46 protein-coding genes (2 of these 46 cut by a window edge) are annotated in these 57,671 nt (G+C 33.1%); 34 read left to right on the forward strand and 12 right to left on the reverse strand.

Annotated features, from left to right (window positions below; all coding sequences use genetic code 11):
* Positions 1-2,085, forward strand: partial view of an endonuclease/exonuclease/phosphatase family protein gene (locus tag I130_RS07070; RefSeq protein WP_034920743.1) — the 3' portion only. Its footprint begins 1,956 nt before the window's first position; the window shows 2,085 of its 4,041 coding nt (coding positions 1,957-4,041); its start codon lies off the left edge, out of view; its stop codon occupies positions 2,083-2,085.
* A 73-nt stretch (positions 2,086-2,158) separates the two neighbouring features.
* On the opposite strand, the gene I130_RS07075 is transcribed toward I130_RS07070, so the two are convergent.
* From I130_RS07075 to I130_RS07090, 4 genes are all read right to left on the reverse strand, one after another.
* Positions 2,159-3,358: a glutamate-5-semialdehyde dehydrogenase gene (locus I130_RS07075; protein WP_034920744.1), complete on the reverse strand. Its 1,200-nt coding sequence runs from the start codon at positions 3,356-3,358 to the stop codon at positions 2,159-2,161.
* Between the two features lie 32 nt (positions 3,359-3,390).
* Positions 3,391-4,161, reverse strand: coding sequence for a glutamate 5-kinase (gene proB / locus I130_RS07080; protein WP_034920745.1), 771 nt, complete (start codon positions 4,159-4,161; stop codon positions 3,391-3,393).
* Between the two features lie 32 nt (positions 4,162-4,193).
* Positions 4,194-4,997: a pyrroline-5-carboxylate reductase gene (gene proC, locus I130_RS07085; RefSeq protein ID WP_034920746.1), complete on the reverse strand. Its 804-nt coding sequence runs from the start codon at positions 4,995-4,997 to the stop codon at positions 4,194-4,196.
* Positions 4,998-5,445: 448 nt separating this feature from the next.
* Positions 5,446-5,868 (reverse strand): hypothetical protein, encoded by a 423-nt coding sequence (locus I130_RS07090; protein ID WP_034920747.1) that lies wholly within the window; start codon positions 5,866-5,868, stop codon positions 5,446-5,448.
* A 422-nt stretch (positions 5,869-6,290) separates the two neighbouring features.
* Between I130_RS07090 and I130_RS07095 the strand changes: the two genes are divergently transcribed.
* The 3 genes from I130_RS07095 (at position 6,291) to I130_RS07105 (ending at position 7,196) form a co-directional block, all read left to right on the forward strand.
* Complete coding sequence (locus tag I130_RS07095) at positions 6,291-6,554, forward strand: zinc ribbon domain-containing protein (protein ID WP_034920749.1); 264 nt, start codon at positions 6,291-6,293, stop codon at positions 6,552-6,554.
* 19 nt (positions 6,555-6,573) lie between these two features.
* The gene (locus tag I130_RS07100) at positions 6,574-6,786 is read left to right on the forward strand and encodes a hypothetical protein (protein WP_034920751.1); all 213 of its coding nucleotides are present in this window, start codon (positions 6,574-6,576) and stop codon (positions 6,784-6,786) included.
* Between the two features lie 197 nt (positions 6,787-6,983).
* Positions 6,984-7,196 (forward strand): hypothetical protein, encoded by a 213-nt coding sequence (locus I130_RS07105; protein WP_034920754.1) that lies wholly within the window; start codon positions 6,984-6,986, stop codon positions 7,194-7,196.
* A 77-nt stretch (positions 7,197-7,273) separates the two neighbouring features.
* Here I130_RS07105 and I130_RS07110 read toward each other — a convergent pair whose 3' ends face one another.
* Positions 7,274-9,508, reverse strand: coding sequence for a M3 family metallopeptidase (locus I130_RS07110; protein WP_034920757.1), 2,235 nt, complete (start codon positions 9,506-9,508; stop codon positions 7,274-7,276).
* A 293-nt stretch (positions 9,509-9,801) separates the two neighbouring features.
* Here I130_RS07110 and I130_RS07115 point away from each other — a divergent pair, with 293 nt between their 5' ends.
* From I130_RS07115 to I130_RS07130, 4 genes are read left to right on the forward strand one after another with little or no spacing between them, the layout of a single operon-like run.
* Positions 9,802-13,398 (forward strand): chemotaxis protein CheB, encoded by a 3,597-nt coding sequence (locus tag I130_RS07115; RefSeq protein WP_232224038.1) that lies wholly within the window; start codon positions 9,802-9,804, stop codon positions 13,396-13,398.
* Between the two features lie 20 nt (positions 13,399-13,418).
* A complete protein-coding gene (locus I130_RS07120) occupies positions 13,419-15,632 on the forward strand; it encodes an ATP-binding protein (RefSeq protein WP_034920760.1) in 2,214 nt (737 codons plus the stop codon).
* A 34-nt stretch (positions 15,633-15,666) separates the two neighbouring features.
* Positions 15,667-16,224: a response regulator gene (locus tag I130_RS07125; RefSeq protein WP_034920762.1), complete on the forward strand. Its 558-nt coding sequence runs from the start codon at positions 15,667-15,669 to the stop codon at positions 16,222-16,224.
* Complete coding sequence (locus I130_RS07130) at positions 16,214-16,792, forward strand: biliverdin-producing heme oxygenase (protein WP_051119641.1); 579 nt, start codon at positions 16,214-16,216, stop codon at positions 16,790-16,792. Before I130_RS07125 ends, I130_RS07130 begins: the two co-directional genes overlap by 11 nt.
* Here I130_RS07130 and I130_RS07135 read toward each other — a convergent pair.
* Entirely contained in the window at positions 16,787-17,362 is a 576-nt protein-coding gene (locus I130_RS07135; protein WP_034920763.1) for a pseudouridine synthase, read from the reverse strand. The genes I130_RS07130 and I130_RS07135 overlap by 6 nt on opposite strands.
* Positions 17,363-17,566: 204 nt before the next feature.
* Here I130_RS07135 and I130_RS07140 point away from each other — a divergent pair, with 204 nt between their 5' ends.
* Positions 17,567-17,989 (forward strand): lipocalin family protein, encoded by a 423-nt coding sequence (locus I130_RS07140; protein WP_034920765.1) that lies wholly within the window; start codon positions 17,567-17,569, stop codon positions 17,987-17,989.
* A gap of 196 nt (positions 17,990-18,185) precedes the next feature.
* Positions 18,186-19,061, forward strand: coding sequence for a 30S ribosomal protein S6--L-glutamate ligase (rimK, locus tag I130_RS07145; RefSeq protein ID WP_034920767.1), 876 nt, complete (start codon positions 18,186-18,188; stop codon positions 19,059-19,061).
* A gap of 9 nt (positions 19,062-19,070) precedes the next feature.
* Here the strand turns inward: rimK and I130_RS07150 are convergent, their stop codons facing one another.
* The 3 genes from I130_RS07150 to I130_RS07160 form a co-directional block, all read right to left on the reverse strand.
* Positions 19,071-20,699, reverse strand: coding sequence for an ArnT family glycosyltransferase (locus I130_RS07150; RefSeq protein WP_034920769.1), 1,629 nt, complete (start codon positions 20,697-20,699; stop codon positions 19,071-19,073).
* Between the two features lie 145 nt (positions 20,700-20,844).
* Positions 20,845-21,495 carry a lipid-A-disaccharide synthase N-terminal domain-containing protein gene (locus I130_RS07155; RefSeq protein WP_034920771.1) on the reverse strand — a complete coding sequence of 217 codons (651 nt, stop codon included), beginning with the start codon at positions 21,493-21,495 and terminating at the stop codon, positions 20,845-20,847.
* Positions 21,492-22,205: a glycosyltransferase gene (locus I130_RS07160; protein ID WP_034920773.1), complete on the reverse strand. Its 714-nt coding sequence runs from the start codon at positions 22,203-22,205 to the stop codon at positions 21,492-21,494. The genes I130_RS07155 and I130_RS07160 overlap by 4 nt, the downstream gene beginning before the upstream one ends.
* A 190-nt stretch (positions 22,206-22,395) precedes the next feature.
* Here I130_RS07160 and I130_RS07165 point away from each other — a divergent pair, with 190 nt between their 5' ends.
* The 10 genes from I130_RS07165 to I130_RS07210 all read left to right on the forward strand — a co-directional run bounded on the left by I130_RS07165 (position 22,396) and on the right by I130_RS07210 (position 34,062).
* Positions 22,396-24,126: an APC family permease gene (locus I130_RS07165; protein ID WP_034920776.1), complete on the forward strand. Its 1,731-nt coding sequence runs from the start codon at positions 22,396-22,398 to the stop codon at positions 24,124-24,126.
* A gap of 222 nt (positions 24,127-24,348) precedes the next feature.
* On the forward strand, positions 24,349-25,629 hold the full coding sequence (locus tag I130_RS07170) for a TolC family protein (protein ID WP_034920778.1): 1,281 nt from the start codon (positions 24,349-24,351) through the stop codon (positions 25,627-25,629).
* 3 nt (positions 25,630-25,632) lie between these two features.
* A complete protein-coding gene (locus I130_RS07175) occupies positions 25,633-26,550 on the forward strand; it encodes an efflux RND transporter periplasmic adaptor subunit (RefSeq protein WP_034920781.1) in 918 nt (305 codons plus the stop codon).
* Positions 26,550-29,549 (forward strand): efflux RND transporter permease subunit, encoded by a 3,000-nt coding sequence (locus tag I130_RS07180; protein WP_034920784.1) that lies wholly within the window; start codon positions 26,550-26,552, stop codon positions 29,547-29,549. Before I130_RS07175 ends, I130_RS07180 begins: the two co-directional genes overlap by 1 nt.
* Before the next feature lie 54 nt (positions 29,550-29,603).
* On the forward strand, positions 29,604-30,299 hold the full coding sequence (locus tag I130_RS07185) for a DUF1003 domain-containing protein (RefSeq protein WP_034920787.1): 696 nt from the start codon (positions 29,604-29,606) through the stop codon (positions 30,297-30,299).
* A 52-nt stretch (positions 30,300-30,351) separates the two neighbouring features.
* Positions 30,352-31,026 carry a response regulator transcription factor gene (locus I130_RS07190; RefSeq protein WP_034920790.1) on the forward strand — a complete coding sequence of 225 codons (675 nt, stop codon included), beginning with the start codon at positions 30,352-30,354 and terminating at the stop codon, positions 31,024-31,026.
* A 76-nt stretch (positions 31,027-31,102) separates the two neighbouring features.
* On the forward strand, positions 31,103-32,284 hold the full coding sequence (locus I130_RS07195; RefSeq protein ID WP_051119648.1) for a sensor histidine kinase: 1,182 nt from the start codon (positions 31,103-31,105) through the stop codon (positions 32,282-32,284).
* Between the two features lie 82 nt (positions 32,285-32,366).
* Entirely contained in the window at positions 32,367-32,819 is a 453-nt protein-coding gene (locus I130_RS07200) for a PepSY-like domain-containing protein (RefSeq protein WP_034920794.1), read from the forward strand.
* 80 nt (positions 32,820-32,899) lie between these two features.
* Positions 32,900-33,448, forward strand: a complete 549-nt coding sequence (locus I130_RS07205; protein ID WP_034920796.1) for a phosphatase PAP2 family protein — start codon at positions 32,900-32,902, stop codon at positions 33,446-33,448.
* 14 nt (positions 33,449-33,462) lie between these two features.
* Positions 33,463-34,062, forward strand: a complete 600-nt coding sequence (locus I130_RS07210) for an HD domain-containing protein (protein ID WP_034920799.1) — start codon at positions 33,463-33,465, stop codon at positions 34,060-34,062.
* A gap of 8 nt (positions 34,063-34,070) precedes the next feature.
* Here the strand turns inward: I130_RS07210 and I130_RS07215 are convergent, their stop codons facing one another.
* Genes I130_RS07215 through I130_RS07225 form a run of 3 tightly spaced genes read right to left on the reverse strand, consistent with a single transcriptional unit; the run spans position 34,071 to position 35,683 of the window.
* Positions 34,071-34,700 carry a class I SAM-dependent DNA methyltransferase gene (locus I130_RS07215; protein ID WP_034920800.1) on the reverse strand — a complete coding sequence of 210 codons (630 nt, stop codon included), beginning with the start codon at positions 34,698-34,700 and terminating at the stop codon, positions 34,071-34,073.
* Positions 34,701-34,712: 12 nt separating this feature from the next.
* Positions 34,713-35,123 carry a hypothetical protein gene (locus I130_RS07220; protein ID WP_034920802.1) on the reverse strand — a complete coding sequence of 137 codons (411 nt, stop codon included), beginning with the start codon at positions 35,121-35,123 and terminating at the stop codon, positions 34,713-34,715.
* A 2-nt stretch (positions 35,124-35,125) separates the two neighbouring features.
* Positions 35,126-35,683, reverse strand: coding sequence for a hypothetical protein (locus I130_RS07225; RefSeq protein ID WP_034920805.1), 558 nt, complete (start codon positions 35,681-35,683; stop codon positions 35,126-35,128).
* Between the two features lie 286 nt (positions 35,684-35,969).
* On the opposite strand from I130_RS07225, the gene I130_RS16225 reads away from it, so the two are divergent.
* From I130_RS16225 to I130_RS07295, 14 genes are all read left to right on the forward strand, one after another.
* Positions 35,970-40,685, forward strand: coding sequence for a PAS domain S-box protein (locus I130_RS16225; protein WP_198012040.1), 4,716 nt, complete (start codon positions 35,970-35,972; stop codon positions 40,683-40,685).
* Positions 40,686-40,726: 41 nt separating this feature from the next.
* The gene (locus tag I130_RS07235) at positions 40,727-41,482 is read left to right on the forward strand and encodes a response regulator (protein ID WP_034920806.1); all 756 of its coding nucleotides are present in this window, start codon (positions 40,727-40,729) and stop codon (positions 41,480-41,482) included.
* Positions 41,482-41,844, forward strand: coding sequence for a response regulator transcription factor (locus I130_RS07240; protein ID WP_034920808.1), 363 nt, complete (start codon positions 41,482-41,484; stop codon positions 41,842-41,844). The genes I130_RS07235 and I130_RS07240 overlap by 1 nt, the downstream gene beginning before the upstream one ends.
* Before the next feature lie 65 nt (positions 41,845-41,909).
* Entirely contained in the window at positions 41,910-42,983 is a 1,074-nt protein-coding gene (locus I130_RS07245; protein WP_034920810.1) for a hypothetical protein, read from the forward strand.
* Positions 42,984-44,420, forward strand: a complete 1,437-nt coding sequence (locus I130_RS07250; protein ID WP_034920813.1) for a glycosyltransferase family 2 protein — start codon at positions 42,984-42,986, stop codon at positions 44,418-44,420.
* Positions 44,421-44,446: 26 nt separating this feature from the next.
* Positions 44,447-46,303 carry a glycerophosphodiester phosphodiesterase gene (locus I130_RS16230; RefSeq protein ID WP_051119644.1) on the forward strand — a complete coding sequence of 619 codons (1,857 nt, stop codon included), beginning with the start codon at positions 44,447-44,449 and terminating at the stop codon, positions 46,301-46,303.
* Between the two features lie 378 nt (positions 46,304-46,681).
* A complete protein-coding gene (locus I130_RS07260) occupies positions 46,682-48,322 on the forward strand; it encodes a TldD/PmbA family protein (RefSeq protein ID WP_034920815.1) in 1,641 nt (546 codons plus the stop codon).
* Between the two features lie 32 nt (positions 48,323-48,354).
* Positions 48,355-49,668 carry a TldD/PmbA family protein gene (locus I130_RS07265; RefSeq protein ID WP_034920817.1) on the forward strand — a complete coding sequence of 438 codons (1,314 nt, stop codon included), beginning with the start codon at positions 48,355-48,357 and terminating at the stop codon, positions 49,666-49,668.
* Between the two features lie 363 nt (positions 49,669-50,031).
* The gene (locus tag I130_RS07270; RefSeq protein WP_034920820.1) at positions 50,032-50,652 is read left to right on the forward strand and encodes a DUF4159 domain-containing protein; all 621 of its coding nucleotides are present in this window, start codon (positions 50,032-50,034) and stop codon (positions 50,650-50,652) included.
* A gap of 10 nt (positions 50,653-50,662) precedes the next feature.
* Entirely contained in the window at positions 50,663-51,676 is a 1,014-nt protein-coding gene (locus I130_RS07275) for an AAA family ATPase (protein ID WP_034920822.1), read from the forward strand.
* Positions 51,677-52,573, forward strand: coding sequence for a DUF58 domain-containing protein (locus I130_RS07280; protein ID WP_034920824.1), 897 nt, complete (start codon positions 51,677-51,679; stop codon positions 52,571-52,573).
* A gap of 1 nt (position 52,574) precedes the next feature.
* Positions 52,575-53,873, forward strand: a complete 1,299-nt coding sequence (locus I130_RS07285) for a BatA domain-containing protein (RefSeq protein WP_034920826.1) — start codon at positions 52,575-52,577, stop codon at positions 53,871-53,873.
* A gap of 167 nt (positions 53,874-54,040) precedes the next feature.
* On the forward strand, positions 54,041-56,065 hold the full coding sequence (locus I130_RS07290; RefSeq protein WP_316928448.1) for a tryptophan-rich sensory protein: 2,025 nt from the start codon (positions 54,041-54,043) through the stop codon (positions 56,063-56,065).
* Positions 56,058-57,671, forward strand: the 5' portion of a protein-coding gene (locus I130_RS07295; RefSeq protein WP_034920832.1) for a hypothetical protein. Its footprint extends 135 nt past the window's final position; the window shows 1,614 of its 1,749 coding nt (coding positions 1-1,614); its start codon is at positions 56,058-56,060; its stop codon lies off the right edge, out of view. The genes I130_RS07290 and I130_RS07295 overlap by 8 nt, the downstream gene beginning before the upstream one ends.

Consider the following 57,671-nt stretch of genomic DNA (forward strand, 5'->3'; position numbering starts at 1 on the left):
GTTCCATTACAAATTACACTTGCAGAATTGTCTGAGCATCCAGATGAATTGGTTACTATCACAGATATCACTTTTGCTGAAGATGTTGTTGGCGACTTAATTTTTGGTGGTGGAAACTATGACGTTTCAGATTCTAGCGGACCTGGAGTTTTCAGAATAGATCCTCAAACTTCTGCTTTTGTTGGAAAAGCGATTCCTGCTAGTTGTGCTCAAATAACAGGTATAGCAGCAGATGTTTATTTCAATATCATTCCTAGAATCTTGGAAGATTTCCCATGTGCTGGAACTTTTGATAATACAGGAACAGATTCAGTTATTTCGAGAGAACTTACGTTAGATGTTGTTACTTGGAATATTGAGTGGTTTGGTGATGAAGCCAATACTCCAGTTTACAACAATCCAAATTCAGATGAAATTCAGAAAAATAAAGTTAAAGCCGTTTTATTGGATCTGGATGCCGATGTTATTGCTGTAGAAGAGATTTCCGATGACGTTTTATTCGGACAAATGATTTCTGAAATGGAAGGTTACGATTATATACTTTCTGATGCTACTTCGTATCCGGATTCTCCAGGAGGACAGAAAGTTGGTTTTATTTATAGAACCGATGTGGTTTCTGTAAAGTCTACCAGAGCAATGTTTAAATCTGTACATCCGTTTTATGATGGAGACGGTTCTTTACTTTCAGATTACCCGGAAAGCCCAGATAGATTTTATGCAAGTGGAAGATTACCATTTATGATGGAAGCCGATGTGACCTTGAATGGACAAACGAATACAATCAATTTCGTAGGATTACATGCAAGAGCAAATGGTAGTACAGATTCTCAGTCTAGATATGATATGAGGAAATATGATGTTGGTGTTCTAAAGGATTCTTTAGATATGTACTATTCAGATAAGAATGTAATGATACTTGGAGATTTTAATGATGATGTGGATGTTACTGTGGCAGACGGGATCAATTCTACTGAAACTACGTACCAAGCCTATGTGAATGATACTCAAAACTATAATATTTTAACTGCAATTTTAAGTGAGCAAGGCTTTAGATCTTATGCCTTTAGAGAGAATATGATAGATCATATTATGGTCACTACAGAATTATCTGATAACTATGTAGATGGAAGTGCCAGAGTTCATTACGAATATTACGATAGTGAGTTTACTACTACAGCTTCAGATCACTTTCCGGTTTCAGTAAGAATGGTTCTTAAGAATATAGTAATAGTTTCAGTAGAGACTACAGACGTTACTTGTAATGGAACTTCAACAGGAACAGCAACAGTAAATTTAGATGGTGGAATAGCACCTTATAGTTATCTGTGGATTGATGGTCAGGAAACTCAAACTGCTGTTAATTTAGCTGCCGGCACATATTCTGTTGAAGTTACAGATGGAACAGGAAATACAGTTACTGCCAATAATATTATTATTTCTGAAACCGATGCCTTAGAGTTATCTCTTATCGAAGATCAATTGGTTTATTCTGGATACAATAGTACTTGCATTACACTTAGTGCAACTGCAATTAGTGGAGGTAGAGGTGCTTATTCTTATTCTTGGAGCACGGGTGAAACTACAGAAACAATAACGGTATGTCCTTTTGAAACTACAAGCTATACTTTAGAGATTTCTGATGCTTATGGATGTTCAGTTGCAGCAAGTGTTATGGTAACAGTTCAGGATGTTGCTTGTGGAAATGGAAAAGGTCAAGATAAGGTTCAGCTTTGTTTTAATGGTAATTCTATTTGTGTGGCCTTGCCAGCAGTAGAAGCTCATTTAAGAAAAGGGGCAGTCTTAGGTAGTTGTTCTGGAGAAAATGTTGTGGTAGAAGCTATCGCTGCGGCTCCAAATCCTACAAATAACTTCACAACTATTAGAGTAACTAGTGCTGTAAACTATAAAGCTGAGGTATTGGTTTTTGATCTTAATGGAAACCTATTGAGCACACAGAATGTAAAGCTTAATAAAGGAAATTCAGACTTTATAGTAGATCTTACTAAAATGATCACTGGGATGTATGTAATCCAAGTGAAAGGAGCCACTTTCGAAAGTTCTCCTTTAAAAGTGATGAAATATTAAGTAGTATTAGTTAAGCAAAAAAAAAAAAGGCGCCAATTGGCGCCTCTTTTTAATTTAGACAAAAATTCTAAATTTATTCTCTTATTTGTCCATCACCCAATACATAATATTTATTGGTAACCAATTGCTTTAATCCAAGAGGTCCGCGATGGTGAAGTTTATCTGTACTAATAGCTAGTTCTGCTCCAACTCCCATTTGTCCGCCATCTGTAAAGCGGGTAGAGGCGTTATGGTAAACAGCTGCACTATCTACTTGCTCCATAAATTCTATAGCTTCACTTTTATCTTTGGTAATGATTACCGCAGAATGTCCGCCAGAGTATTTATTAATCTTGCTTATCGCCTTATCCATTCCGTCTACATTTCCCACCACAATTTTCATGGCTAAAAATTCTTCGTACCAAGTATCTTCATTTGGTAGTTTTTCTTCGGAATTCAGAACTTCTGAAATCTTATCATCAACTAAAATCTCTACATTATTATCTTTCAATAATTTCTGAAGTTCTTTCAATCTGGATTCGTATTCTGGTAGATTTTGATCTATTAATACTTTATCTAATGCATTACAACCTGATATTTTATCGGTCTTAGCATTTAGGATCACTTTTTTAGCAGTCTCGAAATCGGCGTTTTCAGAAACATATAAAAAGTTGTTTCCTCTACCACTAACAAGAACAGCACCTGTGGCATGCTCTTTTACAAAACCAATCAAGCGTTCACCACCTCTAGGTACAATAAGATCTAATTGTACTGGCGGGTTCTTCAAGAATTTCTGAGTTTCCTCTCTGTTTAAATGCAAAAGCTCGATCCAATTGGTTTCCAGCCCATTTTCAGTTAAGGCTTCATGCCAACATTCTTCTAATATTTTGTTACTATTAATTGCTTCTTTTCCACCTTTCAAAAAGATCTTATTATTGGCTTTAAATGCAAGAACAGCCGCTTCTATAGTTACATCTGGTCTAGACTCATAGATGATCATTATATTTCCAAAAGGAGCGGTTTTATTAGTAATATCCAAACCATTATCCAATACCAGGTGAGAAATGGTATTTCCAACAGGGTCTTCTTGGCCCATTACTTCTTTAATAGACTGGATCATTCCATCCACCTTCTTATCATTAACAATAAGTCGATCATACATGGCGCCTTCTTTTTCTCCAAAGGCATCAAGATCTTTTTTATTTGCTTCTATGATATGTGCCCGCTTTGTATCCAAAATGCGGATCATCGCTTTAAGCACATTATTCTTTATTTCTGTTTTTATCAACTTCATATTATCTCTCTTTAAAACTTGTTAACTATTCTTTATGCCGTAAACTTGGTTCCAACAGATTTTCCGGCTAGAATATCTAATATTACATTTCTTCTTTTACCGTTGGCTATATAGGTTGGGATATTTTTAGCGGCAGTTTCTTTGGCAATCTTAATTTTAGACTCCATTCCTCCGCGACCTTCACCTTCACCTTTTTCAGATACTTGAACATATTGTTCTACATCCTCATCTCCATTAACTTTATTTAATTTCTCTGAATCATCATGGTCAGGATGCCCTGTATAAAGTCCCTCAGTATCACTTAAGATTATTAGACAATCAGCTTTTATTAACTCTGCTACCAAACTCGCCAATTCATCATTGTCTGAAAACATAGACATGGTTACTGAAACAGCATCATCTTCATTTGCTATAGGTATTATCCCTTCAGAAAGTAAAGACTCGTAACAGTTAATCATATTTTCCCGGTGAACACCGGGACTAAAGTCACGTTTTGTTGCCAAAACCTGACCACAGCGCATTCCATAATCGTGGAATAGGCTATAATAGTGACGCATCATTCTTGGTTGCCCTACAGATGAAAATACTTGTCTACGTTTAGATTCATCTTTTATTTTAATATCTCCTAAAACTTCCATTCCTGCAATTGCAGAGCCGGAAGATACCAACACCACCATAATATCTTCTTCATATAATGTGGCAATCTGTTTCACGAGATTTTTCAATACCGGTACTAAAATTCTGTTGTCTTTATTGGTCATTACATTAGAACCAACTTTTACAACAATTCTCTTCTTCTCCATTTTATTGATCTTAAAATTCGTGTTTATTAATTTTACTCGTTACCTAGTTCCACAGCTCTGTCAAAAGCAGCATAGGCAGCATCTTTTATTAATTCTTTTACATTATTATCTTCCATAGAGTCTAAGGCAGCTCTAGTAGTTCCTCCTTTGGATGCAACTCTTTCCATCCATGTATTTGGGGAAAGGTCAGACTGATTGAATAATTCTACAGCTCCTTCAAATGTTTTACTTACAAGTATTTTTGAATCATTAGTAGAAAAGCCCATTTTTTGTGCTGCTTCCAACATAGATTGCATAAAATAAAAGACATAAGCTGGTCCGCTTCCTGAGATACCCGTAGAAGCATCTATAAAGTTCTCGTTAGAAACTCTAATAGATTCTCCTGTAGTATCTAATAAATTTCTTATCATAAGGAGTTCTACTCTGGAAACTTCTTTAGACTCTGTATATGAAGTAACCCCTTTTCCTACTTGTGCAGGTAAATTAGGCATTGCTCTGATTACTTTTTTCACATCTAAACTGTTCTGAATTGTTTCAATAGTAACACCCGCCATAATAGAAACAAAGATTTGTTCTTTGTTAATTAATGATTTGATTTCACTAAATAGTGCTTCAGAGTGAAAAGGTTTTACGGCAATAAAAACCACATCGGCTTGAGGAAGACAATCTTCTATTTTATCGTAAACATTAAAGTGGGAATGTTGCTTTAAAGACCCAATTAATTCTTCTGATTTGTCATAGATCATTAATTTGTGTCTGTTTAAAAGAAAGGATTTGGACATACCTTCTGCATAAGTTAATCCCATGTTTCCTCCTCCAATAACTAATATTCTCATTTTCTTGTTTTTTGTTAAAAATTTACTTCCAAAATTAATTCGGTTGATTTTCTATTAGTAAAGGTGCAAAGACCATACTAGACTAGGCTTTTATGCAATTTAGAGTAGAAAGCAGCTAATAGTTTAAAATGCCAACAATGGTATTATCAATTATTAGGTTTAATACGTGGAAATATATAAAATGCTATTAGTTCAATGTAGACTGTAATAAATAGCTTTAATAGCTGATAAACAGTATAATAGGTGGTAATATAAAAATATATTAGCAGTTTTAGCTCATTACTTAATTCTTAGGTAATAGATGTGTTTACTATTTAATTTTAAATGAATTTGAACAATAATAATAATTAAATAATAATTTTTAAATAAACCTAATAATGCGCCAATATGACAAAAAGGGTAATAATGACAGTTATATTATAGGGAATAACTTAAACTAAAATCAGGCTTAATTGGAAAGGCGCAGTTTATTAGTACAATATTTGAAGAGTTCAGTTTGATACTCAGCAAAATCTTTAAAAAAATTCAACAATCGAATTTCTAATTTTTTATGTTCAGAATAATAAAATGACTCACATGAAATGTCTTCGCATTCCAGCATTCCATTAATATCATTTTTGTGATTACTAATTAACTGATGCAACTCTATTTTTTCAGTTTTTAATATGGTAAGAGCATTGGAGAAAGTAGATAATTGTTCATCTAAATGTGGGAGTTCTGATTGAAAAATATCTGCCGAAACAAACTGACTTAAAAAGGTAATCTTTTCGGAAGTTGTGAGAAGTTTTTCATTCCACTCTCTAATATCATTAAAAAGCTGGTCTACATTCTTTTCATTTGCGGAACCACTTTGTTTAGTTAAGGTAGTCATGTTGCAAGTTTTAAAAATTCATCTCTTATAAAGATAGGACTTTTATAAAATTATTACAAGTGAATTGACTTCTAGTTTAAGGAATCTAAGTATTTTGAAATGGAGCTAGAACTCCCATTTTTTTTAATATTTAAAAGATATTATTCACTCTATATCCTCAATTCAACTGGTTTAGTAAGATTTTAGTTAATTACCATCCTCAACCATTCTACTGTCAGTAGAGTTTAAACCAATGTAAACTTGCAAATTAGCTTAAGTTTTTGATTAGTAGTTTCTTACCATTGTTCCGATAAATTGAGAATTGCAGTAATTTTATGAAAATTTAGGATGAAAATCGATTAATATGACTTAAGATTTCACTAAATTAAGTAAGATTTTAAAGTATCATATTAAGGGGCTACTGATTATTAAAGAAATATGTTATGAAACATTTAATTTGCCAGAGTTGTGGATTGCCTTTTTCAGGAAAGTTCATGGGGACTAACAGAAATAATACTAAAAATGACGAGTATTGTTTAAGCTGTTTTGATAATGGAGAATTTGTGGATCACTCTCTTACCATGCATAGTTTGGAAGTGAAACTAGTGGAAATGGCAGAAGTACATAATGAGATCACTTTAGAAGAAGCTCAGTCCGTAATTAAAAACTTGCCTTATCTTAAACGCTGGCACATGAGTATAATGTGAAATTTAAACTTTAAATATTATGGAAAGTATTACTCGATTATTAAACCAGATTAATATTATTACCTTGGAAATTGAAACTAAATATCCAGAGATCTATAAATTTTTAGATGAAGATACTTTAACACTCCCATTTAGAGAACACCCAAAAATCAATGCAGAGATATTGTTTGATTACCTTCAAAGTTTAAAGCAACTTTTATCTCATCATAAAGAAACACATTTATTAAACTGATTTTATTGGAATTGGAGATGCTTTTTTGTACATCGAAATTCTTTATTTGAATAACGAACTAGTCATTCGATGATTTAATATTATGATTTTCAGTAATTTAAGCGTTTTTAAAAATAATTTTTAATTTATCTTTTTTTTAATTTTTGTGTTATAAAATCGATTACATTTGGGCACTAAATCAATTAATAAATTTTAAAATGAAAAAATCATTTTTAACTCTTGCTGCAATCGCATTAGTTTTAAGTTTTACCTCTTGTAAAGATGAATCAGCTGAACAAAATGAAGTTGAAGTAATCGAAGAAGTTGAAGCTCCTGTTGAAGTTATGGAAACTCCTTCTGAAGACGTTATGGATTCTACTGATGTAGATACTGTAGAGGTAGAGGAAATGACTGAAACTGCTGTAAACTAATTACAGTAACTTTCGAATATATAGAAAGCCCGAACTCTTAGAGTTCGGGCTTTTTTATTTTAAAGAGCTTAGTTTAGTTAGTTCTTAATTTCAACTTCTTTATCTTCACTTCCTTCGTTGTCTTCCTTATTAGGTACAGGAAAACCTCTATCTCTCATTAAGGCATTTATTGTTGCATCCCTTCCTCTAAATAATTTATATGCTTCAGCAGGATCCATTGCATTTCTTGGCGCAAATAAATATTTCACCAATTTAGCTGCCATATCTTTATCGTAAAAACCTCCAGGAGATTCAGCAAAAGCTTCAGCAGCATCTGCAGTTAAAACATCTGCCCATAAATAGCCATAATATCCGGTTGCATAACCTTCTCCAGAAAACACATGTCCAAATTGCGGAGATCGATGACGCATTACAATTTCTTCAGGCATATTTAATTCTTTTAACGCCTTTTTCTCAAAGCTCTTCGGATTTATATTCTCAGGATCAATAGTATGATATTTCATATCCATCAATGCGGAAGCTAAAAACTCTGTGGTTTCAAATCCTTGATTAAAAGTAGATGCATTTTTAATTTTCTGAACAAGAGCTGCAGGAATTGGTTCTCCTGTTTCATGATGCAGCAAAAACTGATTAATCACTTTATCTGTAGATAGCCATCTCTCTAATAGCTGCGATTGAAATTCTGTATAATCACGAACTCCACCATTTAAGGTGGGATATTTCACATTAGCAGATAAGAAGTGTAAAGCGTGTCCGAATTCATGGAAAAAGGTAGTAGCATCATCCCATGAGATAAGTGAAGGTTCTCCTGGAGCTGGCTTTACAAAATTAGAGTTATTAGAAGCCAGCACAGTTTCTTTGCCATCAAATGTGGTATAACTTCTATAAGTTGTTGCCCAAGCGCCAGAACGTTTGCCAGGCCGCGCATAGGGATCTAAATACCAAAGTCCAATATGTTCTCCAGTTGTTTTATCTGTAACGTCCCAGACATTCACATCTTCATGAAAAACCGGTACGCTTCCTTTAGCAACCGGACTAAAATTAAAGTTAAATAATTCTCCTGCCGTAAAGAATAAGGCTTGTGTAAGATTATCTAATTGTAAATATTGTTTTACTTCATCAGAGTCAAGATCGTATTTATCTTTTCTAACTTTTTCAGCAAAATATCTATAATCCCAAGGTTTAATTGTAATATCAAGATCCTCCTTTTCTGCAATAGCTTGCATATCTGCTACTTCCTGTTCTACTCTTGCAAGAGCAGCTGGCCATACAGCATTCATTAACTTCATAGCGTTTTCTGGATTCTTCGCCATTCTGTTTTGTAAGCGCCACTCTGCATAATTATTATATCCCATCAACTTAACACGTTCATTCCGAAGTTTTAAGATTTGTGAGATCAGCTTATTATTATCATACTCATCATTATTATCTCCTCTCGAATAATAGGTTTCCCAAACCTTTTCACGTAGCTCTCTTTCATCTGAATACGTTAAAAAAGGATCCATAGAAGAACGGGTGTTTGTAATGGCATATTTTCCTTCTTCATCTCTATCTGTAGCTGCTTTTGCAGCGGCTTTTACAAAAGAATCGGGTAAACCACCTAACTGCTCTTTCTCTAAGTAGGTAACATAGCTTTCTTCATCATGCAAGACATTATTAGAAAAACTTGTATATAATTGAGATAATTCTTTGTTGATTTCTGCATAACGTTTTTTAGCTTTCTCATCTAAGTTAGCACCTTCCATTGCAAAATTCTCGTAGATAAGTTGCACAACTCGTTGCTGATCATCATCCAGAGAAGTCTTTATAGAACTATCATAAACCGTTTTAATGCGCCCAAATAATTTTTTGTTTTGTGAGATCTTAGAAGAGTAATCTGAAATTTTTGGGGAAAGTTCTTGTTGTATTTCCCTAAATTCAGGAGACGAAACATTGCTACTCCATATTCCATAATAGGTAAAAGCCCTGTCTAATTCCTTTCCCGCTCTTTCCATGGCAACTATGGTGTTCTCAAAAGTCGCGGGGGCTTTATTGTTCGCTATTTTCTCGATTTCCTTTAAATGCATTTCCATACCCATTTCTATGGCTGGTTGCAATTGAGAAAGTTCCATTTTATTAAATGCAGGAACTCCATCATAAGGACCGGTCCATTTAGATAAGAGTATGTTTTCTGTACCGCTTGTTTTTTTGTTTTCCATTTTAGTTTTAGTGTGCTCTTGTGCTTGAACTGTAAGTACGGGAGTTATGCCTAAAGTTGCAATTACTGCAAGTCCCAAAGTCCGTTTTTGATACTTTAAAAGATTATTTTTCATTATAGTTGTTAAGGTTAATTTCAAAAAATTAAATTTAATTATTCCATTTTTAAAAAGCTCATAGATTCTTGTTAAAGCTTAACAGGTCATATTTACTTTTTGGGCTAAAATAATTATCATCTAGACCTATTATTTCAGCTTATCAAATCCAAAACTTATAATTATTAATCATTAATTTTTAATTTTACCGCGGTGAATTTTATTCACATTTTTTTATCTTTAAGAATTGTAACTTTATTTGTATGATAAGTTCAACAAAAGCTGTAGTCAATAAATCTTCTGAGCTAAAATCTATGGAATCTAGACTAATAGCAGTAGGAGCTAGTGCTGGAGGATTAGAGGCCTTAAAATCTTTTTTTGAAGGTATTCCTGCCAAGGATAATAATAGCTACATTGTTATTCAACACCTTTCCCCAGACTTTAAAAGTATGATGGGGGAATTGCTAGAAAAGTCTACAGACTTATCTATTGAAGAAATTGAAGAAAATACCGAAATAAGCCCGGGCACCATTTACCTTATCCCCACATCTAGTAATCTTATTATTCAAAATGGGCAGTTGCAGTTAGTTGACAAACCAAAGGGACAAAAATTGAATTTGCCTATAGATATGTTTCTTCAATCCTTGGCTCAATTTAAAGAGGATCAAGCGATCGCAATTATATTAAGTGGTACAGGAAGTGATGGAACCAGAGGGATTAAAACTATCAAGGAAAAAGGTGGATTGGTGATGGTACAAAATCCCACTCAGGCTAAATTTGATGGGATGCCACAAAGTGCAATTCAGACAGGGTTAGTAGACTATGTTTTGAATACAGAGAATATGGGGAAGGAGCTTCAAAAATATATTAATGCTCCCGTGGTGCTTCATTTTACAGATGACGATATTCAATATGATGAGGTTACGCTGTCTAAAATATTAAATCTAATTCACGAAGCTACAGATGTAGACTTTACCGAGTATAAACATTCTACATTGGCAAGAAGAGTCGCCAGGCGTGTAAATGTTTGCCAATGTAGTTCACTTTCAGAATATTATAATTTATTAAAATCACAACCAATTGAAATTCCAATATTAGCCAGAGAATTTTTAATTGGAGTTACTAAATTTTTTAGAGATCTTCCTGTGTGGGAAATTATGGAGGAAACTGTGATTCCCGAAATTATTGCAGGTAAGGTAAATGGAGAAAAACTTAAGATCTGGGATGTTGCTTGCAGTACAGGAGAAGAGGCCTATAGCTTAGCAATGTACATTAATGAGGAGTTAGAGCGACAGAATAAAAAAATTGAAGTTAAAATATTTGCCACAGATATTTCTCAAGAACATTTAGATATTGGGGGACTGGGAATTTATTCTGAAAGTATTGTAGCAGATATGGATCCTGCTTTGCTTCAGAAATATTTTATCACTAAAAACAACGGATATCAGGCTGTAGAGAAATTGAGAGATATGATAATTTTTTCACATCACAATATCATCAAGAACCCTCCATTTCATAATATGGACTTGGTACTGTGTAGAAATATGCTTATTTATTTTCAGCCAAGTATACAAAAGAGAGCATTAAATGTGTTGCATTACAGCTTAAGGGAAAATGGTTTTTTAGTCTTAGGAACAAGTGAAAGTATTAGTAGCCATTCTGATAGTTTTGAAGTAATTAATAGAAAATGGAAAATATATAAAAATACGCTATTGAGAAAAAGTTTAAATGCTGAAGTTCTTCATTCCTCTGCTAATAACAGGCCTAGAGAAAAATCGAGAACTAGATCAATTTCCAAATCTCGCCCGAAAGTATCGAGTGCTGTTCAAAAAATAAACAATGAGTTAAATGAAGCAATTCTTGAACAATTTGGAGGTGCTAGCGTTTTTATAGATTCAGAGTACAATATTCTTCAGGCAATAGGAGAATTCAGGAAATATGCCAGTCTTCCAGTTGTTGGTTTTTCTATAAACTTACTGGATATGTTAAGTGCAGACCTTAAACATATTGTAAAAGCTACGGTTAAAGCGGCGGTACAAAGAAACGAAAAAGTCGTTTATAAAGATGCGATCTATACCCATCAAGATGAAAACAAAAATTTGGATCTTATTGTTAAACCTTTTAAGAGTCATAATTTAGATCAAGAAGTGAACTATGTGCTTACATTTCTTGAAAAAGAGTTAGAACTTTCTCAAATAGAACCTGTAGAAAGGCTTACGGTAGACAGTAGATCTCAAAACTACATCATGGAACTAGAGGAGGATCTTAGAAAAACTAAGGAAGAACTTCAATCCTCTATTATGGAGGTTGAAACTAGTAATGAGGAGTTGCAAGCTGCAAATGAAGAATTATTAGCTTCTAATGAAGAATTGCAGAGCACCAATGAAGAATTGCAAAGTGTAAATGAAGAAATAAATACAGTTAATGCTGAAAATATTCAGAAGATTGATGATCTCGCTTCTTTAAATGCAGACATTAATAATCTATTAGAAAGCACAGATATTGGTACCATATTTTTAGATAATGAATTGCGAATTAGAAAATTCACCCCTGCTATTAAAAAACATTTTAGTTTAATAAATTCAGATATTGGGCGTCCAATAAATAATTTCAATTCTAATTTTGGAGTTAATAGAACTAAATCACTTCTTCAAAAATGTAAAGAGGTTTTAGCTACTGGTAAAACGATTGTTAGTAACATTAGATCGCTGGATAATAAAAGTTATTTAAGGAGAATTTCTGTCTTTAAAGATTCAAATGATAAAAGCACGGGTATCGTAATTACGTTTGTGGATGTTGAGTCTTTAGAAAAGGCAAAAAGAAGGGTAGAATTAAGTGAGAAAAGATTCAAGTCTTTTTATGAAGATGATCCTATTATGCATATAAGTGTAGATCCTTTTACACTAAATATAAATCAATGCAATAAACAGACCTTAGAAAAATTAGGCTATAGCTCCAAAGAGGAAATTATAGGAAAACCAATTTTTGATCTTTATGAGGATGATGCACAAGTTCAAGTGCTTAAATTAAATAGATTATTTAAAGAACGTGGAGAACTTGTAAACGTAGAGCAAGAAATGATTACAAAGGATGGCGTAAAATTACCCATGATTTTAAATTCTACTTTAGAGGTTGATGATAAGAATACTGTTGTAGCTTATAGATTTACTTGTGTAGATATTTCTGCATTAAAACAAGCACAGGAAGATTTAAAAGAGCAGAAATCAGATTTGGAAAGAGTTAATAAAGATCTGGAACAGTTTGTATCTATATGCTCTCATGATTTACAAGAGCCTCTTGCTACTATTAAATTTGGGAGTGATATTCTAGGAAAGATATATGCAGAGAAATTAGATGATAAAGCAAAAGAGTATATTTCTTATATAGATGAGGCCTCAGATAGATTAGCTAATCAGATTAAAGGCTTGTTAGAACATTCCAGAATAGGTAGAGATTCCAAAAAGATAATGGTAGATTCTAAGGAACTTATGGAAGTTGTAAAATATGATCTTGGTAAAAGATTGAGAGAGACCAAGGGAAAAGTTTATATAGGAAACCTCCCGAAATTAATGGCTTATGAGATCGAGTTGAGATTATTATTTCAAAATCTTTTAAGCAATGCGCTTAAATATATAGCAAAGGATAGAATCCCAGAAATTAGAGTTTCAGCATATCCAGAAGGAGATTATTGGATCTTTTCTTTTATGGACAACGGAATAGGAATTTCTGAAGAAGATCAAAAGAATATTTTTACAATTTTTAATAGAGTTCGTACTCAAGATAAATATGAAGGTACTGGTGTAGGTCTAGCTCACGTAGAGAAAATCGTTCAATTACATGAAGGAAATGTATGGGTAGATTCTCAATTAGGAGTTGGTAGTACCTTTTATGTAAAGCTGAAAAAAGCTTAATTATAACTGCACCAGAAAATATGAATACTCAAAAAACTACTATCACCAATTGTGAAAAGGAACCTATACATATTATAGGGCGATCTCAGGCACATGGAGTTATTTTGGTATGCAATCCAATTAGTTTAGAAATCACTCAGTGTACGGAGAACGCAGAACAATTATTTGGTTTGTCTGTAAATCATTTATTAGGACAAAACTTAGCTATATTAATTTCTTCTGAAAAAATTTCCCAGATAACGGAAAAACTGGATCAAGGTAAAAATTTACTGCCAGATGAAGAAGTTATTAATAACAGCAAGTTCCTTATTATCCCGCACTTTTCCCAAGCTAATTTGATTTTAGATTTTGAATTCGCGGGAATAGATCTGCCCTCATCAATAAATCAAAATTTGCTTCCATCAATTTTATCGGAAATTGAAAATACTAAAACAATACCAGAAATGTGCAAGCTGGCAGTTTCTCAAATAAAAAATTTATTTGAGTATGATAGAGTGATGATGTATAAGTTTGATGATGAATGGAATGGGGAAGTGATAGCGGAGATTAAAGAAATTCATTTAGAAAGCTGGTTAGGCCTGCATTATCCTGCACGGGATATTCCAAAACAAGCTCGAGAGATATTTTTAAAACAAGGAGTGCGAATAATTGCTGATGTAAATTTTATAACGTCAAAATTAATCCCCGAAATCTCTCCAATCTCTAATAAACCTTTAGATATTTCTAGATCTGAATTACGGAGCGTATCTCCAATTCATATAGAATACCTTCAAAATATGGGGGTAGGAGCAAGTCTTACCGCTGCTATAATTTTAGATGGTGAGTTATGGGGTTTATTAGCTTGTCATCATTATTCGCCAAAATTCATAAATTATCATCAAAGACAAACCTGTAAATTTATTACTCAGGTGTTTAGTAATAGTCTCTCGGTAAAGACCACGAAGACATTTTTACATCATATGGAAGCTTCCGAAGAGGTTCGAAAAAAGTTAGTGCTTCAAATGGAATCGATTTCCAATATCAAAGATTCACTTTTAAACTTCAGCCTAAAATTCACCGATATTATAGAGTGCTCTGGAGGTGCTTTTTATCAAGAAGGGAAATTAAAACTAGTTGGAATTACACCTCAAAAAGAGGATATAATGGACCTTCTCCGAAATTTCATTTTCAAAAAAGATGAGGAAGTTTTTTATACCAAAAACCTTAAAGCACATTATGTAAAAGCGAAAACTTACACAAAATTCGCTTCTGGAATTTTAAGTTTGCGTTTGAAGGATGCAAAGAATTCCTTTCTGCTATGGTTCAGACCAGAAATTTCTGAAACTGTTACTTGGGGAGGTAATCCAGAGAAGATTGGTTTTATTAAGGAAGGGGTAGAATATTTAAGTCCTAGAAAATCTTTTGAAAAATGGACTCAGCAAAATGCAGGTATTTCTAAACAATGGGAAAATTACGATCTCCAAGCTGTAGCTGCACTACAAGAAAGTATAACTTATATTATTGTAAAAAAGCAACGAGACGAAATTCTAGATCTTAATGATCAATTGATTGTTGCTAACCAAGAATTACAAACCTTTAATTATAGTATCTCACATGATCTTCGTGCTCCTTTAAGAGGTATAGAGGGCTACGCCAGAATTCTCCGGGATCACCACCTTGAGGGTTTGGATGATTATAGTAAAAAAGCGATTAACACAATTGTTAGTTCTGCAGAAGATATGGATAGGTTAATAGAAGATATTTTATCCTACTCTAGTGTTGGTAAAACTAACTTGAATAGGGAAATATTATCTATCGACAAAATGATTGAGGATATCCTTCTCAAACAGAACATGGCAAAACATTTTCCTAACACTTCAATTATACTAGCCTCAGAATTCCCTAAAATAGAGGCAGATAGGAGGTTGATCTCCCAATTATTAAATAATTTAATTGGAAATGCGTTTAAATATTCATCTAAGTCATTAAAACCTTTAGTAGAAATTGGATATATTAAAAAGGAGAAAGAAAATGTTTATTTTGTGAAGGACAATGGAATAGGAATAGATCCAAATTTAAATCATAAAATTTTCGATGTTTTTTCCAGATTGGCGGGAGATGAATATGAGGGTTCTGGAATTGGACTTGCAATTGCTAAAAAAGTTGTTGATATACACCAAGGAGAATTATGGCTAGAATCTAATTTAAATAAAGGATCTACTTTCTTTTTTAGTATCCCTAATCCGGTAAATTAAACTATTAGAATTAATTTGCATTATTATTTTAATTATGATCACAATCCCTTTAAGAATATTATTAGCTGAAGATCATAAAACGGATGCTGAGTTAATTACATTTCACCTGGAGCAGTTGGTAGAAACACTGGAAATTAGAGTGGTAGATAATTTGCCACTTTTCAACCAAGAATTACAGATCTTTGTTCCAGATTTAATTATTTCAGATTATAACATGCCCACTTGTACGGGATTGGATGTGCTAAAAGCTACTAAGGAATTTGATATTAATTTGCCTTTTATTTTTATTACTGGAACAATTGAAGATGAGGAGATGGCTGCCAATACCATTCTCGCTGGAGCAAGTGGTTTTATACTGAAGAAAGACATGCGTAATCTTCAAGAAAAACTAAAACCTTTATTAAAAAGAGTGGTTTTTAATATCTCCCAACAGCAGGTTATTAGGGATAGAGTTCGAAAAAACAAAATTGCTGTAAATCAAATTTACCAGTTCTTAGATAGTATTAAGGCTGAAAATGAAGAACAGCGAGCGAATTTAAAGGAGATTAAAAAAAACATTGACGGAATAGAATTAGAAAAGGATGATAAATAGTTTAAGAGAGCACACTAAATCTTTGCATCAGGAAATAGAAAAAGATAACCTGGCGGGCCTTATTATGGATCACAGTATTAGTCTTGCAGAGTATAAAACATTATTGCTTCAAAACTATATTTCTTATAAGCTTGTAGAAAATGCCGTAATACCTTATTTAAAAGATTTTGGGAGCATTAAAAGTGATCAATTAGAAAAAGATCTTAATGCATTAGATGTAAATCTAAATGTAGTGGAACGATTTAAAAATGGCATTTCTTGTTCTAACAAAGTAGAGGCTCTAGGAGCAGCGTATGTAGTAGAAGGATCTGTACTCGGCGGATTGATGATCGCTAAGGAATTGAAAAATTGTAAGAATTTAGAAGACATAAAAGAACATCGTTTCTTTAATGGAGATCGTAATAATATTTCTGGTTGGAAAACTTTTCTGAAAAAAATTAATTCCGAAGATTTTTCTGAAGAGGAGAAATTACAAGCTTCAAATAAGGCAAAAGATACTTTTATGTTTTTTGGGAAGGTGTTTTCAGAAGTTAGATCTTCTAAAATAGAAAGCAACTCGGTATTATAGTTTAAATTTTTCTACCTGAACTATTTTGCCAACATCCATATCATTTAAATATTCATTTGCAATTCTAAATCGCACCAACCTTAATGTTGGGAAACCTACAGCGGCGGTCATTTTTTTTACTTGTCTAAATTTCCCTTCCGTTAAAGTTATAGATGCCCAGCTTGTTGGTCCATGCCTGTCATCTCTAATCTTTTTAGATCGTTCTGGAAACACAGGAGCGGGATCTAAAATTTGAGCCTTACATGGATCTGTGAGGTATTTCTCGCCATTAATTCCAATTTGCACGCCAGACTTTAACTGCTCTAAAGCTTTTTTAGTGATTAGACCATCCAACTGTACATAATATTCTTTTTCAACAGCCGAACTTCTAACTGTCTCACTCATTTTTCCATCTGTAGTGAGAAATAGAAGGCCTTCAGAGTCTTCATCTAATCTTCCAATTGCCATGATTCCTTCGGGGAATTCACCAAGTTCTCCCAGCAATTTCTTATTCCTTCGAGTTTTATGATTGTGAAGAAATTGGCTGAGATAGCCATAGGGTTTATAAATTTTGAAATGCTGATGGGACATGAAGCGGTTTTACTTAATGTCAAAAGTATAAAAAAAGAAGGGAAGCTTTTAGCATGAATTAGGAATGACTTTTGAATATAACATTATTGCCAGTAAAATGGAGATCAAATAAAAAAATAAAGTCTTGCTAATTCATTTGATTAAAATAAATTAGCCATATTATTTTTCAAAGATCTAAACTCAACATCAAAGCTATAAGTTATTATGAAAAAAACACTTTTATTACTCCTCGCATTACCTGTTTTACTTTTTACCTCTTGTTCTGGTGACGATGATTCTGCCCCACCAGTTGAAACTACTAGTCTATATGGAACTTGGGATTTAGACTATTTTGTTCAAAATGGAAGCGTTACCGAAAATATAGATTGTAGTAACCAAATTACCTATGTATTTACAAATGCCAAAACTTATACTAAGACGACTTTTGCTGGTGAAGGATCTACAAATTGTTCTGTAGCAGTTATTGTTAACGGGACTTGGGAGAATTTAGGTGACAATCAATTTAAGCTAACTCCAAATGGAAGCAGTACAAATCAAACTTTGAATATCAACTTTCAAGATCTTAATAAAAAATTCTCGATAATATTTAGTGGTAACTATACAGAGGTGTATGCTAAAAGAAATTAAATAGAAGTATTCCTCAATAAAAAAAAAGCTGCCTTTCAAAGGCAGCTTTTTTTTATTGAAAATTTAACTTTAATAGTTTCAGTTTTGTTTTATTTGCAGTGTAACTTATAGCCTAATTAAAAAACCTTTCAGCAGGAAGTATTATATATATTGTAATTCACCTTCCCAATGATCCAAACCAATTAAATTTTAATACATGAAATTAGTAATACTGTCTGCAAATCCAAATTTATATTCTACAAAAAGACTTGTTGAAGTTGGGGAAAAGAAGGGACATGAAATGATCGTTGTGAATCATACAAAGTGTGATCTTGTAATAGAAAAGAAAAAGCCTAGTGTAATTTATAAAGGGAAAGAACTTACAGATATAGATGGTGTAATTCCTAGAATTGGTGCTTCAGTTACTTTTTTCGGGACAGCAGTGGTAAGACAATTTGAGATGATGAAAGTTTTTACAGCTACAGAATCTCAGGCTCTAGTTAGATCCAGGGATAAATTAAGAAGCTTACAAATACTTTCCCGAGCTAGTTTAGGACTTCCTAAAACCGTTTTCAGCAACTATTCTAAAGATGTGAGTAGTGTGATAGATAAGGTTGGTGGAGCTCCTTTGGTGATTAAATTATTAGAAGGAACTCAAGGTTTAGGAGTTGTTTTAGCAGATAACAGAAATTCAGCTGAATCTATTTTAGAGGCTTTTAATGGTTTGCAAGCGAGAGTGATTGTTCAGGAGTTTATAAAAGAAGCAAAAGGTGCAGATCTACGTGCATTTGTTGTAGATGGAGTTGTAGTAGGAGCTATGAAAAGACAAGGAAAAGAAGGAGAATTTAGATCTAATTTGCATAGAGGAGGATCTGCGGAGATTATTGAACTTACAGATGAAGAAGAAAATGCAGCGCTTAAAGCTGCCCGTGTCATGGGACTTGGAGTAGCGGGAGTAGATATGTTACAATCTGCCCGAGGACCATTAATATTAGAGGTGAATTCTTCACCTGGATTAGAAGGAATAGAACGTGCAACTGGTAAAAACATCGCACTTCAGATAATTAAGTATGTAGAGAGAAACGCAGAATAGCTTTCAGCATTAATAATAAATAACCCATTTGTCCTTTTCGATCTTATGGGTGAAAGTCTCCAATAAATAGCTCAAAGAGTCATTTAGTGGAGACTTTTTCTTTTCAATATATACCAGTTCCTTTTCTTTAAATTCGTTTTTGAATTTTTCTAATTCTGTTGGAACATTAATATTTATATAATTCTTTTTAAACACAGTATATTCTTCAAATTGAGTTTCTCTAAATGTATTGTAATTATTAGCTCTTACCGTAATTATATCTGCATCTAAATAAAAGTTCGCAGATGGGATCAGGTCATCAAAAATGATCACACTTTTTAATTCTTCACCCTTTTCTTTCTGAATAAATTTGGAGACATCTTGAAAGGAATTAATAATTTTAGCATTATTTGAAGCCATTACGGTATGAACCAAAAGTAAGACAAGAACAAAATAAAATCCTAAGTTCAACAATTTTGAAATTGCATCAGATCTATTTAATTTAATAAAGAAGAACATCCCTCCTATACTCATACCAATAAGTAGTATGGCAGAATAAAGAGGTATTTCGATGTCGGTTAGAAATTGAGAAGCAATTAGTCCAAAAATTAAAATAGCGAAAGAAACATAATATATCCTGCTAAACCATTTCAACTGCTTTTCTGAAAATTTATAGATTATATGTCCTCCTAAAATTGCGATAAAGGAGAAAATTGGGAGAATATAGAGGATCAATTTTGAGGAAAATAGTGAGAATAGAATTAGCAAACTAATCGCAGTCACTATAAGAATTTTATTAATTACTAATTCTTGCCAGATCTGTTTAGATTTTTTCTGGAAATAAGCAATAATAAAAAAAATCCAAGGCAATCCAAGGGCTGGGATCAATACTAAGTAATACCAAATTGGCTGGGTTCTATGGAATTGTTCGGCATTTGTTGCTCTATTAATTATTTGTTCCTGTATAAAATAATGCCACACATTAGGATCATCCAGTATTATGGCTAAAAACCAAGAACATGAAATTGCAAGCATTAGAATAATTCCTGTAAATAAATGCACAGAAAATTTTATTTTTTCTTTTCTAAAAAAGTTCCAACAGATAATAAAAAAAATAGAAGGGACTAATCCCACTGGACCTTTGGTGAGAAAGGCCAATCCTAGAACTATAAAAAAGCCATATAAATAGCTTGTTTTTTTTATGTGTTTAAATTGCAACCAAAGATAAATACTCCATAATATAAATGTTGCAAGAAAAGCATCGGTAGTAAGATTTCTGGCAGCTATTAACACGATTGGAAAGGAAGAGTAAATAAGAGCACTTGCGTAGGCGATCTTATCATCTTTGTAAATTAAAAGTGAAATCCTGTATACCAGATATATTTGTAATAGGAGAGTAATTCCCAGAAAAAACCGTGCTCCAAATTCATTTATCCCAAATATCTGATATCCTAAAGATGTAATGTAATAGGTAAGTGGTGGTTTGTGGTAATGCTTAATTCCCATTAATGTAGGATGCAGGTAATCTCCACTTACTACCATTTCTTTACTTATCTCGGCATATCTGGCCTCACTCGTTTCGGCTAGTCCAAAGCTTCCAAGTCCAATATTAAATACCAAGAATAATAAAAAAAGTAATTTTAATAATTTTAGTTGCATAGTGGTATTTATAGATTTAATCCTTTAATTATGGTCCAATTCTTGGTCCCAAAAGATTAGGATATCTGGAATCTAAAGAAATTTTATGCTCCTGAATCCTTCAATATTTATATCGTAGTATTCTTCTATTTATTTTGAACTATGCTCAAAAGGTGTTTTTCTCCCAATTTTCAGATCTTATCTGCCTTCGTAAGATCACCATATTACGTGCATACATTATCACTCCGAATGCATGCCCAGCGAATAGTACAGGATCTTCTCTATATACAGAATAGATTATAATTAAGGAGGAGCCAGCTAAACTAAGTAGCCAAAATCCTAATGGTAAAAGAGATTCTTTGTGTTTTTCTGAATAGATCCATTGATAAATGAATCTTAAGGTAAATACCACCTGAGATATAATTCCTAACATTAATAACCAAAACGGAATTGCATCGTTTTTAAACAATCTATCGGCGTCGTAAATATTGTTATTATATCCAAGAATCACAATTAATGCAGGGAAGATCCAAAGGAGAATTCTAAGATACTTATGAATTTTAGTCCATTCTCCTTGCAGTTGCAGATTACGAATATAAATGAAATAGGTAAGTGTTTGCCCTAACATGATAGCGAAATCACTTCTTAAGTAGCCATAAAGGAACATTAGAAACGAAGCTACCAGACTCATTTTCCAAAAGAAGGATGGAGTTAATACTTTTTTGTTTTTTTCTGAAAGTATCCATTGAAATACAGATCGCCCGGAAAAGAGCAATTGCGCTAAGAATCCGACACTATAAATCAGCCAAGAACTCATCCTTTTTTTGCAATCTTATAATTAATATATTTATTTTTCATCCATACATAAGCAAAGCAATCCATTAAAGGACCCAGTAATCTATTCCATACTCCAAAGTTTGCCGTTCCAGCCATTCTTGGGAAATGCTTTATTGGTACTTGTTTTATCTTTCCATGCTGCAATAGAATCATAGCAGGTAAAAATCGGTGTAAACCTCTAAACATGGGAATGCGTTTGGCATAATCTGTTTTAATTATTTTTAAAGGACAACCGGTATCATCCATGCCATCATCAGTAAAAGTTCTACGAATGCCATTTGCTACAGTAGAAGACATATTTTTAACAAATGAATCTTTCCTGTTATTACGGTATCCAGTGACCAAATCGTAACCTTCAAGATTGTCTAGCAAAAGATTAAAATCCATAGGGTCTGTTTGAAGATCAGAATCTATATAACCAGTTAGAGAAGTGTCAACATGATCAAATCCCGCTTTAATGGCAGCGCTCAAACCGCAATTTTTTTCGAAACTAATAAATTTAAAATCTGGATTGGAATGGCAAATATCCTCAATTATCTGTTGACTCTTATCGCTAGAACCATCATTTACAAATAAAACCTGTGTAGGAACGTGGGCTATTTTTATATAATCAGAAAGTTCTTTTTCTACACGTTTCAGGTTATCCTCCTCGTTGTAAAGGGGTACAATTACAGTAAGTGCTTCAGGCATTAAATATAGATTGGATGATTTATCTAGAATTGTTAACAAATGTATGCAATAAATCTAAACTGAATCTAAAGTGAGGTGGTAGTGAAGAAATTAAAAATTAACTTCATACAAGGAGATTAAGTGGATTTTTAAATCTGAACTTTATATTTTCTTTAGGTTTAAAATTTAATTTTGAATAAGGAATTTTATTATGCGTAAAAAATTAAACGAGTTAGAAGCTACTGCAATTTGTGGAAATGACATTAGTTCTTCTTGTCTATATGTTTCTGCTCTCGCGATATTTTATGCAGGTCAATATGCATGGGTTTCTTTATTAATGGTGGCTGGAGTTTTATTTCTTTTCAGAAAAATTTATGGAGAAGTAGTAGGTGCCTTGCCTTTAAATGGTGGTGCTTATAATGCATTGTTAAATACTACAAAGAAATCTACAGCCTCCCTTGCTGCTGCACTTACAGTGCTATCTTATATGGCTACTGCAGTAATTTCTGCTAGTGAAGCTGTTAAATATGCTTATAGCATTTGGAACCAGATCCCGATTTTACCAGTAACTATCGGGCTATTATTGCTTTTTATGGGACTGGTTATCATTGGAATAGGAGAATCTTCTAAAGTAGCTATCGTGATATTTATATTTCATTTATTATCTCTCACTTTGTTATGTGGGTTCTGTCTTTATTATTTTTTTAATAATGGCTTTGAAACTCTAATTGCAAATTTCCACATGCCAGTACAGGGAGGCATTGTCCAAGCGCTGTTTTTCGGATTTTCTGCTGCGATGCTGGGAATAAGTGGATTCGAAAGTTCTGCCAATTTTGTAGAGGAACAAAAAAGTGGTGTGTTTCCAAAAACATTAAGAAATATGTGGATTGTTGTAAGCATTTTTAATCCGCTAATTGCTTTTTTAGCCTTGGCTTTGATCCCAATGGAAGTTGTAAATAATAATCAGGAAGCCTTACTTTCTTTCCTCGGTAAAATATCTGGAGGCAATTGGCTTTCCTTATTGGTAGGTATAGATGCAGCATTGGTTTTAAGTGGTGCTGTATTAACTTCTTTTGTAGGGGTTGGAGGATTAATGGAACGGATGGCATTAGATAGAATCCTTCCAAGCGTTCTATTGAAAAAGAATAAGAACAAAAGCTCATATCTAATATATATTCTATTCTTTATATTATGTATTTCTATTTTATTGGTAACGGGTGGAGAATTGGCAAAATTAGCAGGCGTGTATACTATTGCTTTTTTATCTGTAATGGCGCTTTTTGGGATTGGGAATTTCCTTTTGAAAGTAAAAAGAAAGAGACTTCCACGGCCAGAGCGAGCTAGTTGGTTAGCATTAATTGTTGCTATAGTTGCTGTTATCGCTGCTATAATAGGTAATATCGTTTTAAATCCTCCTTACCTATTAATCTTTATAGAGTATCTGGTACCTACTTTATTTGTGATATTTTTCATGTTGTATTATAGTTATATTTTAAGAGGATTCTTAATTTTTAGTAGGTATGTTTTTCCTGCAAACAACAAATTTTTTAATAAGCTTAATAAAAAAGCAAAGAGAAAATTAGCGGAAATAAGCGGGCAGCAATTTGTGTTTTTTACTAATCATGATAATGTAGAAAACTTGAATAAAGTAATGCTGTATATTACTAAAAATGAATCCACTAGAAGATTAAAAATAGTCTCAGTTCTGGAGGATGATATGAAAGTTCCCGCGGGACTTAAAACAGATATTGAAGTTTTAGATAGAGCCTATCCAGACATAAATATAGAATTTATTGAAGAGCCTGGAAGATTTTGTCCAGAAAAGATCAAAGAACTTTCTATACGATGGAAGATACCAACTAATTTTATGTTTATTGGTGCTCCTAGTGAGAAATTTGAATTTCCGGTTCAAGAACTTGGAGAGGTCCGTCTTATTATTTGATTCTTTCTCAAACATTCTTTCCACCCTTCCTTAATACTATCTTTAGATTTCAAGCTTAATTTCACCAAGTTGATTATAGATTAGATGTTAGATTTTGCCCAGAAGTAGGAGAGGAGTTTTAAGAAAGTTCTTAAAATTCTTCTCTTGATGGACTGTAGTTGAGTAATGCTGCATTTTTTAAGTAATCTTCTACACGTATTTAATCTACTAAGATATATAATATTGAAAAAGCTATTAACAATATGGTTTGTCTTAATTATCCACGCTTTTGTTAGTGCCCAAGAAACTCATAATTTGGATTTCTTTATAGAACAGGCTAAAAAAACTTCCCCAAGTTTACTGGAGAATAGAAATCTTGAAGCTGTTGGAGATCTCCAAAACAAACTCATTATTGCCCAAAATAATTCCTTTCAAGTAAATTCCACTTCAGAGATTCTAATTGCTCCTTATTTTAATAATAATGGACGCGCAATAGCTATAACTACGAATCCTTCTTCCAATGCTTATGGCTACGATATTGGAATTACCAATGGTGGACTGTATTCTTCACAGATCAACATCACCAAAAACCTTTTTAATCAATCAGTTTTAAAAAATCTTCTTTTTCAGAATAAAATAAGTAATAGTGCTCTTTCGCTTTCTTCGGAAGAATTTTCACATAACCTTATAAAAAACATTTCAGATGCTTATATAATTGCATATCAACTTCAGCTTCAAGAAAATTTTAATCGGGAGCTATTAGGAGACTTGGATACAAGGTTGAAAGTGGTGGAATTGCTTGTAAAAAAAGGAATCTTGATGGAAAGTGATTATTTGTTACTTCAGCTAGATATTGAAGGAAAAAAACTGGAATTACAGCAATTAAAAAGCGATTTTAATACTGCGATAAATCAATTATACACTTTAAGTGGGATCCCCGCAGAAGATATAGATCAACTTATATTTCCAAATTTAGAACAGATAAAATCTCCCCTAAAAAAATTCTACGAACAGCGTTTTCAAAATGATAGTTTGCAACTGGCAGCAGATCGTGCAATTTTCGAAAATCATTACAAACCGCAAGTAAGTGTGTATACCAATGCGGGTGTCAACGCAGTAGAATTTAATAATATCGAGCATAAAATTGGAACTAGTGCCGGTTTGCGTTTAACTATTCCTATTTATGATGGTAACCAGCGGAAACTAAATGCTATGCAATCTCGATTAAGACAGGATAATTTGAATTTTTATAAGCAGAATTCGGAAGTTCAATTTTCTAATAACTTAAAGAATATAGAACAGCAACTGGAAGCCTTGGAAAATAACAGAACACTGCTTGAAATTCAGTTAAATAAGCAACTAAACATCCTGGAGATCTACAAAGGGAAATTAGTACAAGGGCAAATATCTATTGTAGATTATCTTAATGTTATACAAAACTATAAGCAAAATGTCTATGCTAAATTGCAAATGCAAACCAATAAATGGCTCTTAAAAAGTCAGTATAATTATATAAACTGGTAAAATATGACTGGTAAATTATTAAAAGGTATTTGCATCCCTTTATTTATTCTGATATTTTGGGGATGTATTAATAAAGTTGAAACTGCCTTAGAAAATAAGGCAGCTATAAAAGTGGAAACTACCTTGGTACAACAATCGGATATAAAGGAATATCTTAATTTTAATGGAGTTACCAAGTATCAAAAAAAAGAGAATATACGCTCCAATGTTACCGGATATATCTCCCGAATGAATTTTACAATTGGAGACAGAATTAATAATGGACAACTATTCGCAAGTGTAAGAACTAAAGAACAGGATGCGCTGAAGGATGCGGTAAAAATTGATAGTTCGTTATCTAAATTTATAAGTCCAATAATTATAAGAAGTAATGTTAGTGGAATTATTGCTGAATTGAATATCACCTCCAACGATTATATTGCAGAAGGAGATATTTTAGCATCGGTGGTGCAACCAAAATCCCTTGTTATTCAAGTTAATGTACCTTATGAATATGAAGATTATGTGAGCAAAGGAACACTTTGCGAGATCTTTCTTCAGAATGGAGAAACAATATTGGCCAAGATCACGGGCAGTTTACCAACTATAGATCCTGTAGCTCAATCTCAAATATTCTTAATTGAATTACCAACTTCAGACCTGCCAGAAAATTTGAATGTACAGGTGAGAACAATTTATAGAGAAGCTATAGAGGCTTTAAGCGTTCCAAAAACAGCGTTACAAACAAATGAGTTACTAACAGAATACTGGGTAATGAAGGTTGTTCAAGACTCTTTGGCCATAAAACAATTAGTTCTCCCTATGTTAAGAAATGATTCTTTAGTACAAATAGCACCTGGATCTTTAAAGACGCATGACATTATTATCACAGCTGGCGCTTATCAAATGCAAGATTCCACAATTGTTAGTAAATCCAACTAATGAAAGATCTTCATTCTAAATATAAATTTCCACTTTTAGCAATCGCAATCTTATTGATAGCAGGTGGAATTTTTTCTTATTCAAATTTAAAAACCGGACTTTTTCCAGACATCACTTTTCCAAAGATTAAGGTAATTGCAGATGCAGGACAACAACCTGTAGATAAAATGCTGACTACAGTGACTATTCCGCTGGAAAACATAATTCGTCGGACAGAAGGTTTGCAATATATAAGAAGTACTACCAGCAGAGGAAGCTGTGAGATTTCTGTTTTTTTAGATTGGAATACCGATATAAATACCGCGAAAGCCCAAATAGAATCTTTTATAAATCAATCTCAAGGGAGCATTCTGCCAAACACTGTGTTTTCAGTTGAAAAAATGAATCCTTCTATTTTACCTATAATGGGATATTCTTTGGAAGGTGAAAACCTTTCTCAAGTAGATCTTAAGAAAATAGCGAAATATCAAATTAAACCCTATTTGGCGGCAACACCTGGAGTTTCTGATATTGCTGTAATAGGAGGAAAGGATAAGGAATATCAAATTGTTTTAAAACCAGACATTATTAAATCTCTGGGTATCTCCATTACAACTATTCAGGATGCCATAGTGAATTCCAATGTTTTACAGTCTAATGGTTATATAACAGATTATAACCGCATGTACCTAACCTTAACCGATAATGCTGTTGACGATCTGGAAGACCTTCAATCTTTGGTCATTATTAATAGTCCCAATAGATTAATACGATTAAAAGATGTTGCAGATATTAAAATAAGTGAGGTCAAGGAATATGTGAAAATTCTGGCGAATGGTAAAAATGTACCCATTATTGCTATTATAAAACAACCTAATGCAAACCTAATAGATGTAAATACAAATATTGAAAAAAAAGTTGCTGAACTATCCAAATTATTGCCCCAAGGTGTTGTTCTAAAACCATATTATAAACAAGCAGATTTTGTAAATACGAGTATTAAAAGTATTCAGGATGTTCTACTTATTGGATTGGTTTTAGCATTATTAGTAGTGATCATTTTTCTAAGGTCATTTTCGGCTAGTTTGGTGGTTTTGTTCACTATTCCAGTTTCACTTGCTCTTACCTTGATTATTTTAGATGCGGTAAACTATACGTTTAATATAATGACACTGGGTGCAGTTGCTGCTGCAATAGGGCTCATGATAGATGATGTGGTTATTATTATAGAACAAATTCATAAACTGAGAGAAGAAAATCCAGAGCAACCAATTTCCTGGGTGGCACATGAAGCTATTCAACATCTTTTTCCAGCCATGTTAGGATCTTCCTTAAGTACATTGGTAATTTTTATTCCTTTTGTTTTAATGACGGGAGTTGCTGGAGCCTATTTCCAGGTGATGGCGTTTAGTATGATTATCGCCTTAGCTTCTTCATTTGTAGTCACATGGCTAATAGTACCTGTGTTTTCAATTTTATTTGCGGGAAAAAAGTCGAAAGCAAGGAAACACGAAGCAAAAACTAAGTGGATACACAGTGTTTTAAGCAAGCCTATAATTGGAATCACTTTTCTAATTATTTGTGTTGTGATCTTAGCGATCATTCCTTCAAATTTGCCCTCAGGATTTTTACCAGAAATGGATGAAGGAAGTATTGTTTTAGATTATAATAGCCCTGCAGGAACCACTTTGGAAGAAACCGATAGAATGCTGCAAATATTAAATGGGATCTTGAACACACAACCAGAAGTAGAAGCATATTCAGCCAGACTTGGTACTCAAATGGGATTTTTTATTACTGAACCTAATCGCGGAGATTATCTAATTAAACTGAAGGATAAAAGAAATGCTAGCACAGATGAAGTTTCAGACGAAATACGTAAAAGAGTTGAAGCTGCTGTGCCCCAACTAACTGTAGATTTTGGGCAAGTAATTGGAGATATGTTGGGTGATCTTATGAGTTCTGTACAACCTATTGAAGTGAAAGTCTTTGGAAGTGACGTAAAAAAAATTGAAGCTATTTCACAGCAAGTTGCTGCAGAAATCGAAAAAGTTAATGGAACTGCAGATGTTTTTGATGGAATTGTGGTAGCGGGTCCTACGTTGTCTATCATTCCAAATGTTCCGATTTTAGCTCAGTATGGCATGACTCCAGCAGATTTCCAACTTCAGCTTCAAACCCAAATAGAAGGTACAGTTGTTAGTACAATGTTAGATAGGGAGCAAATTGTGGATATTAGACTAATTTATCCAGATGCTTATAAAACATCTATCGCAGACATTAAAAATACGGCAATCCTTTTGCCAAATGGGTCCAGCGTTCCAATAAATAATGTTGCAAGTATTGAGGTTGGTAAAGGCGTAGCAGAAATCAATCGAGAAAATCAAAAATCAATGGGAGTTGTAACTGCACGTTTGGATAATCGTGATCTGGGTTCCACCTTAAAAGAAATTCAGTCTACACTTTCTAAAAATGTGAGTTTGCAGTCTGGATACACCATAGAATATGGTGGCGCTTATCAAGAACAACAAAAGGCTTTTAGAGAATTAATGATGATCCTCGTATCTGCCATTCTATTGGTGTTTATTGTTATCTTATTTTTATTCAGAAGAATTAAAATTGCATTAGCTATTATAAGTATCGCCATTTTAGGAGTTGCGGGATGCTTATTGAGTTTGTATTTAACAGGAACTCCATTAAATGTTGGAAGTTATACCGGTATTATAATGATTGTTGGGATTATAGGGGAAAATGCCATTTTTACTTATAGACAATATCAGGATAGTAATATAAATTTTTCACATCTTGAAAAGATAGAATATGCTATTGCAGCAAGGTTAAGACCTAAATTAATGACCGCATTTGCTGCAATTATGGCTTTAACTCCATTAGCACTGGGAATTGGAGCAGGAGCACAGCTGCATCAGCCTTTAGCCATCGCGGTAATTGGGGGATTGGTGTTTGCCTTACCTTTACTATTAATTGTACTGCCTACAATCTTAAAGCTTATCAAAGAATAAATTAAAGGCTTAATAAATACATTATTAAAGGAATCTCATTTTAAATTAAGAAATATGGAAACGTTTAAAAGTAATATTTCAAATTTAGATTTTCCCGTAAGTGAAAAAATTACAGGAAATACAATACGCAAGACTATTTTTGATTTTATAAAATTAGAGCATCCTAAATTTGCCAGAACCCAGCTACTATCTGTTTCTGAATTAAATAGATACCGCCAAAAATATTTAGAAAATGTTTTATTAAAAGAAGCTGGGGAATTATCTACGTTGGAGACAGATGTATTACAAAGTATAGAAAATCAGGAATTAATCACTGCTAATCTTTTAGACGATACTAATGTCCAAAACACGTATGGCCAGCGACTAGCAGATAAAGTGGCAACTTTTGGCGGGAGTTGGAGATTCATCATGATTTTTGGGGTTTTTATTTTAATATGGATGATCATTAATATCATTTTTTTAGCCACAAAAGCTTTTGATCCTTATCCCTTCATTCTCTTAAATCTTATTTTGTCTTGCTTGGCAGCATTGCAAGCACCAGTAATAATGATGAGTCAAAATAGACAAGAAGAAAAAGATAGAGAACGTGCCAAACAAGATTATATGATTAATTTAAAGGCAGAACTAGAAATAAGAACTTTGCATGAAAAAATAGATCATTTAATAATTCATCAACAACAAGAATTATTGAATATACAGCAAATACAAGTGGAGATGATGGAGGATATATTGAAAAAGTTTAAAGAGTAATTTTTAGATTGAATTTAAACTTATAGTTAACTAATTAATAAAAAAACCAATCATGAAATTTTTGATAGCTGAGGACGAATTGGATCTGCAACAATCCATAGTAACTTATTTAGAAAAGGATGCGAATATTTGTGAAGTAGCTTCAGACTTTCATGAGGCTTTAGAGAAAGTGGAACTTTATGATTATGATGTAATAATATTAGATATTAATCTAATTACAGGAAGTGGCTTAGAAGTATTAAAAGCTTTAAAGAAGGGAAAGAAGAGTGCTGGAGTAATTATAATTTCAGCTAACAATTCCTTAGACGATAAATTAGAAGGTTTAGATCTTGGTGCAGATGATTATCTTACTAAGCCTTTTCATTTAGCCGAATTAAATTCTAGGATCAAGGCGGTATTGAGAAGAGGGAAATTTGGTGGGGATGAAACAATTGAATTCAATGAAATTAAAATAAATACAAAATCACGAACAGCCTATATAGATGATGTGCCTCTTACACTTACCAGAAAAGAATATGATCTATTGGTGTTTTTTGTAACCAACCAAGGAAGAGTACTTTCAAAGGAAATAATAGCAGAGCATCTTTGGGGAGATGACAGTGACCTTATAGATAATTTTGATTTTATTTATGTACATATTAATAATCTTCGTAAAAAAATGACAGGGGAAACTTCAAAATATATTAAGACAGCATATGGGAGCGGTTATAAATTTATAAATCACTAGTTTGTCCAAACAGCAAAAACCAGTTAAGCTTTTAAGAAAAGCATCTAAAATATTTCTTTTTATAAGCGGTATTTTGATGATAGTTAGTACAGTAGCTTTATATTTTTACACTAAAAATTTATTGCAAGATGAAGTAGAAGAAGAACTTTTTTCTACTGAAGCTAGAATAGAGAGTTCGCTTAAAGAAAATAACCAAGCCTTTTCTTTACCACCTGTTATTGAAGTTGTGGAAATTTTAGATTTGAAAACGGAGTTTCTAAAAGACACTTTGATTTTTGACCCTTCTCAAAATGAAGATGAGGTTTTCAGAGAACTCTCAACTTTTAAGATAATAAATGGAAAGAACTATAGGATAACTGTTAGGAATCTGGTTGTGGAATCTAAGGATATACTTATTGCTATTGTTATATCTTATTTTATTATAATTCTTCTTACCTTATTATTTCTGTTCTATTTTAATGTTGAAGGCAACCGGAAATTATGGATTCCTTTTTTTGAAAACCTCGAAGCAATGAAAGTTTTTTCAGTTAAGTCTGAAAATCCAATTGAATTGGTAGAGAGCAATATTCTAGAGTTTCAGGAATTAAGTACAGAAATTTCTATACTCACAAATCAGGTTCGAGACGATTATCAAAATCTAAAACAATTTACAGAAGATGTTTCCCATGAGTTGCAAACTCCTTTAGCCATCATGCAAGCTAAAATTGAGAACATCATTAATACCAATGCAATAGACGAAAATCAATATCTATTATTTTCTTCTTTACAGCAAGATATACAAAGGCTTAAGCAACTTAATAAACGATTAATTTTACTTACTAAAATTGAAAATAATTTATTTGTCAATATAGCTGAAATAGATATTTCCAAACGTATTGAGAAGACTGCTTTTAATTTTAGAGAACTATTTAATGTTGATATTATCTTTGATGAAAGTCAAAGCTTAAATGTTTCTATGGATCCTTATCTGGCTGAGGTGCTTTGTAATAATTTAATTTCTAATGCTGTTAAACATAGTTCAAAACAAGAGAGTATTTTAGTTGCATGTACTCAAAATTCCCTAATTATTTCCAATTTGGGAGAAGAACCAATTGAGAATCCGGAAAAATTATTTAATAGATTTTATAGAGAATCTAAAAGTAACCAGTCTACAGGTCTTGGATTAGCAATCGTGAAAAGGATATGTGATTTGTATGAATTTAAAGTCGATTATCAATTTCAAGATAGTAGACATCTGTTTAGTATAATTTTTAAATAGTAGATTAAATTTAGAATTGCTTTAATCTGTCTTTAGATTTCAACTTTACTTTTATACCAGTTATAAATTTAAAATCGATAGTATGAAAATTATGAAAGGATTTTTCAGCGTTTTGCTAAGCATAGGTTTATTTTCTTTTTCAGCCGGTTTAGGAGATAAAGCACCTCAAAAAGTAAAAGAGGCATTTCAGAAAAAATTCCCTACAGTTTCTTCTGTAGAATGGGAAAAAGAATCTGAAACCGAATGGGAAGCAGAATTTAAAATTGATAAAATTAAGTATTCTGCCAATTTTTCAGAAAATGGAACTTGGATAGAGACAGAGCACGAAGTTCGCAAAAAAGATATTCCTAAGAATGTGTATAATTCTTTAATGATTGAATTTCCTGGTTATGAGATAGAGGGAGTTGAAATTTCTGAAACAAAAGATGGAAGTTTTTATGAATTTGAAATAGAAAGAAAGAAAATAACGATGGAAGTAGTAATAGGTAAGGATGCAAAAATTATTAAAAAGACCAAAGTCGACGAAAGGGATTAGTTTAATTAATAGTTTTGATTTTATAAAGCCGCGGAAATGTGAATAACCACGGCATTTACATTTAAACAATTAGTGTTGTCATGATAAAATCTAATAATACAGTTTACCTATTCTTAATTCTTTTATTGCTTTGGTGTTCTATTAGTAATGCTCAGAATAAAAACATTGAAACAGCCGGTGATATCTTCCTATTTGCTGTTCCAGCTGTTAGCTTAGGAACAACTTTAGTTCTTAAAGATAAGGCTGGGTCTTGGCAATTTGCTAAGGCATTTTTAACTAATGCAGCGGTTACCTACGGCCTAAAAGTGGCATTAAATAAACCTAGACCATACAATAATGGAGATAATGCATTTCCATCTGGTCATACTTCTATAACTTTTCAAGGAGCTTCATTTATCCATAGAAGATATGGTTTCAAATATAGTGTACCGGTATATCTTGTAGCTGGATTTACAGCATTTAGTAGAATAGATGCCCAAAAGCACGATGGCTGGGATTTATTGGCAGGAGCGGTAGTTGGAATTGGCAGCACTTATATATTTACCACACCTTATCAACAAGAGCATATGGAGTTAACTATGAGTTCTGCGAATGGAGAATATCTTTTAGGGTTTATGTATAAATTTTAGTAAAATTTAAATCTGTGATATCTTATATACACAATGAAGCTCTGGTATTTTGCCAGACATTACTTTCCAATAGTATTTGCTCAAATTATCAATTTCATAATTTAGATCATACCAAGGAAGTACATAAAAATGTGTTATTAATTGCTGAAGAAGAGAATATAACTTCTAATGAAAAAGAGATATTAGCAATCTCAGCACTTTTTCACGATACAGGCTATTCTGAAATTTATAAAGGTCATGAAAAAATTAGCATGCAAAATGCCGAAGAATTCTTAAAAAATAGAAATTTTGACAGTGACGGTATTTCTTCGGTTATAAATTGTATCGCTGCTACCAGAATGCCACAAGAGCCTCATAATATTTTAGAGAAAATCATTTGTGATGCAGATTTTGCCCACCTCGCTTCAACCGCTTATTTACAGAAGATCGCTTTACTTAGAAAAGAGTGGAGTTACTTTTTGGGAATAAACTTCTTGGATGAAGAATGGAAAACTTTAAACATCAATTTCCTAAGCAATCACCATTACCATACGAACTTTGGAATGACGATAATGGAAAAATATAAATTAAATAACTTGCAATTATTAGAAGAAACCTTGGTATTTGAAAATTGAGATGTTATTTATTGTTTTTTACTGAAAATGAAATTAATCAATCTAGGAACACTCTCGTTTTCATTTAGATCAAAGCATTCTTTAATTTGTAAAAGATCAAAGCCATTCTGGATGGCAGCATCTGTATAATCTGTGATATGATGTGTGTAGACTTCTAATTCTTGGATAGTAGAACCATCATTAAACTTAGCCTTACTTCCAGAATATTGTTTAAAAGGATGAAGTTCACAAATATAAAATTGTCCATTATCTTTTAAAACTTCAGATGCTTTTTTAAAAATCAAATTAAGATCTCTAATATGCTCCAGCACCAAATTACAGGTTATTAAATCTATACTATTAGGCGCAAGATTCCAATTTTGAGTGAAATCTTGTTGTTTAAAAGTGACATTTTTAGAAGAAATCTTTTGCTTTGCTATCTCCAACATTTCTTCAGAAAAATCAAAAGCGGTTAGAGAATCGCATTTTTTAATTAACCATTGGGTGTTTTTACCTGTCCCGCAGCCTAATTCTAAAATGTGACCATAGGAAGGTTTGTTAAGAATTTTTTTTGTAACTATTTCATCAAGATCACGTGTTTTATTGAGATTTGAATCATAGGTGGCAGCCCAAATATTGTATGCTTTTTCAATACTCATACTTTAATTTTATTATTCCTTAGATCTTGAAATTTTTATGAATCTTTTCTGAAGAAGGCCTATTCCCATTATTACAATTACGCTTATGGAAGCGGTAATTCCTAAAGCGCCCCCAAATCCTTCAAAATAACTACCAGTATGTAAATATAGAATAGAATACATGATTCCTGTAAATGTTAGCATCCAGTAACTATGTATAATTTTATTAGAAACCATACCTACAAATGATGCTCCCATAAACGCAACAGGTATATTATGGGTGAGAAAAGGGGTAAGTGTATCTGGAAATAAATAAAAGAATATGCCAACGCTCAGGGATAATCCCGCAGAAGCTCTCACTGCTCCATGCTCCATTTTTGTGCTTACATAAAAGGTCAAAACGACGCCTATAATAGAGATTATGCTTATTAATATATTTTCCATTTTTAGCGTATTAATAGACTTAAAAGAAAAACAACAGCAACGCCCCCAAAAGCAACGGTTCCTAATTTTCCTCCAACACCTACAAAAGTATTTGTTGCAAGTACGTATAAAATTCCAGCAACAAATCCTGATAGAATAATAAAAACGTAGCTAGCACCAATATTTACAGTGGTCATTCCAACGAAGGTTCCACAATAAATGGCAGGTGGAATCTCATTGAAAAATTTATTTTTAGATTTTCTAAAAACAAAAGGTGTGAATGAGGCAAGAGTACCTATGAATGCAGCAGCTATTACTGGACCTGTCTCTAATTCAGAATTTATTATAAAGGTTATTAAGGCTCCGAATGTTACAAATAAGATAAGGATATAACTTTTTGTAGGTTTTTCGTGAGATTCATGAGCCATTTTAACTACGCTAAATAAAGCTAGAAAACTTATAATTCCAATAAATACTAAAACTGAGAATTCATTTAGAACATCGTAGAAAATAGCGGTAACAAACGCAAGTTGCAATAGTACTAGAATAAACCTAGAGCTTCTTCTATATAGTTTAATCATAGAAATAATGCCTGTTGACTATGTTGGGATTGATTATTAAGCAAAGATATTTAAATTCTAAGAATTGAATTTTAATGCTCTCTTAAAGGTTTGGATTTTTTTTATTATATTGATTATCCCTTGGAACCAATTTAAAAATAAAATTTCTTTTCAATTTTACTTTTGAAAAAAAATGAAATTTAAAAGTTTTAATTGTTCTAATCTTGAAGGTTAATACTTATTTTCGAGCCTTTATAAAATTATAATCAGCTTACAAGTCAACCCTATAATACCCTACTGAATGCATATGCCCCAATCGAAGTTTGAATTACAATTTTATAATCTGCTCAAGAATGATCCCAAAATATTACAATGGATAAGTGAGAATGTGGTTAATGGTATTTGGTATGGAGATATAAACTATCCAGAAAACTTATGGATAAGCGATTCTTTTTGGAAATCATTGGGTTATGCACAAGAAGAAAAAAGCAGTTTCCGGCATTTAGAAGGGATACTAGAAGAAACAGAAGCTATAAATGCTTTTAATCTTTTAAAAGAAAGCACAAAACCAAATAGAAATTTCGAGTCTTTTTTTAATTTCAGAAGTAAAGAAGATCAGAGTGTTCTTTTAGAGGGAAGGTCGAAAGTTATTAAAGAGGGTGATTCAACTAATATCTTAGTGATATTTACAAATGTTACTAAACAGAATGAAAAAGCAGAGCATCTTTTAGATGAAAATAGTCATCTAAAAAAGCTTACAGATATTTTTGAAGAAGTAAATGAACTTACCAGAACAGGAGGCTGGGAGATGGATCTTGAAAAACATACTTTAATCTGGACGCAGGTCACCAAAGATATTCACGAGGTGCCACATGATTTTATTCCCAATTTAGATACAGGGATTAATTTTTATAAAGAAGGGAAAAGTAGAGATTTAATTACCAAATTATTTAACGAAGCTGTAGGAGAGGGAATTCCTTTTGATACAGAACTGGAATTGGTTACTGCAAAAGGGAACGTAAAATGGGTTAGAGCTTTTGGTAAACCAGAAATGAGAAATGGTAAATGTATCAGGGTTTTTGGCGCATTTCAAGATATTAACAATGACAAGAAACGGGATAGAGAATTTCAAATTCAGAAAGATAGATTTGAACAAGTATTCCAGAGTTCACCAATAGGGATTGTTTTAGTTAATACACAAAACAAGATTCTTATGGCTAACCCGGCTTCTAATAAGATATTTGGATTTGAAAAATCTGATGAGGAAGCCATTTCCAAATTAACTTTTAGACAGCTCATTCACCCAGAAGACCTAGAGCAGGCTAACGCGTATAGAAAAAGGTTGTTATCTGGGGAAATTGATTCTTATAAACTAGAATTAAGATATTATAATAAACGCAAGGAAATAATCTGGTGTGATGTAAATACTTCAATCTTTAGAACAAATTCTGAACAAACAACTCTTATTGTTAGTCAAATAGAGGACAGTACTTCCCGAAAGCAATTAGAAAAAAGGGCTGAAGAAAACGCTATGCAATTTAAAAGTGCATTCGAATTTTCACCAAATGGAATGGCCATGGTTTCTTTAGATGGAAAATGGCTAAAGGTAAATAGGATACTTTCCCAACTGCTGGGCTATACTCAAAAAGAATTCATAAAAAAGGAATTTACTGAATTCACCCATCCAGAAGATAAAAATCTAGATTTAGATAATCTAAAAGATTTATTTTCAAATAAAATTAAAACTTATAAAGTTGAGAAAAGATATTTACATAAAGATGGTAGTATAGTATATGGTTTAATAAGCGTTTCCTTATTGAGAGATCCTGAAGGAAATCCGCTTTATTTTATTGTTCAAATAAACGACATCACAGAGAGTATAGAAGCAAAAATTGCTTTAAAATCTAGCTTGAATGATCTTCAGACAGTGATGGATGCAACAACTCAGGTTGCAATTATTGAAACTGATACTAATGGTGTAATAATTAAATTTAATAAAGGAGCAGAAAATTTATTGGGATATACTTCTTATGAAATAGTCAAAAAGAAGGAGATTATGCTCTTTCATGATTCTGAGGAAATTAAAAAGCGCTCTGCCAAATTTGATTTTCATGATTCTAAGAAGTTGAATGACTTCGAGATCCTTACCTATTATGCAATGCAAGGGAAATTTGATACTCATGAATGGACATATTTGAGGAAAGATGGAAGCAAATTCCCAGTACAAGTAGTTACAACAGCAGTTAATGATAATTCTGGAAAGCTAATTGGGTTTTTGGGTATCGCCACAGATATTTCATTAGTTAAGGAAATAGAGAATGATCTTAGAGAAAGTGAACAACGTTTTCATTTTGCTTTGGAAGGATCTGGAGATGGAGTTTGGGATTGGAATATTCCCGAGGGAAAGCAATATATGTCTGATCAAGCTAAAAAAATGTTAGGTTTTGATCCAGAGGAATCTCTAACCAATGTAAGTGATTGGGATAATAGAATACATCCAGACGATAGAGATAAGTCTGATTTGGCCTTGAAAGACTATTTTGAAAAACGTGCAAAAGAGTATAATATAGAAAAAAGACTTCGTTGCAAAAATGGAACTTATAAATGGATCTTAGATAGAGGTAAGATTATAGAATGGGATTCGTCAGGAGATCCTCTTAGGATGATTGGTACCCAAAGCGATATTACAGAGCGTAAAGTTGCAGAAGAACTAATTCGTGAGAATGAGGCTAGATTTAGATCCTTGTATGAACTATCACCTATTGGGATAGGAGTGATTGAAGCAAAGTCAGGAAAGTTTTTAAATGCAAATAAGGCACTTTTGAAATCGGTTGGATATAATCTGGAAGAATTTACTTCTTATAATTTCAGGGATCTAGTTACACAAAAAAGTTTTGCGAAAAATCAGGAAAAGCTCGAAAAATTTCTAAAGTCGGGGACTAAAGAGGCTTGTGAAACAGTATTTCTTAAAAAGGGAGGTTCTTCCTTCCCAGTTCTAATTTCAGGAGTAAAATTGAAAGATGCTGCAGGAAAGAAAATCATTCTTTCTACAATTCAAGATATTACTCGCAGTAAGAAACTTGAAAAATCCTTAGTTGATGCTAAGTTAAAGGCAGAGACAGCAAATAAATCCAAATCTGAGTTTCTGGCAAATATGAGTCATGAAATAAGAACTCCATTAAATGGGGTGATAGGGTTTACAGATCTTTTAATGAAAACAGAACTGAATGCTAGTCAGAAACAATACATGAGTACGGTTTATAATTCTGCTAATTCTTTACTAGATCTTATTAATGACATTCTGGATTTCTCTAAGATTGAAGCAGGAAAATTAGAAATAAGTATAGAAAAAACAGATCTATTAGATCTTTGTGGCCAAACTATAGATATTATTAAGCATCAGGCACACGAAAAAGATTTGGAGGTGCTATTAAATATTTCTTCAGATATAAATCGGTTTATCTATGCAGATGCAGTAAGAATAAGACAAGTTATTACGAACCTTTTAGGAAATGCTGTAAAGTTCACTGAAAAAGGGGAAGTAGAGCTTAGAATAGATGCTGTGGCAGTTCCAGGAAGTGAAAATGAAATGGTTTATAATTTTATAATAAGAGATACAGGTATTGGAATTGCTCCAAACAATTTAAAAAAGATCTTTAATGCTTTTGATCAAGAAGATTCTTCTACTACCAGAAAATATGGAGGTACAGGTTTAGGACTTACTATTAGTAATAAACTCCTTGGTTTAATGAATAGTAAATTAGAACTAAAAAGCAAATTAGAAGTTGGAAGTGAATTTTCGTTTCAAATTAAATTTAAAACTGAAAAAGGAGATAACTCGCTGCAAGAAAATTCGAAAACAATAAATAAAGTACTGGTTATAGATGACAACCTAAATAATAGGGTTATTCTCCGGGAAATGCTTGCCATAGGAAATATAGAATCTGTTTTAGTAGCAAATGGTATTGAAGCGCTTCAAGCCTTGGAAAAGAACAACGATTTTGACCTTGCTATTGTAGATTATAATATGCCATATATGAATGGGGTAGAATTGATTGGACATATAAGGAAAAAGCTAAATTTATCTTCAGAAGATCTCCCACTTATTCTTTTACATAGTTCAGCAGATGATGAAAAGATCCATCAGGCTTGTCGTGATCTAAAGGTTCAATTCAATATAACAAAGCCTATTCAGATAGATCAATTATTTAATATGTTAAAAAATATAAAAGCTCCTCAAAACGAAACTATTTTTACAGACGTTGTTCATAGAATCGAAGAGACTAATGTTGTTTTTAATATTCTTGTTGCCGAGGATAATCCAGTAAATAAATTTCTAGCTAAAACGATCATTAAAAAAGCCCTTCCAAATTGTAATATTTTGGAAGCAGATGATGGTCAAGAAGCAATAGATATGTATAGGTCTGAAAAAATAGACTTAATCTTTATGGATGTTCAAATGCCAATTTTAAGTGGATTTGAAGCCACAGAAGAAATTAGAAAATTAGAAAATAATGGGCAACATGTGCCAATTATTGCTTTGACAGCGAGAACAGTTAAAGGAGAGAAGGAGCGTTGTCAGGAGTTTGGAATGGATGATTATGTAACAAAGCCTGTTGTTTTTAATACGATAAGTGATATTCTCAAAAAATATCTTTTATCCTCCCTAGAAAAGGAAATAGAAACAGAACCTATAGTTTCTAGTATTCTTCATTTTGACAAACAGGAATTAATGGATAAGCTGGAAGGTGATAAGGAAGGTTATACTGAATTAATGGAAATGGTTAAAGCAAATTTAATTGATATTCAGAAAAGGTTAGATCTAGCAATTGAATCAGAAGATATAGATTCCGTAAGAAAAGTAGCACACGCGCTTAAAGGCTCATCGCTAAATTGCTGTTTTTATATGTTAAAAGACTTATCTTTAGGTCTAGAGCATATAGCAACTCATGAAAAATCTGTACTTTTAACCCGTAATAATGAAATTAAAAAGGAAATTGAAATAGTATTAGGATTAATTTGAAATTCTGGATAAGGTAATTTAAGCCCCAAAGCGCCCGCCCAATGAAAAACCTACAAATCTCCCCAAAGGAGTATGCAACTGTTATATTAGTAGAAAGCAATTTATTAGAACGAGAAAATTTTATTCAGATTTCTCTCGAAGAGAAATGGAATGTGGTTATTTGTGAAGATGGATTGGATGTAATTCAATGGCTAAATAATAATAGTTCTGCAGATCTTCTTGTTATAGAAGAGAATTCTATGCCAATAAGTGGTTATCAAATAGCAGATTATATTAAAACAGAACTAGGTTTAGCTTTACCTGTTATTATTACCACGGGTAAAATTCCTATAGTTCAAGAAAGAAGAGTTTTAGCATATGCGGAAGGCATCCTAAAAAAACCATTTGTGGCTGCATCTACAATTTTGCAGATTAGAGAAACTCTAAAAAAATCTATAGAATTAGCTCCAGAGAAAAACGATTATTATTCTTTAAATTATTTAAAGGATCTTTCTGGTGGAGATGAAGAATTTATAATGGAGTTATTAAAAGTTTTTAGCGCTTCAATAAATTCTGAATTAAAAAATTTAAATGAAGGTTTAAGTCAAAAGGATTATCTTAGAATTCGTGAGATTGCCCACGGAATCAAACCATCTTTTGATATGATTGAAAATGAGAAAGCTAAGGGAATTTGCCTTTTATTAGATTCTATAGCCGAAGAAAAAGATATACCTAAACTTATAGAAGAACTCAATTTAGAGTTTGCAAACATCAATAAGCAATTAATAAATGACTTTCCCGAGTTAAACTTGATATAATGAAAAAAATTCTAGTGATAGAAGATAACCCAATGGTGATAAAATCTTTGGAGTTTAAGCTTACTAAAGATGGTAATGATGTAATGATAGCTCATGATGGTAGAGAGGCTATGAAATTATTAAAGGATAACGCCTTCGATTTAATATTAACAGATCTTATGCTACCTTTTGTAACTGGAAATGAATTAATAAGCTACATTAAGAAGAACACTCCTAAAACACCAATCATCGTTTTATCTACTTCAACCCAAGAGAATATTATCATGGATGCATTTAATATGGGAGTAGATGATTTTATTACTAAACCATTCAGCCCTAACGAGTTATCTTTAAGAGTTAGACGTTTGTTAAGTAAAAATTAAGAGCTTACGCATGTACCAAACGAAGAGTATTTAGATTACCCCACTTATAAACAATCATTTTTTTTATGTTTAATAAAGATATTTTCAGTTTTCCTTTTACTCTGGACTCCTTACCATGGATTATGAAACTGAACATTCTTTTCGTGATATTTTTTCTATCGTTAGCTGTCATATTCTTTATTTCTATTATTTGGATCAGGATATTTAAAATATATAGGAATGAAAAAAAGAACAAGCAACAAACGCTACTAATAGAATTTTTAAATTCTTATTTGTTTGATGAAGATTTTGATAAGGAGTTGGAAATCAAAACTTTTAAAGAGAATCATTTAAAGACTAAATTAGAGATTAAGGTTACTATCAAAGAAATACTCCATTTTCATGAGAATTTAAAGGGTGAATCTGCAAGAGATTTGGAGACATTGTTTAATAAACTAGATTTGGTAGAATTCACTTTGTTAGATTTAGACGATGGACGATGGTTCACTACCGCAAGAGCAATAAATGCATTGTCTGAGCTAAGTATTGAAGTTCCTAATGATAAAATTGAAACTTATCTTAACGAATCTCGAAATGAGGTAAGGCAACAATCCCAGCTCTATTTTCTTAAGCTAGCAAAAGAACAACCTTTAAAATTTCTAGATAAAACTGTGAGGCCATTAACTACCTGGCAGCAAATTTATATAGAAAATGCACTTAAGAACTTTTATAAAGGTCCCGCCCCAGACTTTTCACAATGGCTTTATCATGACCTAACTAGTGTGGTGGAATTTTCTATTAGAATGATTGCGAGATATAATCAATTTGAAAATATCCCAAAATTGATACCGTTTCTAAAATCTGAGAACGACACTTTAAAGTGTGAAGCTATTACTTCTCTTACCAATTTAGAAGATACAGGATTGTTAGAATTGATAATTCCTAACTTTATAAATAACAGTAGAACAATTAAATTGAAAATCTTGGATGCTGTTGAACAAATTGGGGATTATGAGGATTTAAAAAGAGTAGGAGAGCAGATTAAACCTACAGAATGGGAATTAAGAATTAAATACCATAATATTGAACAAGGTTTTCTTCCAGAAAAAAAAGAACTCATATATTCGCAGTTCATGTTAGAGAAGAGATCAGAGATATAAATGGGTTCAGTTTTAAGTCAGTTTACCGAAATAGCAAGTTGGCTTTTTTTGATTTATGGATCAATTATTAGTTCTGGTTATTTATTTACTGCAATTTATTCTCTTATAGAAATTAGAGATTATAAGCGTAGAAATAATTTTGAAGACGACATCGCGCTTCTTCAATCTCTAAACCTTCCAGCCATTTCTATTCTTGCACCTGCTTTTAATGAGGGCTTGAATATTGTTGAAAATGTGCGTTCCCTACTCACCATTAATTACCCTTCTTTTGAAATTGTAATAATAAACGATGGAAGTAGCGATAATTCTATGGAATTGCTTTTCGCGGAATATGAGTTAGAAAAAAAGGATATCCTTTATCACAACTTCGTCGAAACAAAGGATATTAAAGGCATCTATAAGTCCAAGAACAAAGCATTTAAAAATCTTACGGTTGTAGATAAGGAAAATGGAGGTAAAGCTGATGCCTTAAATACAGGAATCAATATTTGCCAGAATAGCGTAATCTGTTGTATAGATGTAGATTGCATCTTAGAGAACGATGCAATGCTTAAGCTTATAAAACCATTTTTAAATAATGGTAATAAGGTGATTGCCTCTGGGGGTGTTATTAGAGTTGCCAATTCCTGTGTTATAGAAGATGGAAGAATAATAGAAGTTAAACTTCCAGATTCTTTTGTGGCCAGAGTACAAGTCTTAGAGTATTTCAGAGCTTTCTTAATGGGTAGAATGGCTTGGTCTAGAGTAGATGGTTTGTTGCTTATATCTGGGGCTTTTGGAATGTTCGATAAGCAAATTGTGATTGAAGCTGGGGGCTACAATACCAATACCGTTGGAGAAGACATGGAATTATTGGTAAGAATGCGACGAATGATGCAAGAGCGCAAGATACCTTATACTGTAGGTTTTGTGCCCGATCCTTTGTGCTGGACAGAAGTGCCACAAACCTGGAAAGTTCTTCAACGCCAAAGAAATAGGTGGACCAGAGGAACGGCAGAAACTTTATGGATGCATAAAAAGATGATGTTCAATCCAAAGTATAAAATCCTAGGGATGTTAAGTACTCCATTTTGGTTCTTTTTTGAGTGGCTTGCACCTCTTATAGAGTTTACTGGAATTTTATTTTTTATTATACTCTTTATATTCGGACAAGTAAGTTGGGAGGTCTTCTTGACTTTCTTTTTGGCGGTGTACAGTTTTGCAATATTATTTTCTGTTACTGCACTATTTTTTGAAGAATATTCTTTTCAGCAATATAAAAAGCCAAGCTATATTATTAGACTTATTGGTACTGCAATGCTAGAACCAATAATATATCACCCGATTGTAATGTGGTCTGCAGTGATGGGTAATTTTGATCTTCTAAGAGGGAAAAATAGTTGGGGTGTGATGAGTAGGTCAGGATTATCAAATCCTAGCAAAAAAAAGAAAGGTTAAATTTGATGTAAATTCTAATCAAGAATATGATTAAAAAAATAGCATTAATTTTAATTTTATTGGGTGGTGCACAATCGATCTTCTCTCAATCTTCAATCCCATCTTATAATTATTCTGACTGCGATTTTCAAGTGATTGGACATAGAGGTTATTCAGATATCTATCCGGAAAACACCCTTTTAAGTATTGAAGAAGCTTTTAAAAGAGGAGTTAAATATTGTGAGATTGATATCAATATAACCTCAGATGGTGTGTATGTATTATATCATGATCAACCAACTATGTTTAGGGCAAGCAGCGGACAAGGCTATGTTGTGTCTTCAACTTATAATGAACTATTAGAATTGGATTTTGGTAGATGGAAAGGAAGTCAATTTACTAATACAAAAATAGCCACTTTAGAAGATGCATTAATATTAGCCGAAGAGTATGACGCTTTTCTATATTTAGATACTAAGAAAACTGATCATGAACTTATGTGTAAAGTTCTGCAAAATTCTAAAGTAGATTCTAAAAGAATGCTTCCTGCTGTAGCTTCCATAGAAGAGGCTAAAAAATTTAAAAGTTTTTGTCCTGAATCTTCATTTATTTACTTTGGTGGACTGCCTGAAAATGTGAATGATGATAGTTGGTATCAGGAAATGGTAGCATTAGGATGTGTGATTTTCGAGACATATTACACTTTCGCATTAGATGAAAGCAATCAAGATTTCAAAACCTTTCTCTCAAAAGTTCATAAAAATAATGCCAAGGTATGGGTGTTTACATCTAACAATATAGATGAGATCAAGAAATTGAGAATTGCTGGAGTAGATGGAGTGGAGTCTGATATTGCAACTTCTGCTTTAAAATCTCTTTGTGAAGGAATAGAATTAGATACAAAACCTATTAGAGCAACTACGGGAAACTGGAACTTCGATAAAGGTAATTTGTACAGTACAGGTGTTGGTAGTCAACTACGGCCCTTAAATTATAATGGAGAGTTTGCGCATCAGCCAATAGATTTTGGAACCACTAGCGCTTTTAATGTAAAAACTATAGATGGGAAGGAAGCTCACATAGCTAAAATACCTGCTTTTGATTCTAATAACGGTTTGTTCATATTTACAAACTTTACTTCAGGTTTGGAGGCCAATCTGCATTATAATTATTCTCTACTAATGGATATTTATATCCCACAAGAAAGTATTGGAAAGTATATTAGTGTTTATCAAACAAATCCAGATAATGATAACGATGCCGAATTATTTATAGACTCTGAAGGTATTGGGGTGAACAATAAATATCACCATCCTCTCTCTCCAGAAACTTGGTACAGGCTGGGAATTGTAGTTACAGAGAATTCCATTAAAAAATTTATTAACGGAAAATTTATTGGAGAAAATGAAATCTCTGGAGGTAGATGGTCTGTTTACAACGTTTTTGCAGGAGGACAAGATCAAGGTTTTCTCTTGTTTTCAGATAATGATAATGAAACTTCAGAATTCTACGTTAATGCAATCCAACTTAGAAATTATTCCATGGATGCAAAAGATATCGCAGTTTTGGGAAGTCCTAAAAGTGATGGTATTGCGATTGGTAATTCTGGGATTTATAATGTAAAGGCAGATAAGGAAATTTCAGGATCTATAGTTAACTGGGATAATATGGAGATTTATATTTACCTAGCCAATGATACAGAGCTTTCTAAAGTTAAAATTGATTTCGATATTCCTTATGGTGCAAAAAGTTCAATTGAACCTGGTTCAACAGTTGATTTTAATTCTTTAGACAATAAATATAGAACCATAACTGTTACTTCGGAGGACGGTTCTTCAAATCGAATTTGGACTTTAATACCGCTTTTAGATAGCGTTAATGGTCAGGATTCTAATCGATTATAAAAATCATCAGTCAGTTTTTTTTTAGAATATTTATATTCAAAAGATAAAGATCTGACCTTATTAATTGGATCAATCTAAATACATATATAGAAATTTTGCTCTGTATCAGACTTTTATCCCTCAATATTTTAGGGTATTATTAAATACTTTCCACATCTTTCAGTCTTCTAGGTATCAAACTATAATTATTCTTAAAATTTTATTAAATTAGTGATCATAAAAAGATATTCTTTTTTAAAGTAACCTGAATGTCATAATCTGTTTGAGTTATATATCTTAAATTTTGTGTGTTTTCATCATTTTTTTTTCCATCTGGAGAACACTTATAGTTTTGGTTAAAAAAGAATTTAAATTATCAATCAGAAAATCCAAGATTAAATGGAAAGAAGAAAATTTGTTCAATTAGCAGGATTAGGAACTGGGGCATTAATGATGCCTTCTTTATTCCTAGGAAATTCAATTCCGGTTGAAGCCTTGCTAGATCCAGGAATGGATGTTGCCACAAAAAAACTGATGGCAGATACCGCACTTAACGCTGCAAGGTCTCTAGGAGCAACCTATGCAGACGCCAGAATTGGAAGGTATTTAAATCAATATGTTTTTACTAGAGAAGATAAGGTTCAGAATGTTGTGAATACGGAATCTTTTGGAATAGGTATTCGGGTAATTGCTAATGGTACTTGGGGTTTTGCTTCAACCAATAGTGTGACCGAAGATGGTATCAAAAAAGCAACACAACAGGCTGTAGCAATTGCAAAAGCAAATTCTAAAATACAAAGGGATCCTGTAATACTAGCTCCAGTAGAGTCTTATGGAGAAGTTTCATGGAAAACTCCTATTAAAAAAGATTTTAAGGACGTACCTGTTTCACAAAAAGTAGAATTACTGCTAGATGCGAATGCTGCAGCAATGAATAATGGTGCAAACTATGTGAATTCTGCTCTTTTTATGGTAAATGAGCAAAAGTACTTTGCCTCCACAGAAGGTTCTTATATAGACCAAGATATACATCGTATTTGGCCAACCTTTGGGGTAACTGCCATAGATCCGACTGCTGGGAAATTTAAATCCCGACAAGCAATGAGTGCACCAATGGGAATGGGATATGAATATATGGATGGACTTGCTTCAGAAAAATTAGAAGGTCCTGCAGGTCTTAAATTATATAGAAATAGTTATGATATTGTAGAAGATGCAACTCTCGCAGCTAGGCAGGCAAAGGAAATGCTTACTGCGAAATCTGTAGATGCGGGGAAATATGATCTTGTTTTAGAACCTAATCACTTAGGATTAACTATTCATGAATCTGTTGGGCATCCTTTAGAGTTAGATCGTGTACTTGGATATGAAGCCAATTATGCTGGTACTAGTTTTGCCACTTTAGATAAATGGAAAACTGGCGACTTTAAATATGGTAGCGAACTTGTAAACTTAGTTGCAGATAAAACAATGCCGGGATCACTTGGGAATGTTGGTTTCGATGATGAAGGTGTGAAAACAAAGCAATGGGATCTTGTAAGAAATGGAGTGCTTAAAAATTATCAAGCAATTCGCGATCAGGTTCATATGATAGATCAAAATGAATCTCATGGTTGTTGTTATGCGCAATCATGGAATGATGTTCAATTTCAGCGTATGCCAAATGTATCCTTAGAGGCCGGAAAAGAAAAGTACTCTATTAATGATATGATTAAAGATGTTGAAAAAGGAATTTATATCGCCGGTAGAGGTTCTTATTCTATAGATCAGCAACGTTATAACTTCCAATTTGGAGGAACTGTGTTCTACGAAATCAAAAATGGAGAGATCGTTGGAATGCTAGATGATGTGGCTTATCAATCTAATACACAAGAATTTTGGAATTCGTGTGCTAAGATATGTGATGAGAGTGATTATCGCGTTTTTGGATCCTTTTTCGATGGGAAAGGTCAACCTTCACAGGTAAGTGCGGTATCTCATGGTAGTTCTACTACAAGGTTTAACGACGTTAATGTAATAAACACTGGTAGAAGTATTTAATCTATTGTTTTACTCTAAAGAATAACAACATTATGGCAATATATACAAAAGAAGAAGCTCGGAAGATCATGGAAAAGGCATTAAGCTATTCCAAGGCCGATGCTTGCGAAATAAATATGGGAGGTAGCGAAAGCGGAAACATCCGTTATGCAAGAAATACAGTATCTACCTCTGGACACCGATCAAATCAAACCTTAGTAATTCAGTCCAGCTTCGGAAAAAAATCTGGAACTGCAACTATAGATGAATTTGATGATGAATCTTTGGAAAAAGTTGTAAGAAGAGCTGAGGAATTAGCGCAACTATCTCCAGAAAACCCAGAATTCATGGCGCCTATGGGAGCTCAAACTTATGATGAAGCAGTGAGTTTTATAGAGGCAACTGCGAAGATTACTCCAGAATTTAGAGCAGAAGTAGCTAATAAAAGTATTACTCCAGCAGCAGCAAAAGATGTAACAGCAGCAGGATTTTTAAATGATTCATCTGGGTTTAATGCTATCCTGAATTCTAATGGCTTGTTCGCTTATAATAAAGCAACTAATATGGATTTTACAGTAACTATGCGTACTAATGATGGTACCGGTTCTGGATGGGTAACTAGAGACTTTAACGATGTTTCCAAATTTGATGCTGCAGAAGCTTCAAATGTAGCTATAGATAAAGCTATCATGTCTATGGAAGCAAAAGCTATTGAACCAGGTAAGTATACTGTAATTTTGGAACCAGCAGCTGCTTCAGATCTTTTAGGTAATATGGCAGGTGCATTAGATGCTCGAACTGCAGATGAAGGTAGAAGTTTTATGTCCAAAGAGGGTGGTACCAAATTAGGAGATAAAATTGTAGATGAACGTGTGAACATCTACTCAGATCCATTACATCCTGATGTACCTACAGCTACATGGAATGGCGACGGACAAGCACTAAAGAAAACTAAGTGGATAGAGAACGGGGTTGTTAAAAACCTTGCGTATAGCCGCTATTGGGCAGAGCAAAAAGGAGTAGACGCTGTTCCTTATCCTTCTAATATTATTATGGAAGGTGGAACCGCTAGTTTAGAAGATCTTATTCGAGATACGAAGAAAGGAATTTTGGTTACAAGACTTTGGTATATTAGAAGCGTAGATCCACAAACCTTATTATTTACAGGACTTACTAGAGATGGTACTTTTTATATTGAAAATGGAAAGATCAAGCATCCGGTAAAGAATTTCAGATTTAATGAGAGTCCAATTATTATGCTGAATAATTTGGAAACCCTTGGAAAACAGGTAAGAGTAGATGGAAATTTAATCCCTTATATGAAGGTGAGAGATTTCACATTCACTAGCTTGTCTGATGCGGTCTAGAAATATTTAATATTATAAAAACTGGTTGTTTTTGAACTTTTCAAAACAACCAGTTTTTCATTTGGTAAGATTCAAATCAACAGAATTAGTTCGAATTAAAAATTTTTGGAAATCTATTAGTTTTTTTTAAACCTAAATGCAGTCATTCCGAACGAAGAATGAGGAGGAATCTCATTCTATAGAGATTTCTCGTCGCTCATACTTCACTCCGTCGAAATGACAAACAATATTAAATCAATGATATTATTAGAAAAAGCAAGGAAGTTTATGTTCAACTAATGAATTATATATTTTTAAGAGTATTAAAGCTAAGAGCTAGTTACTTTTATTGTTATATTACTTTCATAATCATCACACGTAACCTTGAGCAATAAATTTTTCTTCACAAGATTACAATACGAATCCGGGGACTGGGATGTAGACCAGCGTATGCCGTCTAATCTGCTGAATTCTTTAGTTGAATACACCACTTTAGAGGTAGATATCCAGGAAAATATAATTCCGCTAAGTAGTGACGAGCTTTTTAAATGCCCTTTTTGTTATATCTCGGGTCATAAATTGGTGCAATTCACCAAAAAAGAACGCGAGAATTTTGAAAAATATATAAAGAACGGAGGTTTTGTATTTGCAGACGATTGTAATCATGATATCGATGGCCTATTCGCAAAATCTTTCGAACGTCAAATGGAAGATATCTTTGGACCACAGGCATTAAAAAAGATTCCGAACGATCACGAATTGTATAATATTTTCTTTGAATTTGAAAATGGTCCACCTACCACTTCGCAAGAGTTGAATGGTTGGGGAGACGATTTGGTTCATGAATATTTGAAGGCTATAGAGATAAATGGAAGAGTGGGTGTGCTCTACAGTAATAAGGATTATGGCTGTGAATGGGATTACGATTTTAGAAATAAACGTTGGTATAAAATAGATAACACTCGTTTTGGAGTGAACATAGTGATGTACGCGCTTACATCCTAACTTAGTATTTATGGAAAAAAACTTGGTACAGATAGAGCAAGAAGTGAAAGATCTTGCCGGAAAACTGAAGGACCTTAAGGCAGAAATCGGTAAGGTGATTATTGGTCAGGAAGAAACTGTGGAGCAATTGCTTATTACATTTTTGGCAGGTGGACATGCACTTTTAGAAGGAGTTCCTGGCTTAGCTAAAACTTTAATGATTCGTACGCTTGCCCAGGCAATAGATCTGGATTTTAGAAGAATTCAATTTACTCCAGATTTAATGCCTTCAGATATCATAGGAACAGAGATCCTAGAAGAAGATCACAGTACAGGTAAGAAATTTTTCAAATTCAATAAAGGTCCTATTTTCGCAAATATTATACTTGCAGATGAGATCAATAGAACGCCGCCTAAAACTCAGGCAGCTCTTTTAGAAGCGATGCAAGAGTTTGAAGTTACCTATTCAGGAAAAACCTATGAGTTGGATAGACCATTTTTTATTCTAGCTACTCAAAACCCTATAGAACAATCTGGAACTTTCCCATTGCCAGAAGCACAGCAAGATCGTTTTCTTTTTTACATAAAAATAGGATATCCCAATGAGGCTGAAGAAACTGCTATTTTAAAGAATACTACAGGGACAAAAAAGGAAAAACTAAATAAAGTGATCACTGGGGAAGAAATCCAAAGATTACAGCACCTAGTAAGAGAAGTGCCAATAAGTGATGACCTTATTAATTTTGTAAGCCAAGTTACCAGAGCAACCAGACCGGAAACTACAAATAATATCTATGTAAAAGAATGGGTGAATTGGGGTGCAGGCCCTAGAGCAGGACAGGCTATGATCCTTACTGCAAAAGCGCGAGCACTTATTAACGGTAGATTATCTGTTACTTTAGACGATCTCAAGCACGTTGCTTTGCCAGTACTTAGGCATCGAATTATTGTGAACTTTAGGGCAGAGGCTGAAGGTGTTACACCAGATGAGGTTACCAAAGAATTACTTAAAGCTGCTAGTTCACATCTAACGTCCAAGAAATAAGTGAAACAGGATTATCACCAGTTATTAAAACCTGAAATCATCAATTCTGTTTCGGGATTGGCGCTAATAGCACGGGTGGTAGTAGATGGATATCTCTCAGGTTTAAATCATAGTAGGCGCGTAGGACCTGGCATGGAGTTTAGTCAATATAGAAGTTATGAGCCTGGAGACGATTTACGTTTACTGGATTGGAAGATGCTAGCAAGATCAGGACGTTATTATATCAAGCAGTCTGAGGTAGAGACAAATATTTCAGTAAAATTTATTTTGGATACCAGCAAATCGATGTTGCATGCAGAGAACGGACTCTCTAAAATGGATCATGTTCGAGTATTGGTCGCTTCTTTAGCTTTTCTCTCCCAAAACCAAGGGGATGCAGTTGGTTTGTTTACCTTAAATAATATACACCTACAAAGTCTGTATCCTAAAATTCAGAAACAACATTATAACAGAATTCTTTTAGAACTCATCAATATTAAGAATGAAGGACATTGGCCAGAAGACCAAACGGCACTTAATAAATTGCATGATAGAAGCCATAAGGAGCTTATTTTTTTTATAACAGATCTCTACGAAGACAACCAGGAACTCACCAAATTTATCACCCAATTAAAAACTTCAAGGAATGAAGTAGTGGTGATGCATATCATGGGGAAAAGTGAATTGAATTTTGACTATAAAGGCACTGTAACTTTTGAAGACCTTGAAACAGGTACACGAATGAAAGTAGATGCTAAAGAAGCGAAAAACTACTATTTGCAAGCATTAAACAGTAAGATAAAAGAAACCAAAGATACTTTATTGTCAAATGGTATTAGTTATCATCTCTTTAATTTGGAAGACCCTATAGGAGAAGCTTTGCAATCTTTTCTGAAAATTAGAAATAGACTTATTTAATATGAGTTTTTTAAATCCTACATATCTCTGGGCGTTATTAGGGCTGGTTATTCCAGTGGCTATTCATCTTTGGAGCAATAAGGAAGGGAAAACGATTAAAATTGGAAGCATTCAATTTTTGGCAAAATCAGATGTTAAACAAACCAATTCAATAAAGCTTAATGAGCTTATATTATTGCTGTTAAGGATGATAATAATAACTGTTTTGGTATTTATTTTAGCGGAACCACAGCTTAAAAGAGCGCAAGAAAATGTTTCGATAATGTACCTCATTGAAGCCTCGTTATTGAAAAATGAAAGCCTTAGTTCATTCGTAGATAGCTTATCAGAAAATTCTTCTATCAGATTTCTGCAAGAAGGTTTTCCTGATTTAGACACTTATATTGAAGAGGAGGTAAATAATACGATTCCCAACTACTGGCAACTAGCTAAGGCAATGGAGGAGCTACCAACCGATAGTATTGTTGTTTTTACAAACGGATACTATCAAGGCTTTAAAGGGAAACGCCCATTATTAAATAGCGATGTAGCGTGGATCGTTCTGGATTCTGAAGTTCAAATTAATGAGATATTACAAATTGTAAAAAAGGATGATGAGGTAGAAGTACTAGAATTGATTAGTGATCAACAAAAATTAACTTTTAAAAAGCAAAGCCTTCTTTTAGATAGCGATGTACTTCAGTTTAATAAAGCTAAGGACAGTGTACGTTTGCTAACAAACAACGAACAAACATGGCATCCCTTAAAAGTGGAAGATTCTATAGCTGTTTTAATTTATTATGAAGAGGAATTGGATGCGACAAAGGTCTATTTGGAATCTTCATTTAATGCACTTTCAAAATATTTAAAGCGACCTATAAAAATTGTAGCAGTTCAAGATACTACAGATATAGATTGGGATTACTATCATTCTCTAGTTTGGCTTAGCGAAACTTCTAATTTTAAAACTTCTCAACCTACGTTAATTTATCATCCCGATAGTCTTGCAAATTCTCTGATTGAACCAACTGCCTCAAAGAATATTTTTCATCTTACAAGGCCTTTAACTACTGAAAATATTATTGCTGAAAACTTACCAGAACAATTGCTAAACCTATTGGATCTAAATAAGGATTTGGAAAGTAAAGTTCAAATCTTCGATAAACGAACTTTGGACGCTAAGGAGCTCACTACTGGTTTTACCGAAACCGGTTCCAATAAAAGCACTCATAGGTTGCAAAGTATATCGAAATGGCTTTGGCTAGTATTAGTTTTCTTTATGATCACCGAACGAATTTTTGCCAGATATAGAAAACAATGAGAAGTGCAGGAAAAGACATATTGATCAGTTTTAAAAAACGATGGCAATTACTGCTTTGGTTGGAGATCTTTTTATATGCAATCAGCGCTTCAATATTTCTTTATTTTCTAATTGAAAACTACCTAGGTAGCATTCTAGTCTTTATTTTGATTTTTTCAATCGGTTCAATGCTGAAGAAACCCTGGCAACTTAGCTTGGAAAGAGTAAGCAGCTATATAGATCATCAGTTAGAATCTGCCGAATATAGCTCGGGATTGCTTTTAGTTTCTTCGGAAGAATTATCTAATTTGGCACAGCTTCAGCAACAAAAAGTAGCAAGAGATTTAGAAGAAGAAATAAAAACCGTAAAAACTCCTAATCAATTGATAAAAGCAAGTAGTATTGCTTTTGGATTGATATCACTGGGATTCATTCTATTCTATTTCAATTTACTTCCCAATAATACCATCACTTTAAAACCTTTAGAAGAAACAGAAATTGTTTTTCAAAAGATGGATTCTACAGCTTCGTCCTTGGAAGCTCCAAAAATTCAAGAACAACGAGTAAAGATCACTTATCCTTCTTATACCGGAATTCCTTCAGAAACTACCTCCACAATGGAAATTAAAGCATTGGAAGGCTCTAGGCTTTCGTGGGAACTTAATTTTGATGCTCCTGTTAAAAATGTGATTCTAGAAATGGCAGAGGTTAGTAAACCAATGACCTTTAAAAACAATTTCTTTAGTTATTCTGAAAAGCTGGAGTCTCCTAGTTTTTACAATTTTAGGTTCGAAGATACTTTAGGCGCAACGTATGTTTCAAAGTTATATGCTATTGAAATGATCAAGGATGAAGAACCTAGCATAGAAATTCAAGACTTAGATCAATTCACCTCTTTTGAATTAAATGAAAACAAAAAACTAAGTTTTACTACCATAATCACTGATGATCTAGGGGTTGGGGAAACGTTTATTATAGCAACTGTGAGTAAAGGGAGTGGAGAATCGGTGAAATTCAGAGAACAAAAAATGGAATTCGAAGCTAATTGGAAAAGAGGTAGCCGAAAATTAGAACTGCCAAAAACCATAGATCTAGATGCTTTAAAATTGGAAGCTGGAGACGAGCTTTATTTTTATGTTGAAACAGCCGATTTAAAACAGCCTATTCCTAACAGATCCCGAAGCGAGACTTATTTTGCGGTTATCAAGGATACTACAACCTACGATTTTGCGGTGGAAGGCACCTTAGGTGCCGACTTAATGCCAGATTATTTTAGAAGTCAGCGGCAACTTATTATTGATACCGAAAAGTTAATTAAGCAACGTAGATCATTATCCAAGAAGGAGTTTAATACTAGAAGTAATGAACTTGGCTTCGACCAGAAAGCACTTCGATTAAAATATGGACAATTTATGGGTGATGAGGCCGAAGGTGGTTTGGCAATTTGGAATGAAGAAACTACAGAGCATAATGAAGAGGAGGATCCTTTAGCAGAATACACTCATGACCATGATGGCGATAATGAACACAATCTTGTAGAAAAGAAAGAAGAGGAATCTAAAACTCCTTTAGAGGAATATGTGCATAACCACGATGATCCTGAGGAAGCGACACTTTTTAGCAATTCTTTAAAAAGTAAATTACGGCAAGCCATGAATGAAATGTGGGATGCAGAGCTTCATTTACGATTATTTGAACCAGAAAAATCTTTGCCTTTCCAGAACAGAGCTTTAAAACTTATTCAGGAAATTAAAAATAGCTCCCGAATTTATGTGCACCGTATTGGTTTTGATCCTCCCCCAATAAAAGAAGACAAACGCCTTACGGGTAAATTAGATGAGATTTCCAGCTTTAGAAAAAGTGAAGAAATAGGGGTGGAAGAAAAATATCCATTTATAAGAAAAACCATCAACCGATTGGAAGTGTTGATTTCTAAAAAGAGCAAGATCACGAAAGAAGATCGTCAACTTTTTAAACAAGCTGGAAATGAATTAGCAGTGAAAGCTATTGAAGAACCCGGTAAATACTTAAGAACACTACAACAACTAAAGTGGTTGTCTGAAGATTTTGACGAAAATGCTTCTATGTTACGCGAAACACAAAGAGGTCTGTTTTTAGCGCTGCCTAAACCTAAACCGGAACCTGGAAAACGCAAAAATTTCCAAAGCGAGATAAACGATTTATTTTTAAAAGAACTGGAGTTATATGATTGATAGGCTTACATTTTTAAATGATGCTTGGAGCTGGCCTATAATTTTAGGGGTGGTTGTCCTCTTGTTGGTGTTCGTTTGGAAAGAGTGGCATCAGTTTCCAAGTACTCGGTTTTTTTTAAAAGTAGGAGTAGTGTTTTTAGGAATTTGTTCATTGGCAATTATTGCACTAAAACCTGCATTTTTAAATTATGAAGGATCTGGAAACCTCATTTTATTAACAGAGAATTATTTACAATTTTCTTTGGATAGCCTGAAAAAGGAGTATAAGAGAATTAAGGTTTTGAAATATGATGAGTACGCCTCTATTATAAATGAAATAGAAAGTGCTGACACAATCTTTGTTTTGGGTAATGGAATCAAGACCTATGATCGTTGGCAATTGGAAGGTGAATTCATAAAATATATTAAAGGCGCAAGCCCAGAAGGAATTATAAAGTTTAAATACCAACTAGAAAATACTGTTGGAGATAGTGCTGTTTTTACAGGATTATATTCCAAGCCTAATAAAGGGATTAGGTTGCTTTTAGAAGGACCGGGGGGAGAGGTTTTGGATTCTGTAATCCTAAGTGATGCCTCCGAAAAATCATTTCAATTAATTACAAATTTAAAATCTGCAGGAAATTATATTTATAACCTTGTAGAGAAAGATTCTATTGGGACTATTCTTTCATCTGACCCTATCCCAATTAAAGTTAAGGAAAGAGACAATTTAAAGATTCTGGTAATCAATGGGTTCCCAATTTTTGAAACCAAATACCTTAAAAATTTTCTAGCCGAATTGGGCCATGAGATTATAGTTAGAAGTCAAGTAACAAAAGGTAAATTTAAGTATGAAGCTTTCAACACGAAACAAGATCCAATAAGAAACTTAAACATTCAGATTTTAGAAAGCTCGGATCTATTGCTAATTGATTATAATTCTTTAAAAAAACTATCCTCTTCAGAAAGGAATAATTTAGAAAAGTCAGTATCAGAAAATGGGTTAGGAGTTTTTATACAACCCGAAGCAGGATTATTTAAATCTAATTCGGGATTTTTATCTTTCGATTTTATACCGGAAAATAGTGCAGAAGTTTCACTTCCAGTGAATATTAAATTATCTAAATATCCATTTTCATTTAAACAGGATTTGACAATTCAACCAGTACAAACTTCTGGAAAACAAATTCTTTCGGCATATAAAAGGATGGGGCAGGGGAAAGTGGGCAGTAGTGTACTTCAAAACACCTATGAACTGCTTTTAGAGGGACATTCGATAGCATATCAGCAATTATGGACTAAGCACATTAATAGTATTAGTAAACGAGCTATTCCTTTAGCAGAGTGGCAGTCAAATTCAAAATTGGGCACTCTAAATGAACCCTTTCAGTTTCAAGTGCGCACTTCTGTGCCAGATCCCATAGTTCGTAACGAAGATGGAGCAATAATCCCTTTGCGAAGAGCAATTGATATCCCAAGTCTCTGGACTGGAACTACGTATCCAAATAGAACTGGTTGGCAGCAATTGAAATTGCAACAAGACAGTACTAATTTATTTGATATTTATGTTACGGAATCTGAAAAGTGGAATGCTTTAAAATCTTATCAGCGAATTCAAGAAAATCAA

This window comes from Gillisia sp. CAL575 (assembly GCF_000403785.1).
Classification (GTDB): domain Bacteria; phylum Bacteroidota; class Bacteroidia; order Flavobacteriales; family Flavobacteriaceae; genus Gillisia.

Coding starts and splice junctions, on each gene's coding strand:
- I130_RS07075 (WP_034920744.1), bottom strand. CDS start 3,358: ATGAAGTTGATAAAAACAGAAATAAAGAATAATGTGCTTAAAGCGATG.
- proB (WP_034920745.1), bottom strand. CDS start 4,161: ATGGAGAAGAAGAGAATTGTTGTAAAAGTTGGTTCTAATGTAATGACC.
- proC (WP_034920746.1), bottom strand. CDS start 4,997: ATGAGAATATTAGTTATTGGAGGAGGAAACATGGGATTAACTTATGCA.
- I130_RS07090 (WP_034920747.1), bottom strand. CDS start 5,868: ATGACTACCTTAACTAAACAAAGTGGTTCCGCAAATGAAAAGAATGTA.
- I130_RS07095 (WP_034920749.1), top strand. CDS start 6,291: ATGAAACATTTAATTTGCCAGAGTTGTGGATTGCCTTTTTCAGGAAAG.
- I130_RS07100 (WP_034920751.1), top strand. CDS start 6,574: ATGGAAAGTATTACTCGATTATTAAACCAGATTAATATTATTACCTTG.
- I130_RS07105 (WP_034920754.1), top strand. CDS start 6,984: ATGAAAAAATCATTTTTAACTCTTGCTGCAATCGCATTAGTTTTAAGT.
- I130_RS07110 (WP_034920757.1), bottom strand. CDS start 9,508: ATGAAAAATAATCTTTTAAAGTATCAAAAACGGACTTTGGGACTTGCA.
- I130_RS07115 (WP_232224038.1), top strand. CDS start 9,802: ATGGAATCTAGACTAATAGCAGTAGGAGCTAGTGCTGGAGGATTAGAG.
- I130_RS07120 (WP_034920760.1), top strand. CDS start 13,419: ATGAATACTCAAAAAACTACTATCACCAATTGTGAAAAGGAACCTATA.
- I130_RS07125 (WP_034920762.1), top strand. CDS start 15,667: ATGATCACAATCCCTTTAAGAATATTATTAGCTGAAGATCATAAAACG.
- I130_RS07130 (WP_051119641.1), top strand. CDS start 16,214: ATGATAAATAGTTTAAGAGAGCACACTAAATCTTTGCATCAGGAAATA.
- I130_RS07135 (WP_034920763.1), bottom strand. CDS start 17,362: ATGTCCCATCAGCATTTCAAAATTTATAAACCCTATGGCTATCTCAGC.
- I130_RS07140 (WP_034920765.1), top strand. CDS start 17,567: ATGAAAAAAACACTTTTATTACTCCTCGCATTACCTGTTTTACTTTTT.
- rimK (WP_034920767.1), top strand. CDS start 18,186: ATGAAATTAGTAATACTGTCTGCAAATCCAAATTTATATTCTACAAAA.
- I130_RS07150 (WP_034920769.1), bottom strand. CDS start 20,699: ATGCAACTAAAATTATTAAAATTACTTTTTTTATTATTCTTGGTATTT.
- I130_RS07155 (WP_034920771.1), bottom strand. CDS start 21,495: ATGAGTTCTTGGCTGATTTATAGTGTCGGATTCTTAGCGCAATTGCTC.
- I130_RS07160 (WP_034920773.1), bottom strand. CDS start 22,205: ATGCCTGAAGCACTTACTGTAATTGTACCCCTTTACAACGAGGAGGAT.
- I130_RS07165 (WP_034920776.1), top strand. CDS start 22,396: ATGCGTAAAAAATTAAACGAGTTAGAAGCTACTGCAATTTGTGGAAAT.
- I130_RS07175 (WP_034920781.1), top strand. CDS start 25,633: ATGACTGGTAAATTATTAAAAGGTATTTGCATCCCTTTATTTATTCTG.
- I130_RS07180 (WP_034920784.1), top strand. CDS start 26,550: ATGAAAGATCTTCATTCTAAATATAAATTTCCACTTTTAGCAATCGCA.
- I130_RS07185 (WP_034920787.1), top strand. CDS start 29,604: ATGGAAACGTTTAAAAGTAATATTTCAAATTTAGATTTTCCCGTAAGT.
- I130_RS07190 (WP_034920790.1), top strand. CDS start 30,352: ATGAAATTTTTGATAGCTGAGGACGAATTGGATCTGCAACAATCCATA.
- I130_RS07195 (WP_051119648.1), top strand. CDS start 31,103: ATGATAGTTAGTACAGTAGCTTTATATTTTTACACTAAAAATTTATTG.
- I130_RS07200 (WP_034920794.1), top strand. CDS start 32,367: ATGAAAATTATGAAAGGATTTTTCAGCGTTTTGCTAAGCATAGGTTTA.
- I130_RS07205 (WP_034920796.1), top strand. CDS start 32,900: ATGATAAAATCTAATAATACAGTTTACCTATTCTTAATTCTTTTATTG.
- I130_RS07215 (WP_034920800.1), bottom strand. CDS start 34,700: ATGAGTATTGAAAAAGCATACAATATTTGGGCTGCCACCTATGATTCA.
- I130_RS07220 (WP_034920802.1), bottom strand. CDS start 35,123: ATGGAAAATATATTAATAAGCATAATCTCTATTATAGGCGTCGTTTTG.
- I130_RS07225 (WP_034920805.1), bottom strand. CDS start 35,683: ATGATTAAACTATATAGAAGAAGCTCTAGGTTTATTCTAGTACTATTG.
- I130_RS16225 (WP_198012040.1), top strand. CDS start 35,970: ATGCCCCAATCGAAGTTTGAATTACAATTTTATAATCTGCTCAAGAAT.
- I130_RS07235 (WP_034920806.1), top strand. CDS start 40,727: ATGAAAAACCTACAAATCTCCCCAAAGGAGTATGCAACTGTTATATTA.
- I130_RS07240 (WP_034920808.1), top strand. CDS start 41,482: ATGAAAAAAATTCTAGTGATAGAAGATAACCCAATGGTGATAAAATCT.
- I130_RS07245 (WP_034920810.1), top strand. CDS start 41,910: ATGTTTAATAAAGATATTTTCAGTTTTCCTTTTACTCTGGACTCCTTA.
- I130_RS07250 (WP_034920813.1), top strand. CDS start 42,984: ATGGGTTCAGTTTTAAGTCAGTTTACCGAAATAGCAAGTTGGCTTTTT.
- I130_RS16230 (WP_051119644.1), top strand. CDS start 44,447: ATGATTAAAAAAATAGCATTAATTTTAATTTTATTGGGTGGTGCACAA.
- I130_RS07260 (WP_034920815.1), top strand. CDS start 46,682: ATGGAAAGAAGAAAATTTGTTCAATTAGCAGGATTAGGAACTGGGGCA.
- I130_RS07265 (WP_034920817.1), top strand. CDS start 48,355: ATGGCAATATATACAAAAGAAGAAGCTCGGAAGATCATGGAAAAGGCA.
- I130_RS07275 (WP_034920822.1), top strand. CDS start 50,663: ATGGAAAAAAACTTGGTACAGATAGAGCAAGAAGTGAAAGATCTTGCC.
- I130_RS07285 (WP_034920826.1), top strand. CDS start 52,575: ATGAGTTTTTTAAATCCTACATATCTCTGGGCGTTATTAGGGCTGGTT.
- I130_RS07290 (WP_316928448.1), top strand. CDS start 54,041: ATGCTGAAGAAACCCTGGCAACTTAGCTTGGAAAGAGTAAGCAGCTAT.